Annotated in this window: 45 protein-coding genes and 1 rRNA gene (1 of these 46 running past the window's edge); 20 read left to right on the forward strand and 26 right to left on the reverse strand. The window is 30.0% G+C overall.

Annotated features, from left to right (window positions below; all coding sequences use genetic code 4):
- Both KQ878_RS02560 and tpx read right to left on the reverse strand, forming a co-directional pair.
- Window positions 1-767: ribosomal RNA gene (locus KQ878_RS02560) — 16S ribosomal RNA — on the reverse strand; the annotation flags it as partial.
- Window positions 768-1,184: 417 nt separating this feature from the next.
- A complete protein-coding gene (gene tpx, locus KQ878_RS02565; RefSeq protein WP_216567879.1) occupies window positions 1,185-1,670 on the reverse strand; it encodes a thiol peroxidase in 486 nt (161 codons plus the stop codon).
- Between the two features lie 771 nt (window positions 1,671-2,441).
- Between tpx and KQ878_RS04410 the strand changes: the two genes are divergently transcribed.
- The 4 genes from KQ878_RS04410 (at window position 2,442) to dnaK (ending at window position 7,735) form a co-directional block, all read left to right on the forward strand.
- Window positions 2,442-3,983 carry an endonuclease gene (locus tag KQ878_RS04410; RefSeq protein WP_216567880.1) on the forward strand — a complete coding sequence of 514 codons (1,542 nt, stop codon included), beginning with the start codon at window positions 2,442-2,444 and terminating at the stop codon, window positions 3,981-3,983.
- Between the two features lie 94 nt (window positions 3,984-4,077).
- Window positions 4,078-4,575, forward strand: coding sequence for an MAG0490 family ComEA-like DNA-binding protein (locus KQ878_RS02575; RefSeq protein WP_216505633.1), 498 nt, complete (start codon window positions 4,078-4,080; stop codon window positions 4,573-4,575).
- The gene (locus KQ878_RS04530) at window positions 4,500-5,882 is read left to right on the forward strand and encodes an MAG0480 family ComEC-like protein (RefSeq protein WP_373422575.1); all 1,383 of its coding nucleotides are present in this window, start codon (window positions 4,500-4,502) and stop codon (window positions 5,880-5,882) included. Before KQ878_RS02575 ends, KQ878_RS04530 begins: the two co-directional genes overlap by 76 nt.
- Before the next feature lie 83 nt (window positions 5,883-5,965).
- Entirely contained in the window at window positions 5,966-7,735 is a 1,770-nt protein-coding gene (dnaK, locus tag KQ878_RS02580; RefSeq protein WP_216567881.1) for a molecular chaperone DnaK, read from the forward strand.
- 345 nt (window positions 7,736-8,080) lie between these two features.
- Here the strand turns inward: dnaK and KQ878_RS02585 are convergent, their stop codons facing one another.
- Together KQ878_RS02585 and KQ878_RS02590 are read right to left on the reverse strand one after the other, a co-directional pair.
- The gene (locus KQ878_RS02585) at window positions 8,081-8,782 is read right to left on the reverse strand and encodes a hypothetical protein (RefSeq protein ID WP_216567882.1); all 702 of its coding nucleotides are present in this window, start codon (window positions 8,780-8,782) and stop codon (window positions 8,081-8,083) included.
- Between the two features lie 3 nt (window positions 8,783-8,785).
- On the reverse strand, window positions 8,786-10,168 hold the full coding sequence (locus tag KQ878_RS02590; RefSeq protein WP_216567883.1) for a glycosyltransferase family 2 protein: 1,383 nt from the start codon (window positions 10,166-10,168) through the stop codon (window positions 8,786-8,788).
- Window positions 10,169-11,143: 975 nt separating this feature from the next.
- Here KQ878_RS02590 and KQ878_RS02595 point away from each other — a divergent pair.
- From KQ878_RS02595 to glyA, 5 genes are read left to right on the forward strand one after another with little or no spacing between them, the layout of a single operon-like run.
- Window positions 11,144-12,367, forward strand: a complete 1,224-nt coding sequence (locus KQ878_RS02595; RefSeq protein WP_216567884.1) for a replication-associated recombination protein A — start codon at window positions 11,144-11,146, stop codon at window positions 12,365-12,367.
- Window positions 12,357-13,313 (forward strand): phenylalanine--tRNA ligase subunit alpha, encoded by a 957-nt coding sequence (gene pheS / locus KQ878_RS02600; RefSeq protein WP_216567885.1) that lies wholly within the window; start codon window positions 12,357-12,359, stop codon window positions 13,311-13,313. Before KQ878_RS02595 ends, pheS begins: the two co-directional genes overlap by 11 nt.
- A complete protein-coding gene (locus KQ878_RS02605) occupies window positions 13,300-14,004 on the forward strand; it encodes a uracil-DNA glycosylase (protein ID WP_216505626.1) in 705 nt (234 codons plus the stop codon). Before pheS ends, KQ878_RS02605 begins: the two co-directional genes overlap by 14 nt.
- On the forward strand, window positions 13,976-16,153 hold the full coding sequence (locus tag KQ878_RS02610; RefSeq protein WP_216567886.1) for a phenylalanine--tRNA ligase subunit beta: 2,178 nt from the start codon (window positions 13,976-13,978) through the stop codon (window positions 16,151-16,153). Before KQ878_RS02605 ends, KQ878_RS02610 begins: the two co-directional genes overlap by 29 nt.
- Window positions 16,154-16,162: 9 nt before the next feature.
- The gene (glyA, locus tag KQ878_RS02615) at window positions 16,163-17,416 is read left to right on the forward strand and encodes a serine hydroxymethyltransferase (RefSeq protein WP_216505624.1); all 1,254 of its coding nucleotides are present in this window, start codon (window positions 16,163-16,165) and stop codon (window positions 17,414-17,416) included.
- A gap of 100 nt (window positions 17,417-17,516) precedes the next feature.
- Here the strand turns inward: glyA and deoC are convergent, their stop codons facing one another.
- From deoC to deoD, 3 genes are read right to left on the reverse strand one after another with little or no spacing between them, the layout of a single operon-like run.
- Window positions 17,517-18,179, reverse strand: a complete 663-nt coding sequence (deoC, locus tag KQ878_RS02620) for a deoxyribose-phosphate aldolase (RefSeq protein ID WP_216567887.1) — start codon at window positions 18,177-18,179, stop codon at window positions 17,517-17,519.
- 14 nt (window positions 18,180-18,193) lie between these two features.
- The gene (locus KQ878_RS02625) at window positions 18,194-19,492 is read right to left on the reverse strand and encodes a pyrimidine-nucleoside phosphorylase (RefSeq protein WP_216505622.1); all 1,299 of its coding nucleotides are present in this window, start codon (window positions 19,490-19,492) and stop codon (window positions 18,194-18,196) included.
- A 1-nt stretch (window position 19,493) separates the two neighbouring features.
- Window positions 19,494-20,204, reverse strand: a complete 711-nt coding sequence (gene deoD / locus KQ878_RS02630) for a purine-nucleoside phosphorylase (RefSeq protein ID WP_216505621.1) — start codon at window positions 20,202-20,204, stop codon at window positions 19,494-19,496.
- Window positions 20,205-20,487: 283 nt separating this feature from the next.
- Here deoD and KQ878_RS02635 point away from each other — a divergent pair, with 283 nt between their 5' ends.
- Both KQ878_RS02635 and obgE read left to right on the forward strand, forming a co-directional pair.
- Window positions 20,488-21,297 carry a Cof-type HAD-IIB family hydrolase gene (locus KQ878_RS02635; protein WP_216505620.1) on the forward strand — a complete coding sequence of 270 codons (810 nt, stop codon included), beginning with the start codon at window positions 20,488-20,490 and terminating at the stop codon, window positions 21,295-21,297.
- Window positions 21,298-21,338: 41 nt separating this feature from the next.
- Entirely contained in the window at window positions 21,339-22,607 is a 1,269-nt protein-coding gene (gene obgE / locus KQ878_RS02640) for a GTPase ObgE (protein ID WP_216505619.1), read from the forward strand.
- 485 nt (window positions 22,608-23,092) lie between these two features.
- Here obgE and KQ878_RS04415 read toward each other — a convergent pair whose 3' ends face one another.
- Entirely contained in the window at window positions 23,093-27,784 is a 4,692-nt protein-coding gene (locus KQ878_RS04415; protein ID WP_216567888.1) for a PDDEXK-like endonuclease domain-containing protein, read from the reverse strand.
- Window positions 27,785-27,801: 17 nt separating this feature from the next.
- A complete protein-coding gene (gene hisS, locus KQ878_RS02650; protein WP_216567889.1) occupies window positions 27,802-29,112 on the reverse strand; it encodes a histidine--tRNA ligase in 1,311 nt (436 codons plus the stop codon).
- Window positions 29,113-29,307: 195 nt separating this feature from the next.
- On the opposite strand from hisS, the gene KQ878_RS02655 reads away from it, so the two are divergent.
- Complete coding sequence (locus KQ878_RS02655; protein ID WP_216505616.1) at window positions 29,308-31,005, forward strand: APC family permease; 1,698 nt, start codon at window positions 29,308-29,310, stop codon at window positions 31,003-31,005.
- A gap of 17 nt (window positions 31,006-31,022) precedes the next feature.
- Here the strand turns inward: KQ878_RS02655 and msrB are convergent, their stop codons facing one another.
- The 5 genes from msrB to recO form a co-directional block, all read right to left on the reverse strand.
- On the reverse strand, window positions 31,023-31,952 hold the full coding sequence (gene msrB / locus KQ878_RS02660) for a peptide-methionine (R)-S-oxide reductase MsrB (protein WP_216567890.1): 930 nt from the start codon (window positions 31,950-31,952) through the stop codon (window positions 31,023-31,025).
- An 89-nt stretch (window positions 31,953-32,041) separates the two neighbouring features.
- Window positions 32,042-33,232 (reverse strand): phosphopentomutase, encoded by a 1,191-nt coding sequence (locus KQ878_RS02665; RefSeq protein WP_216567891.1) that lies wholly within the window; start codon window positions 33,230-33,232, stop codon window positions 32,042-32,044.
- A gap of 8 nt (window positions 33,233-33,240) precedes the next feature.
- On the reverse strand, window positions 33,241-34,218 hold the full coding sequence (gene nrnA, locus KQ878_RS02670; protein ID WP_216505613.1) for a bifunctional oligoribonuclease/PAP phosphatase NrnA: 978 nt from the start codon (window positions 34,216-34,218) through the stop codon (window positions 33,241-33,243).
- A gap of 5 nt (window positions 34,219-34,223) precedes the next feature.
- Window positions 34,224-35,192 carry a bifunctional oligoribonuclease/PAP phosphatase NrnA gene (gene nrnA, locus KQ878_RS02675; RefSeq protein ID WP_216505612.1) on the reverse strand — a complete coding sequence of 323 codons (969 nt, stop codon included), beginning with the start codon at window positions 35,190-35,192 and terminating at the stop codon, window positions 34,224-34,226.
- A gap of 178 nt (window positions 35,193-35,370) precedes the next feature.
- On the reverse strand, window positions 35,371-36,054 hold the full coding sequence (gene recO / locus KQ878_RS02680) for a DNA repair protein RecO (RefSeq protein ID WP_216505611.1): 684 nt from the start codon (window positions 36,052-36,054) through the stop codon (window positions 35,371-35,373).
- A gap of 104 nt (window positions 36,055-36,158) precedes the next feature.
- Here recO and KQ878_RS02685 point away from each other — a divergent pair, with 104 nt between their 5' ends.
- Genes KQ878_RS02685 through KQ878_RS02705 form a run of 5 tightly spaced genes read left to right on the forward strand, consistent with a single transcriptional unit; the run spans window position 36,159 to window position 42,771 of the window.
- Window positions 36,159-36,446, forward strand: coding sequence for a hypothetical protein (locus KQ878_RS02685; RefSeq protein WP_216505610.1), 288 nt, complete (start codon window positions 36,159-36,161; stop codon window positions 36,444-36,446).
- Window positions 36,439-38,058: a DAK2 domain-containing protein gene (gene fakA, locus KQ878_RS02690; protein WP_216505609.1), complete on the forward strand. Its 1,620-nt coding sequence runs from the start codon at window positions 36,439-36,441 to the stop codon at window positions 38,056-38,058. Before KQ878_RS02685 ends, fakA begins: the two co-directional genes overlap by 8 nt.
- Before the next feature lie 2 nt (window positions 38,059-38,060).
- Window positions 38,061-39,083 (forward strand): phosphate acyltransferase PlsX, encoded by a 1,023-nt coding sequence (plsX, locus tag KQ878_RS02695; protein ID WP_216505608.1) that lies wholly within the window; start codon window positions 38,061-38,063, stop codon window positions 39,081-39,083.
- Window positions 39,076-39,768 carry a ribonuclease III gene (gene rnc, locus KQ878_RS02700; RefSeq protein ID WP_216505607.1) on the forward strand — a complete coding sequence of 231 codons (693 nt, stop codon included), beginning with the start codon at window positions 39,076-39,078 and terminating at the stop codon, window positions 39,766-39,768. Before plsX ends, rnc begins: the two co-directional genes overlap by 8 nt.
- Before the next feature lie 27 nt (window positions 39,769-39,795).
- Entirely contained in the window at window positions 39,796-42,771 is a 2,976-nt protein-coding gene (locus tag KQ878_RS02705) for an SMC hinge domain-related protein (RefSeq protein ID WP_216567892.1), read from the forward strand.
- 59 nt (window positions 42,772-42,830) lie between these two features.
- On the opposite strand, the gene KQ878_RS02710 is transcribed toward KQ878_RS02705, so the two are convergent.
- The 12 genes from KQ878_RS02710 to gyrA all read right to left on the reverse strand — a co-directional run bounded on the left by KQ878_RS02710 (window position 42,831) and on the right by gyrA (window position 54,054).
- Window positions 42,831-44,021, reverse strand: a complete 1,191-nt coding sequence (locus KQ878_RS02710; RefSeq protein ID WP_216567893.1) for a YitT family protein — start codon at window positions 44,019-44,021, stop codon at window positions 42,831-42,833.
- A 179-nt stretch (window positions 44,022-44,200) separates the two neighbouring features.
- On the reverse strand, window positions 44,201-44,932 hold the full coding sequence (locus KQ878_RS02715) for a DNA-processing protein DprA (protein WP_216567894.1): 732 nt from the start codon (window positions 44,930-44,932) through the stop codon (window positions 44,201-44,203).
- Between the two features lie 125 nt (window positions 44,933-45,057).
- Window positions 45,058-45,333: a 50S ribosomal protein L27 gene (gene rpmA, locus KQ878_RS02720; RefSeq protein WP_216505603.1), complete on the reverse strand. Its 276-nt coding sequence runs from the start codon at window positions 45,331-45,333 to the stop codon at window positions 45,058-45,060.
- Between the two features lie 6 nt (window positions 45,334-45,339).
- Window positions 45,340-45,639 carry a 50S ribosomal protein L21 gene (gene rplU / locus KQ878_RS02725; protein WP_171111059.1) on the reverse strand — a complete coding sequence of 100 codons (300 nt, stop codon included), beginning with the start codon at window positions 45,637-45,639 and terminating at the stop codon, window positions 45,340-45,342.
- Between the two features lie 142 nt (window positions 45,640-45,781).
- On the reverse strand, window positions 45,782-46,030 hold the full coding sequence (locus KQ878_RS02730) for a hypothetical protein (protein ID WP_216505602.1): 249 nt from the start codon (window positions 46,028-46,030) through the stop codon (window positions 45,782-45,784).
- A gap of 99 nt (window positions 46,031-46,129) precedes the next feature.
- Window positions 46,130-46,561 carry a large conductance mechanosensitive channel protein MscL gene (locus KQ878_RS02735; RefSeq protein WP_216505601.1) on the reverse strand — a complete coding sequence of 144 codons (432 nt, stop codon included), beginning with the start codon at window positions 46,559-46,561 and terminating at the stop codon, window positions 46,130-46,132.
- 57 nt (window positions 46,562-46,618) lie between these two features.
- Entirely contained in the window at window positions 46,619-47,458 is an 840-nt protein-coding gene (locus tag KQ878_RS02740) for a nucleotide exchange factor GrpE (protein WP_216567895.1), read from the reverse strand.
- Window positions 47,459-47,460: 2 nt separating this feature from the next.
- The gene (gene hrcA / locus KQ878_RS02745; protein WP_216505599.1) at window positions 47,461-48,468 is read right to left on the reverse strand and encodes a heat-inducible transcriptional repressor HrcA; all 1,008 of its coding nucleotides are present in this window, start codon (window positions 48,466-48,468) and stop codon (window positions 47,461-47,463) included.
- Window positions 48,469-48,686: 218 nt separating this feature from the next.
- Complete coding sequence (gene rpmE / locus KQ878_RS02750; protein ID WP_216505598.1) at window positions 48,687-48,899, reverse strand: 50S ribosomal protein L31; 213 nt, start codon at window positions 48,897-48,899, stop codon at window positions 48,687-48,689.
- 24 nt (window positions 48,900-48,923) lie between these two features.
- A complete protein-coding gene (gene rpsD, locus KQ878_RS02755) occupies window positions 48,924-49,520 on the reverse strand; it encodes a 30S ribosomal protein S4 (RefSeq protein ID WP_216505597.1) in 597 nt (198 codons plus the stop codon).
- A gap of 184 nt (window positions 49,521-49,704) precedes the next feature.
- Window positions 49,705-51,258, reverse strand: a complete 1,554-nt coding sequence (locus KQ878_RS02760) for an MAG5620 family putative phospho-sugar mutase (protein WP_216505596.1) — start codon at window positions 51,256-51,258, stop codon at window positions 49,705-49,707.
- 18 nt (window positions 51,259-51,276) lie between these two features.
- Window positions 51,277-54,054, reverse strand: coding sequence for a DNA gyrase subunit A (gene gyrA / locus KQ878_RS02765; RefSeq protein WP_216505595.1), 2,778 nt, complete (start codon window positions 54,052-54,054; stop codon window positions 51,277-51,279).
- A gap of 312 nt (window positions 54,055-54,366) precedes the next feature.
- Between gyrA and cypl the strand changes: the two genes are divergently transcribed.
- The 3 genes in view from cypl to KQ878_RS02780 are tightly spaced (each overlapping or abutting the next) and all read left to right on the forward strand, a layout consistent with a single transcriptional unit that may run on beyond the window.
- Window positions 54,367-55,692, forward strand: coding sequence for an ABC transporter thiamine pyrophosphate-binding lipoprotein p37/Cypl (cypl, locus tag KQ878_RS02770; RefSeq protein WP_216505594.1), 1,326 nt, complete (start codon window positions 54,367-54,369; stop codon window positions 55,690-55,692).
- Window positions 55,692-56,441 carry a phosphonate ABC transporter ATP-binding protein gene (locus KQ878_RS02775; RefSeq protein WP_216505593.1) on the forward strand — a complete coding sequence of 250 codons (750 nt, stop codon included), beginning with the start codon at window positions 55,692-55,694 and terminating at the stop codon, window positions 56,439-56,441. Before cypl ends, KQ878_RS02775 begins: the two co-directional genes overlap by 1 nt.
- A protein-coding gene (locus KQ878_RS02780) for a PhnE/PtxC family ABC transporter permease (RefSeq protein ID WP_216505592.1) crosses the window boundary here: on the forward strand, window positions 56,405-57,671 show its 5' portion. The gene runs 524 nt beyond the window's last position; the window shows 1,267 of its 1,791 coding nt (coding positions 1-1,267); it begins with the start codon at window positions 56,405-56,407; the stop codon falls past the right edge of the window. The genes KQ878_RS02775 and KQ878_RS02780 overlap by 37 nt, the downstream gene beginning before the upstream one ends.

Below are 57,671 nucleotides of genomic sequence, written 5' to 3' on the forward strand. Positions count from 1 at the left end.
CACGCTTTCGTCTCTCAGTGTCAGTGTATGTCCAGTTAGCTGCCTTCGCCATGTTGGTGTTCTTCCTTATATCTACGCATTTCACCGCTTCACAAGGAATTCCGCTAACCTCTACATAACTCTAGTTTACCAGTATCCAACGCGATTTGGGGTTGAGCCCCAAAATTTAACGCCAGACTTAATAAACAACCTACAGACGCTTTACGCCCAATAATTCCGGATAACGCTTGCAACCTATGTATTACCGCGGCTGCTGGCACATAGTTAGCCGTTGCTTTCTAATAAGGTACATTCAATATAGCATCATTTCCTATGCTATTTTTTATTCCCTTACCACAGCAGTTTACAACCCATGGGGCCTTCATCCTGCACGCTGTGTCGCTCCATCAGACTTTCGTCCATTGTGGAATATTCCCTACTGCTGCCTCCCGTAGGAGTCTGGGCCGTATCTCAGTCCCAGTGTGGCGGATCAGTCTCTCAACCCCGCTAAACATCATCGCCTTGGTGGGCCGTTACCTCACCAACAAGCTAATGTTACGCACCCCGCTCCTCCAGTGGCGCAAACGCGCCTTTTATGTAATCACCATGCGATAATTACAAGTATTTGGTATTATCGGTTGTTTCCAACCGCTATCCCAATCTGAAGGGTACGTTGAGTACGTGTTACTCACCCATTCGCCGCTAAGTACAAAAGTACTTCGCTCGACATGCATGTATTAGGCACACAGCCAGCGTTCATCCTGAGCCAGGATCAAACTCTCGAAAAAATTGACTTCGTCATGTTTATATATCTAGTTTTCAAAGAACAATGCGTTATTTATAAAACGCTTAATAATAATATCACGCTTTCAAATAAAAACCAAATATTTTTTTAATTTTTTTCGGTCATTTTCGTCAGGTAATTTAACTAACATATGCTAGTGATTATTATTTTAATATAGTTTAGATTTTTACAAAATTTTTTTATATTTTTTTTATAACAAGAACTTCTAGTTTTTATAATATATTAATATTAAATTTAATATTGTACCTTATTAATGTTTTAATTATTTCTTTATCAAATAAACTTTGCTAAATAAATTATTGTCAATTCCTAATTCGAATTATTATCGAATTAATAATTAATGGTTCGAATAAAAAATAAAAAACGGCGCGAAAGCGCTGATTAAAAAATTAGTGTTTAACTATTTAAAAAATTCGTAAACTTTTTCGTAATTAGGTTCATTACTAACTTCTTTAACATACTCAACATGTAATACTTCGTTATTTTCATCCAAGACGAATACGGCCCTAGTCAATAAACCAACTTCGTCTAATTTTGTTCCAGTTTTAAGACCAAAATCATTATATCTAAATTCGCTAAGCGGAATAACTTTTTTATTATCACGAGCAGTGCATCAACGAACAAAAGCGAATGGTAAGTCATAAGAAATTGCCAACACAGGGTAATCTAAATTTTTAAAATAATTCATAAACTTTGTAGTTTCCATTTCACAAACGCCCGTATCAATTGAAGGTATTGAAATAACTAATTTCTTTGATTTTGGTAAATCATCAAAATTAAAGTCACTTAAATCTAAATTAACAGCTTTAAAAGTTGGAAATTTATCTCCCATATTAATTTGTTTACCTAAGAGCTCGACAAGTTTTGATTTAAAATTTACTTTCATTTTATCTCCATTTCTATCCTTATTATACATGCATTGCGCACAGAGAAGACACCATTGCAAATAAATAATTAGTCATTTTAAGTATTATAAGACTATTCAACAACACTATTATTTATTAGATATTAATTTTGAAATGTCTAATTTACAAATATTGTGCTTACTATTTTAAATATAAAAACAGCAATAAACAAGAAAACAAAATAAAAGCAAAAGTGCATTGTGCGTAAGTTTGTTTAGCTTACCAAAACGATTACAAGTACTTTTCAAATCAAAAGTTTACGTATGACGTATCCTAAGGTATTTATTTGCATAAACAAAAAAATAAAATAAATCATTGCCACCAACCATACAGCGAGTTGTTAAAACAATTAATCAAAAGAGCTGTATTGCATTTTGGGTTATACGCAAAATTGCTCAGAAATACAAATTCACAAAATTAAATATTCAAGAATAGGTCGAACACATAAAAAATAACAATTTAAGTAATCACCAATTTTACAATTTTGGAAATTATTTGATATTGTTTAAAACGATATTATAAGTTTGTCTCTTTAAAAATATTGCCTTCGCCCAAAACACGTTATTTAACGGACTTATGTAAAAATATGGAAAAAATATGGAAATTTATTAAAATATTATGGCAATACTTAAAAAATGAAACTATATAAATCCATAAATGTATAATTTAGAAGCAAATATATCAAAATATTTATAAAATCTCATTTCGAGTCCCATTATTTTTTTGATGCTAATGCATAAAGGAATTATTATATGAAAAAATTAAATAAATTTATACTATTGCCGCTAGTAGGTTTTTCATCAGCTGCTTTAGCAGTTGTATCCGCAGCTTGTCAAAAACAGGATAATCAAAATGAAAAATCAATAATTAGCGGTAAAACCAATCAAACCGAAACAAATAAATATGAAGTTAAGTTAAGTAAAATTGATTCTGAATTTGCAAATTGAGCAATGAATGTTGATAACATCTTTAAATTAGAATCATCAGATACAGATGTGCTTAAGGAATTACAAGGTCAAAAATTATTTTATTCTTACTCATCTAAAGCGATAATCGTTTCGCCAGACAGACCTAAAGGCGGGACAGAATGAAATCAAGCAAAAAAACTTTTTGTTTTAAAACAAAATCCTTCAAATACAAGTTTTCAATTTTGTAGCATAGACAGCGACGAAAAAAACCCCAGCGATGAAATCGCATTTAATATTGACGGAAATGTATTAACTTTAAAATATAAAGCAAGATATTATAAAGGAAAAAACGCTCCAAGTCTTATTTCCGAAAATGTTTATGAAACAAAATTTAAAATAAAAAACGGAGTTTTGCTGGACAACGCAACACCCCAAACGAACGTTAACCTTTCAAAAAATAAAGAAAAAATTAATGGTTCTTTAAATGAAAAGTTAACTGATATTAAAATTATTGGTAAATTTAGCGATCAATATCCTGATTTAGTTGCTCCTTCAATCACTAAAGCAACGTCAATTAAATATGATTCACATGACAAATTTTATAGTTCTTTAGAGGGCAAAAGTGGTCAACAACTAATTGATGCCTTAATGCAACTACAACGTCAACACCGTAATTCCACTGGTGAATATGGAGATTTGCACAGAACATATCGCGATGCATTTGTCGATAAATATTATGAAAAAGATGGTTCGTTACTTGATATGTATGAAGAAATTCCAAATGGAAATGATAAGTATACTTATTCGTTTAATAACAATGGATCAACTGCTGCAGGCGAGGGAGGCGGATGAAACTGCGAACATATCATTGCTCAATCCTGATTTGGTAAAGAATCTCCAATGAGAAATGATGCTCACCACGTTTGGCCAACAGATATTCACGTTAATGGCAAACATAGCAATTACCCATACGGAAATGTAAAAAGCGGTTGAACATCAATTAATGGAACTAAGGTTGGAACTGGCGTTGATGGTGGATATGTAACCGAAGTGATTAATGAGTTCAAAGGTGATGTGGCTAGAGCTATTTTGTATTTTTATCTAACATATAATGATAGAAATATAACTCAAAAGGGTGTTGCAAGCAGATTATTTGATAGTTCAAATAATAATAAAATTAAAGCACACTTTTTAAATGAATTATTAGAATGAAACGATAGAGATTCAATCACTCAGTTTGATTTAGACAGAAATAATGGAATTTACAAACACCAAAGAAATCGCAATCCTTTTATTGATTATCCCGAATTAGTCGATGTGGTATTTAGAAATGATACACAATATGTATTCCACGATAAAGGTATTGCTAAAGAATTAGTATTCTAGAAATAAGCGTAGGCTTATTTTTTATTTTTTACTCAATAAATGATAATTATTTCCTTTTTTCCGGGACTGATTTGATTTTTACCTAATTAAAAGTATGAGAAAAAAGAGAATTACGAAATATTTACTTGGGGTGATTTTATTATTTTTCGGAGCTTTAACAATCTCTTTAGTAAACGACCAAAGGGTAATAAAGGTGAATGAATCTAAGAAAAAAACCATTATTGTAAATGTGAAAGGCGCAGTAAATAATCCCGGAGAATACGAAATAGATGTAGGAACCAAATTTATTGATATTTTAAAAATTGCTGGCATTACAAATGATAGTGATTTGTCAAAAGTTCCAATTGATAGTCATGTCGACAAATCCTCAACCATTGAAATACCATATAAAAAATCTACGTCAAATAAAATTCACTGGGATAGATTGAATACAGTAGAACAACTGATTGAAAGGGGAATAAAAGGAAAAATTGCATTAATTATCATAAACAATAAGAACAAGATCGGTAAACCAACTTGAGAAAAAATTGCATCATTAAAGGGTATTGGGCCCGCAAGCATCAAAAAATTAAAAACTATCATAATCCTATAGCATCATGAATAATCAGTTTTATGATTCCTATTTTTTTACATTTATCAATAACTTCGTTTTACTTAAGGTATTTATGATTAATAATTTTAAGCTTATCTTCTATTTATCTACTAATCATTAGCAAGAAGTTATTTTTATTAGCTGTTCTATTAGTAATAATTTATTTATTGCATTTTGCTCGCTGAAATAATAATGAAAATATTACTATAAATGAGCAAATTACATTCAATGCTCGTATCGTTAAAACTTCAGAAAAATACACAATAATAAGTTACAAAAATGTCAATTTGCTGTTTTATCAAAATAAATTTAACACGGCCGAAAACCTATATGCCGGCAACACCGTAGAAATAAAAGGCATTCCAAGAATAAACGAGGAAAAATATAATGACTTTTTTAATAAACAGAATATAGATTTTTTATTGGAGAAACCAATTGTCTTAGAAGTAAAAAAACCAAAATTATCTATTGAAAATTTAATAAATAATTACTGTAAAAATCAACCAATACTATTTCAAAAATATTGAAAATTAATAATTTTTGGTTCTAATGACAATGTGAATGACATAAAACAAAACGCAATTAAATTGAACATAATCCACTTGTTAGTTATATCCGGAATTCACTTCGATTTAATTTATAAAATATTTACAATATTTATCAATAAAATTAAAAATAAAAAAATGCAAGTTTGAGTAAAGGTATTATCATTAATAATTTCATTTTATTATTTGTGTTTAATACCTAATTTTATACCCCCTCTAAGAGCGTTCATAATGTATATATTTAAAATTTTTAAAAAGAATAAATGAATCGGTTTAGCCACATCTTCGTTAATAACTTTTTACATTAATTTTTATCTTATATATAATTATTCTTTCATTTTGACTTACTCAGTTACATCAATAATTATGTTAATTAATAATTTAAAAATAATTAGGAACCGAAAAAATGTTTTTTTCAAATATTTATTAGTTTCATTTTTGATTTCCGTTTTTACACTACTATTTAATATAAAATTTAATAAATCAATTAATCTTTTAGGAATGATATGAGTAATTTTATTTACTCCTTTAATAGAATTTGTCTACTTATGTTCCTTGCTCTTTTGGTTTAGCCCGCAATTTTTATCGTTTATACATGAATCTTTGGATTTGGTCATAAATTTAGCAGTAAAACTTTCTCCAATTTTAATTTTAAACATAGAAATTAGCGAAGTTACTTTATTAATATGATATACATCTTGAGTAATTTTTTTACTAATACTGTTTAAACATAGATATTTTTGTAAAAAGCAAAAAAATTAGCACTTAAAATATAAGACTGCTAATTTGTGGTAAAATAATTACGTAAATATATTCGACAAAATAAATTGAAAGGAATTTTAATTATGGCAAAAGAAGTAATTATTGGTATCGACTTAGGTACTACTAACTCTGTTGTTTCAATCGTAGATAATGGGACACCAGTAGTTTTAGAAAACCTTAATGGTAAAAGAACAACACCTTCAGTTGTTTCGTTTAAAGATGGAGAAACAATAGTTGGTGAAAACGCAAAGAATCAAATTGAAACTAACCCTGACACTATAGCATCAATTAAGAGATTAATGGGTACAAAACAAACCGTCAAAGCAAACGGAAAAGAGTACAAACCCGAGGAAATTTCAGCAATGATTCTATCTAATCTAAAAAAATACGCAGAAGAAAAAATTGGGCACAAAGTAGAAAAAGCAGTTATAACTGTTCCAGCATACTTCAATAACGCACAACGTGAATCAACAAAATTAGCAGGTAAAATTGCGGGTCTAGAAGTATTAAGAATAATTAATGAACCAACTGCTGCTGCATTAAGTTTTGGTCTAGATAAGACCGATGAAGAAAAGAAAGTTCTTGTTTTCGACCTTGGTGGTGGTACATTTGACGTTTCTATTTTGGAATTAGCAGACGGTACATTCGAAGTATTATCAACCGCCGGAGATAACGAATTAGGTGGAGATGATTGAGATCATGCTATCGTTAATTGATTAGTTAGCAAAATCAAAAAAGAACACAATTATGATGTTACGGAAAACAAAATGGCAATGGCTCGTTTAAAACAAGCTGCTGAAAAAGCAAAAATAGATTTATCTTCATCAATGGTTGCTCATATTTCACTACCTTTCTTAATTTTCATTGAAGGGCAAGCCCCAATTAACGTTGAAGCTGAATTAAAACGTAGTGAATTTGAACAAATGACCGCATCGTTATTAGAAAGATGTAAAGCACCTATTGACAGAGCACTTAGCGATGCTAAAATATCATTATCTGAAATTAGTGATGTTTTACTTGTTGGGGGTTCAACAAGAATGCCCGCCGTTCAAACACTAGTTGAAACAAAACTAGGTAAAAAACCAAATAAATCTGTAAACCCTGATGAAGTTGTTGCAATGGGAGCTGCAATTCAAGGTGCTGTTTTAGCCGGAGATATAAGTGATATCTTATTAGTTGATGTTACACCTTTGACTCTTGGAATCGAAACAGAACACGGTATCGTTGCTTCATTAATAGAACGTAATACGAGAATCCCTATTACTAAGACTAAAACCTTTACCACAGCAGCTGATAATCAAACAGCCGTTACAATTCATGTCGTACAAGGCGAAAGAAAATTAGCAAATGACTGTAAATCATTAGGTATGTTTAACTTAGATGGCATTGAACCCGCACCACGTGGAACAGCCCAAATTGAGGTATCATTTACTATTGATGCCAATGGTATTACCACAGTTTCTGCTAAAGACCTAAAATCTGGTAAACAAGAAAGTAAAGTAATCAAAAATTCATCAAAATTAAGTGATGAAGAAGTAGATAAAATGGTTAAAGATGCCGAAGCAAATAGAGAAGCCGACGAAAAACGCGCCCAAGAAATTGAAACAATTGTCCGTGCTGAATCATTAGTTTCTAAAATGAAGCAATCTTTAGAAGAAAATAAAGACAAAATCAACGAAGAACAAAGAAAAATGTCGGAAGAAAAAATTTCAGAACTAGAAAAATTATTAGAATCTAAGGATTATGAAACCCTAAAACAAAAACTAGATGAAATTGACAAAGCATTTGAAATGATAAATACTGAAATGCAAAAACAACAAGATCAAGGTTTTAAGGAAGAAGACGCAAAATAGTCAGTATAAATAAAAACACCAAGCATATGTGATTTGCTTAGTGTTTTTATTTATTTCTTTAAAAAATCTACCTTTATAAACTATGAATCATATTGAGCAAGGATAAATCTTCCTATTGCTACGTCATAAACCAAAATAAAATTGTTTATTTTAAAAATAGTTGAATTCTTCATAAATTTTATCGACTAGACGGCAGTAATAATACTTTAATATGTTTAATTAAAACTTTTATTAAGATTTGGATAAACATATCAAGTTTTTATATAATTAATCTTAAAGTTACAAAAGTTATAATATAAATAAAACTAATTTTAAAAATTGTAGTTTGAATTACTGTAAAAATGTTTAATTAATTTTAGATAAACTAAGGAAAATATCCTCAATTTCCTCAAATGAATTGATAACTTTACCCACAAAGATATTTTCAATTCCAATATCGGTGGTTTTTTTAATTAAAGAATTATCGATTTCATCCATCAGAATCCCGAATTCAAAAAAATTATTTTTAGATAAATAAAAATCGATCTTGTTTTTGATTAAATCTAATATATAAGGCGAATCTGGTGTTAATTTAATAAAAAATTTTGTCTTAAAAGGGACCACATTTTGCAAAAAATAATCAGTTAAATCATTAATAAAATATTCAGATTCTGTTAAAATAGAGGTTCTAATATTAAAATTATAATTTTCATCTATTTTATTAATTAATGTTCTAGAATGAAATTCGTCTAATCCTTTATAAAGGAAATCGCTTATGATAAGTTCTTCAAGACCTGTTTCACGGTATAAAAATGGAGAAGTGTAACTATAATGTTTGTTAGCATCAGGACTAATATCTTCATATGTGAAAACCTTTAAATTATGCGACTTATTTAACAAAAACAAAGGTAAATAAATTTTATTAAGCCCTAGATAAAAATACAATTCTTTTTCAGTTGATTTTAATCTTTTGCTGAAGTTTTTTTTGTAAAACTTATTGAAATATTTCAGTATTTCAATAAGTTTTTTGAATGAAAAACTGCTAGATAAATTTAAATAAACATTCATTTTTTATCTCCTTCTTTTAATATTTTTAAATAGTTTTCTAGATAAATTTTGGTTTTCATATAAATTATTAGAATATGACTCAAATTTAATTTCATTTTCGGTCTTATTTGTCTTATTTGAATTGCTCATTACCACAAATATGAAACAGCTCATAAATCCTAACGCCAATAGAAAAAATATTCAGAATATGCTTTTTCATACAATTAAGCAAATTATAATTATACTTAACAATAATTCAAATCAATTGGCTCTCAAAAACATTTTAAAAGTAATTTTTTCATTTTCTTTAGGTGTTACGATGAATTTAGGTTTTTTTCCAAATAATTTTAAAACAACTGCCTTTAGAGTGATTAGAAAAAGCGAATATATCATGAATGTGGACAATAAAATAAAAATAAATATTTTAATCCAAGAATTATACTTAAATTGGATAATATATTCTTTAATTCAAGGTATAAAAATAAAAAATAACGATATTGCCAATATGGTCAAATTTTTGTAAAATAAATTCTGCTCCATAAAATATATAAGTGTGTTTATTGCCATGAAAAAAAAGCCTAAAATCACAGTCAAATATATAAGCATAAAATGTGAAATCAAATCCCATTTAAAAAAGAAATTTAATTTAGATTTAAATATATTTTTTAATACACCATCGGAATTTAGTTGCATATTTCCTAGCGTGAATTTTGTTTGACGTTTTTTGAATGCTAAATAATTAGTCGGAAATTCTTCACCACAGATAATATCCGGCGCAAAATACACATAATACCCCTTCATCAAAATGTAAGCGCTGAACGCATTATCTTCACTAACTAATTGAGGAAATCCGTTTACTGAATCATAACACTCTTTTGATATCATGGCGCCGTGCCCAAATAAAGTAACAACACCTGATAAATTTTTAGCAGTAAGTGATGTTGTACATCCGGAAAGAATTGTTGTACCAAAGAATCTCTGAAAATCATTTTTTTCGTTTATTGATTTGTGATTAGCTTGGACTACTCCAATTTTTTTAAAATAAGAAAAATACTTAAGGGAATCAACTATAAAATTTGGTGGTATAACTTCATCAGAGTCCAATATAACAAAGTAATCCCAATTAGAATTATTCAAAAAATAATTATTTATATTTCCCGCTTTAAATCCAACATGATTTTCGCGTCTTATCACATCTATATTAGGATATTTTTTTGAAAAAACATCAATCTCATTTTTGATTTGAGGATTAGACGAATCATCTAAAATAACTGTTTTAAAATTATTATAATTTTGCTTCATAGATTGTATTAACGCTTTAGGATTGAAATCGTTATAGGTACAATAAGCCAAAACTACTCTAGGTTGATTGTATTTGGAAATATTGATACTTTTTACTTTCTTCATAGTGGTATTTACTTTATTTCTATTGAAGAGATAGTATACCCAAATAAAAAAATCTCGAATGCCAATTCATCAAAAATATAAAACAATAAAAGAATTTATAAATAGAAAAATAGCCGAAACAATAAAGGTTAACATTTTGTTATAGCTGCCATAATTAAACGTATCCCTAACGGTTCAAGAAGTGAAAAAGAATAATACAATACCCAAAAATATTGAAAATACTATTGATAAAATATAAGGAATAAAAGATTTACTAATTTCATTATTTTCATTATTTTCGATATTATTTTTTTTATTATTGTTTGACCTTGATTTATTAAAAGCTTTCATATGTCTCCATTACTATAAATATAAAGTTAATGAACTATATATTAATGTATATTAGTTAGTATAACAAACAATTGAAATTTTAAAAATAATATTTTTACAACAATGAAATAACAATCACTTACCGACGTTTTTTGTTAGTTTTTTAACTTTATTTGCAATAACTATAAGTTTTTTTTAAAAAATTAACAGAAATCAATATTAAAAGAATTTTTTGCATCAGCAATAAATAAGGTGTAAACAAATTCCAATTAGTTATTCGGTTTATACACCGAATAGATATACAGAAATAATGTTTTATCAAACTATTCTATTATGATAATAAGAATAAAAATTAAATGCTAACAAATAATAAGAAATAAACAATGAAATTAATAGTCTCAATAAATATATTTTTGTAGGTTAAATCATTATCTAAGAATCAAAAATCCTAAATAAATATGGTTTTTAAATGTTAATATTTATCTAAAACAATCGCTTTACGAAGCATAAAATTTATATACAGTCACAAAACATGACACCAAGCATTTGGGTTTTATAACTTAAAAAACGAAACATTAACACAACAATGACAACATGCTTAAAAAGTGATATTAGGAATTTTTAATTTTTATTATTTTTTATTTTTATATAACTTAAAATATTATTATGAATAATTTAGCTAATAAACTAAGACCTAAGACGCTAAACGACATAGTGGGTCAAAAAAATATTGTTAATTTACTAAAAAAAGTTGTTGAAAGTCACTTGCACACAAGTTACATTTTTTTTGGTGAGTCAGGAGTTGGAAAAACCTCGACAGCTATTGCTTTAGCTAATGATTTAGGTTTAAAATACGGTTTATTTAATGCTAGCGTAGATAATAAAAATGAATTAATTACAATGATAAATAATAATGACATAGTTATCATAGATGAAATCCACAGGCTAACCAAAAACTTGCAAGATATCTTGCTTTCTTATCTTGAATTTGATAAAGTAATAATTTACGCAACAACAACTGAAAATCCTTATTTTAGAGTCAACCCAGCATTAAGAAGTAGAATGCAGATTCTACAGTTCAAGAAATTAGATGAACACGACATTTTTGAAGCTTTAAAAGTGGTTATTAAACAAAACTACCCAAAATTAAACATAAGCGATGATAATATCTTATGTTTAATCAAACATTCAACCGGAGATTATCGGTTTTGTTTGAATAATTTACAAATGCTTGCTACATTAAGTAACGGTCAAGAAATTAGCGAAGATATTATTAAGACCTTAATACCAAACATAAATTTTTATGTTGATAAAGATTCAAGTGCGCACTACGATTATTTATCGGCATTTCATAAATCTCTGCGTGGTTCCGATGTTGACGCAGCATTATATTGAGGAGCAATAATTTTAAAGAGTGGCGATTATCAAGGTCTATTTAGACGTTTAACTGCTGTGGCGTATGAAGATATTGGTCTTGCAGACCCTAATGCCTCATTGCGTGTTGAAGCTGCTTTAAATGCAGTTGAGCGTTTAGGTTTCCCGGAAGCCAATATACCAATTTTCTATTTAATTACCCAATTAGCACTTTCCCCGAAAAGTTCCTCAACGTACAAAGCAATGAATAAAATGCTTGATTTTATAGAAGCAGGAAATATTTTTGAAGTTCCTAAACACTTGAAAGATTCCCATTTTTCTTCCGCATCTAAACTCGGCTACGGAATTAATTATAAATATCCTCATGATTACCCAAATTCATGAGTCAATCAAACTTATTTACCTAAAAAAATTGAAAATATGAAGTTTTTTACTCCAAGTAAAAACGATAATAAAAAAATTACCGATTACTGTAATCTAATAGCAAATTGAAAGGACAAAAAAGATGAAAATTAATATTGAAGAAATTAATACATTTGAGGAGCTAAAAATAGCCAAAAATAAAATCTATGGAAAAGAAGGAGAATTATCTCAGTTACAAATCGAATTAAAAACAGCCCCAAATGATAAAAAGAGAGAAATTGGACAACATATTAACAGAATCAAATCAGATTATGAACAATTATTTCAACAAGCTGAAAAAAAATTAGAAGACAAAAGAATTGATGACTTAGTTAATAATACGTTTATTGATGTAACTCAACCTACTATAACACCTGGCTCATTGCACCCTGTCACAATTATTGAAAATAGAATGCGTGATTGATTTATCCAAAATGGATATTTTGAATCTACAGCAGGTGAAATTTGTTCTGATTACTACAACTTTGAAAAATTAAATATGCCTTCTGACCACCCTGCAAGAGCAATGCATGACTCACTGTACTTAAACCCAACAACATTACTGAGAACACACAATACCGGAATTAGTGCTGCGGAACTAGAAAAAAATGCAAATAAACCACTGAATAACTTCGCAATCGGAAAAGTTTACCGTAATGATGAAGATGATGCAACTCACTCACATCAATTCACTCAACTAGATTTTGTGAGCGTTGGTAATGTAAGCTTCCCTAATCTTATTTGAACTCTAAAATCTCTATTGAGTTATGTTTTTGAAGAAGAATTAGAATTAAGATTAAGACCTAGCTTTTTTCCATTTACAGAACCAAGTGTTGAAGTTGATATTTTTTACAAAAATCGTTGAATTGAAGTTTTAGGTGCTGGAATGTTGCACCCAAATGTAATGAAATTAGCTGGTTATGATAACAAAAAATATAATGGGTTTGCAGCCGGTGTAGGAATCGAAAGAATAGCAATGGTTAAATATGGAATTAAAGATATTCGGGAGTTCTATACAAACGATTTAAGAACACTCAACCAATTTAATGCCGAAAAATAAATTTGATACTTTTCTAAATATTGAGAAAAAGAAAAACTACTTTATAGAACTTCAATCCAAACTTAGACAAGAAGAAATAAATTACGAAATCTATCCAGCTGAAAAAGATAGATTTAGAGCATTAAAATTCTTTGAACCAGAAGATACTAAATTGATTATTTTAGGTCAAGACCCATACTATCTGGCTGGACAAGCTGATGGTCTCGCATTTAGTACAAGACAAAACAAATGCCCTCGTAGTTTAAATAATATGCTTAAAGAACTAATTAAAGATTATCCAAATTCAATTATTGAAACCTATTCACTCGAATCGTGAGCTAAGCAAGGAATTTTACTAATAAACACAACTTTGAGTGTCAGAAGTAAAACTCCAAATTCACATTCAGCTCTAGGATGAGACATATTTGTTAAGAATTTAATTAAATATGTTATTGGATTTAATCCAAAGGTACTATTTGGTTTATGAGGGAAACAGGCACAAGATTTTGTTAAGGAATTTATTGATTTAAAATTAATTAGCCGAGACCAAATTATTGCTTGTTCTCATCCGTCGCCTTTATCATATTCACGCTCAACAAATAGTTTTAAAGATTTTAATTTCTATAAAAAAGTAAATCAAAAATTAACCAAACCAATTGATTTTAGTTTGCGAAAGGAAAATCATGATAGTAACATTAAAAGAATTAAATAAATTTTTGCCAAATAAAAAACTAGATTTGACAGTTGAAAAAGCCATTAATAATCTTGGATATGAAGTCGAATCAATTGCACCACTTAGTGATGTTGAAGGAGTTAAATTTGCCAAAGTTATAAACGTATATGCAAACCCAAATTCTAAAAATTTAACTGTTGTAGAATTGGAACTTGCGGATAATAAACAAATCACAATACAAACAAACGCGAAAAATGCGAAAGTCGGTTGTTATACTACCGCATTTGTTGAAGGAGCTTCTAAAGGGGGCGTCGTTTTTGGTACTAAAAAAATAGCCGGGATAGAATCACAAGGTATGCTTTCAAACTTTAATGAGTTAGGGTTTGATATATCTAAATTACCTTTTAAAGAAGAAGATTTAATGATGCTTGAACAACCATTGCCATTAGACATAGATCCTGTCGAATACTTTGGATTGGACGACTACATTATTGATATTACAACACCCGCTAATCGTTCTGATGCTAATTCATATTATGTGTTAGCCCGTGAATTGGCGGCATATTACAATACCGAATTTAAATGATTCGATTGAGATAACAAAAAAATAATTAATAAATATAAAACTAAGATTTCTTCATCTAAACATCGGGCAGATTATTTGGCTTTTATGGAATGTAAAACATATAAAACTAATACAAACCTATTAGATATGCTATTTTTGGCAAAACACGGAGTTGAGGCGAAGAATATTTGAGCTGTAGATATTTCTAATTTAACATTGCTTTACACTGGGGCACCGACACATGCATATGACAAAGACAAAATTGGTAATAAACTTACTTGTCAAAATTATACTGGTAAGGTTAAAATACTTGGTGATAAAGAAATAGAAGTCAATGACACACTGGCTATTTTCGACGAAAACAAGTTAATTTCTTTAGCATGCGTAATAGGTTGCTCCGAAACCTCTGTAAAAAATGACACAACTCACATCGCGTTCGAAATTGGTGTTTTCGATTCAAAAAAAGTTCGTCATGGAGCCAAAGAAGTAAAAATTGATTCTGCTTCATCGATTCAAGGTGGTCGTGGTGTTAATGCTCATATCTTACGTTTTGGAATGAAATATCTTCAATATAAAGCTTTTGTAGATAAACACCCATTTAGTAATGTTATTGGATTACCTAAATCAAGATTGGGCAATAGTGTTTTACAAAATCGTAAAAAATTGGCACTTTATGCCAACACAGATTTAGGTGGCCTAAAAGTATTTGAAGATGTGGAGAAAAAACTAAAACTAATAGGTTTTAGAATGGATAAAAATAGAATAGTCGCACCAAACTATCGTAAAGATATTCAAACATTCGAAGATATTATTGAAGAATATTTCAGATTTTATGGCTACACAAATTTCAAACCGCTTGCACCGTATTTGATTCCTTTCAAAGTTGATAAAAGAGATATTTCAAAATCATTACTTCAGGCAATGGGTTATAAAGAAGTTAGAACCTTTACATTGGATAGCATTTTAAATAACTACTTAAATCCATTTAGTTTTGAAAATACAATTAAATTACAAACATTTGTTTCAAAAGAAAGAGAAGTTATTAGAAACTCAATAATCACTTCAATGTTACAGGTTGCTAACTATAACATAAAACATAAAATTGATAAAATTAACATTTTTGAAAAAGGAATGATTAACAATAATAAATACGTAATAGGTTTAGTAACAAATATTAAAAGTTTTACAGAGTTAAAACAAGATATTGTTAATTATTTAAAAACGCCAAATCTTGTTTTTGTCCCATTTATAGATAATGAGTATATTCATCCAAATGTATCTGCAAAAATAATACTTAACAATGAAATGATTGGTTGAATTGGTAAGATTCACCCTAGATACGCAAAAGACGATTTATGAGTTGCAGAATTCAAAGATGTTAAATTAAATACTCAATTAATTTTCAATGAATATGATTCAAGTCCATTAAAAACATTAGATATCACATTTGAATTAGGTAAGAAAGAAAATATAGGGAATAAAATTGACGAAATCAATTCAAAATACAATGTTTTCGAGATTGAACAGATTGACAAATTCGTTACAGATGAATGCAATAAAATAACAATAAGAATAACTGCAGAAAGCAATATCATTGACCAAATTAATAATCAATATAATTAAGGGGTGCACATGTACAAAAAAATAGTATTAAACGACAAAATCATACAAAAAGCAATCAACAATGAAGTTAAACGACAAAATGAACATATTGAGTTAATAGCTTCTGAAAACTATGTTTCCAATGATGTTTTAAAAGCCGTGGGAAGTGTTTTAACAAATAAATATGGTGAAGGTTATCCCGGAAGAAGATATTATGGTGGGTGTGAAAATGTTGATGTAGTTGAATCGCTAGCAATTGAACGACTAAAAAAATTATTCGGTGTTAAATTTGCAAATGTCCAGCCTTATTCGGGCTCGGTTGCAAATGCTGCAGCATTAGCATCGGTTGCAAAACCAGGCGATAAGATAATGGGACTTTCATTAAATTCGGGTGGACACCTAACACACGGATATAAGATTAGTTTTAGTGGTATTTTTTATGAATCAATACCTTACGAAGTCGACAATAACGGCGTTTTAGATTACGATAAAATTAAAGAACTAGCAATCAAAGAAAAACCGGCGGTCATTATATGTGGTTATTCTGCATATCCTAGAATCGTTGATTTCAAAAAATTTAAAGAAATAGCCGACGCTTGCGGAGCAAAACTAATGGCGGATATAGCTCATATCTCGGGACTGATAATTGCTGGTGTCCACCCTTCTCCTGTTGGTTATGCAGATATAATTACATCAACCACCCACAAAACATTAAGAGGAGCGCGTGGTGCAATCATTATGACTAATAATGATGAAATAGCTAAAAAGATTGATAGATGAGTTTTTCCAGGTTATCAAGGCGGTCCTCTATTTCATGCTATTGCCGGAAAAGCCGTTGCTTTTGGTGAAGCACTGAAACCAGAGTTCAAAGAATATGGGCGTCAAATTATCAAAAATGCCAAAGATTTCAGTGAGTGATTTACAAATAAAAATATAGAAATAGTATCAGGAAAAACTGAGAATCATTTGTTTACCATCAATGTTTATAAAAGCTATAAAATTACTGGTAAAGATGCAGAAATCTTACTTGGTAAATTTAATATCACAGTCAATAAAAATACTATACCAAATGATGAATTAAGTCCAATGGTTTCATCAGGTATAAGAATTGGTGTTGCAGCAATGACTTCAAGAAAATTTACAAAATGATTTAAATTAGCTTCAATTATTGATACAATCTTGACTGAACACGACACAATTTTATCGGACAAAATTAAAACGAAAAATATTATTAATGAAATTAAAAAATTAACCCAGGAATTCCCAATAATTACAGAATACTAAATAAGGCACTGCCTTATTTTTATTGCCAGAAGCATTCAAATAACAGTAAATTAGATAAAAAGAGCATAAAAAAAGGGCATTGCGCCCTATTAAAAAGTAATTAGTAACCTTCGTTTGAATCCTTACCTTCAACAATAGCGATTGAACGACTTGTACCGAATCTATTTGCTCCAGCTTCAACCATTGCAATCATATCAGCTTTGTTACTGATTCCACCAGCTGCTTTGATTAATAAAGTATCTCCGCAGATAGATTTCATAATTTTTACATCTTCTAATGAAGCCCCACGTGTTGAAAATCCTGTTGAAGTTTTAATGAATTCAGCTCCTGATTTCATAACGATTCTTGTAACTTCTTTAATTTCTTCTTTAGTTAATAAAGCTGTTTCAACAATAACTTTTAATGTATTTTTGCCGCAAGCTTTTTTAACTTCTTTAATGTCGTTTAGAACATATTCGTATTGGCCTTCTTTCATTTTACCAATGTGAATAACCATGTCAATTTCATCTGCACCAGCTTTGATAGCCTCTTGTGCTTCAAAAGCTTTAACATTAGTTAAACAAGCCCCTAATGGGAAGCCAATTACTGATGTAATACCAACACCGGTGTTGGCTAATTTTGATTTAGCGTAAGGTACTCATGATGAGTTAACGCAAATAGTTTTAAAATTGTATTTAATTGCATCTGCAATTAGGTTGTCAATGTCTTTTTGTGTGGCATCAGCTTTTAAATATGTGTGATCTATCATTTGATTGTAGTTCATTTTTTTCTCCTAAATTAGCTTAATTTAGCCAATATAATTTTGTTTTCAACTTGTTTATCGTTAAATTTATATGCTGAAGATAATTCTTCGACAAGTTTCAAGTCAATTGGGTTTGAAGAGTATAGAGTGAATAAAACATCACCTTTTTTAACAACTTCATTTGTTTTTTTATTTAATGTTATTCCTGCTTCAAAGTCGATTGAATCTTCTTTTCTGGCACGTCCAGCCCCTAATTTCATTGCAACAACACCAAAAGTTAATGAATCAAAAATTTCTAGGTAACCTTCATTTTGAGCAATAACTTCGTGTTTGTATTTAGGTTTTCAGAAAGCTGATGCATTTTTTAGGATTTCAGCATTTCCTCCTTGAATAGTTACAAATTCATAGAATTTTTCCAATGCTTTACCATTGTCAATAACTTCTTGAACTCTCGCTTTAGCTTCTTCGTAATCTGTACAAATTTTAGATTGTAAAAGAATGGTTGCACAAGAAGATTTAACCAATTCATTGAAGTCGTGAGGTCCCTTACCTTGTAATGTTCAGATAGCTTCAAGAACTTCATTTTTGTTTCCGATTTCTCTACCAATTGGTCTGTTCATGTTAGTTATTTCAGCTCTAACATCAACATTAAGCTCTTTACCAATTGAAATCATTGTTTTAGCCAAATCAATTGCTTCTTCTTCATTTTTCATAAACGCACCATTACCACATTTAACATCTAGTAATATTGCATCTGAACCAGTAGCTAATTTTTTAGACATAATTGATGAAGCGATTAATGGAATTGACTGTACGCAGTTAACAACATCTCTTAATGCATAAAGTTTTTTGTCAGCCGGTACTAATTGACCAGTTTGTCCGATAACTGCAATACCGTATTTTTTAACTTGTTTAATAAATTCTGCTTCAGTTAATTCGAATCTGAAACCAGGGATTGATTCTAATTTATCTAAAGTACCACCTGTGTGTCCTAAACCTCTACCTGACATTTTAGCAACTGGTGCACCACAAGCAGCAACAATTGGGGCTACAGCTAAAGTTGTCTTGTCCCCAACTCCACCAGTTGAGTGTTTGTCAACTTTGATTCCTGGAATTGAACTTAAGTCAATAACATCTCCTGAAAGCATCATAACACGTGTGAATTCGGCAATTTCTTCTTTAGCCATTCCATTAAACATAACAGCCATAATAAATGCTGCCATTTGGTAATCTGGTGTTTCACCAGAAACATACGAAGAAATTAAATAGTTTATCTCTTCTTTTGTAAGACTTTTATTTAGTCTTTTTTTTTCGATTAAATCGACTATACGCATATTATTTTGCTACTCCTAAAGCTACTTTCATCATATTGGTAAATGCAGTTTGTCTTTCAGCAGGTGATGTTTCTTCATGTGTAACCAAGTTGTCAGAAATGGTTAATAAACAAGCAGCTTTTTTACCTAATTTTTCAGCATTAGTAAATAATGCTAATGATTCCATTTCAACACATGCCGACTTAGTTTGATTAATTCTGTCTTCAACAGTTAAAGTTGAGTAGAAAACGTCTGATGAGTGAACACGTCCTTCAGCTAAATCAATACCTTGAGCTTTAGCTGAAGCTCTCAATTCATCATTTAGTTGAGCAGATGGTAATGCTAAATTAGACGCAAATTCATCTCCTAAAACTAATCTTCTGAAGTGGTCACTATCAGCGTAAGCTTCAGTAGCTAAAAATGTTTGATATAGAGGTAAGTCAGCAACGTAAGCGCCTGCTGAACCAATTCTAATAATTTCTTCTACATCGTAAAATGCAAATAATTCATAGCTATAAATCCCGATTGATGGACAACCCATACCCGATCCAGCAATAGAAACTTCCTTACCGTTGTATTTTCCTGTGTAAATAAACATATTTCTAACAGTGTTAACTAATTTATAACCTGGTTCCAAAAATGTTTCAGCAATAAATTTTGCTCTCAATGGATCTCCGGGCATTAAAACTGTTTTAGCAATTTCGCCTTTTTTGGCGTTAATGTGTGGTGTCATATTTTCTCCTTCTAATTTTATGATTTGAAAGCGATGTTAAACCTGATAAAGTGTGATTTATATAGTACACGTCTTTCTTATTTTAATATAAGTAAAACTTATATACTAATTTTACCACTTTATATATAAATAGTATTTTTGATTAGTAAAAATAAGTTAAATAATTCGGTAAAAACCGGAAACGTTTCTATTTTAATCTTAAATATTACTTATTAGAATGAAAAATTATCCAAATTTTAAAAATAATGTATTATTTATTAGCATTTAGCAGAAAGGGGCTTTTATGAAAAAGAAACCAATAGTATTTAGTGATGTTGACGGAACAATCTACACAAGCAATGGTTACGTCTCAAACTACAATTTAAACATAATTAAAAACAACGAGTTAAGTTTCAATATCGCAACTGGAAACCCAATTTGTCCTAAGATGTTCAAACTTGCAAAACTTGTTAATGCTGATTACATAATCGGTTCAAGTGGTGTTCAAATTTACGATTTTAAGCGTTACAAATTCGTAAGAGAAGAATTCATTAACCCAAAAGTTGTTAAAAAAATCTTTGATATTTTTAGAGAACATAAAGTTTCAGCAGCCGGCTGAAGTTCAGATGCTTTTTATATTTTTAAAGAAGAAGATAAAGAGTTTTTAAACAGAATTTACTTTAGATATGAAACATTTGACCAATTTGAATTATATGAAGGACAAGACATTAAAAACGTTTCGAAAATTGAAGTTTATTTTGAAACAACCGAAAATGTTGATGAATTAATCAAATTATTAAAAGGTTTAGATGTTAAATTAATAAAAACACATATGAACCTTGAAATCTTACCTTACGGAGCATCAAAAGGTAGAGCGATTTTATGAATGTTAGAAAATATATTCAAAAACTACTCAAACAATGACGTTATGGTTATTGGGGACTCAGAAAACGATTTTTCAATGTTTAAACGTTTCAATTATTCATACGCAATGGATAATTCAAAAGACATAGTTAAAGAAAAAGCAAAATATGTAACCAGATCAGTTCAGGAACATGGTTTAGGTATTGCGATATTAGATTATTTATCTAAATTTAACTCATCAAAAGAATAAAACATAATTTATATATTTATTTTGAAGTAAGGGGGTAATAAATGGCTAGATTTATTGATGAAATTAAAATTCAATTAGTTGCTGGAAAAGGCGGCGACGGAATGATTTCATTTAGAAGAGAAGCACACGTTGACAAGGGAGGACCAGACGGCGGCGATGGTGGTCGTGGCGGAAATATTTATTTCGTTGGTGACCTTGGAAAAAATACACTTTTATCTCTTTATGGAAACAAAAAAATAACTGCTGATGACGGAGTCAACGGTGGACCAAAAAATTTATATGGAGCCGCGGGAAAAGATAAATACGTTCCCGTTCCAATCGGTACAGTCGTTTATAATAATGGCAAGGTAGTTGCTGATATTATCGAACCTAAAGAATACTTAGTAGCTAGAGGTGGTCAAGGTGGTCGTGGTAATATGAAATTTAAATCACCACGTAATACCGCTCCTAGAATTTGTGAAAATGGTACACGTGGCGAAAAATTCGATGCTCATATCATTTTAAAAATAATGTCAGATGTCGGAGTTGTTGGAAAACCATCCGCTGGAAAAAGTACCTTGCTTTCAGCAATTTCAAATGCAAAAGCAAAAATTGCCGACTATGAATTTACAACTTTAGTTCCTCAATTAGGTATGGTTAAATACTACGATAATTCATTTGTTGTAGCTGATTTGCCAGGATTAATTGAAGGAGCATCTCAAGGTCGTGGATTGGGGATTCAATTCTTAAAACACATTGAAAGATGTCGCGTTATTGCTCACATCATTGATTTTGGTAGCGAATATAAAGATCCGATTGAAGATTTCGAAACAATTAATGAAGAACTAAAAAGCTATAGCTTACATTTAGAAAACAAAGTTCAATTGGTAATTGCAAATAAAAATGATCTACCGCAATTTAAAGAACATTACGAAAAATTTGTTGCAAAATACCCAAATGTTAAAATAGTTCAAATTTCAGCTTTAGACATGAATAATTTAGACGAAGTTAAGAAAGAATTATGAAACTTAATTGAAGCTAACAAATTAAAACCAATCGAAGAAGTTCAAGAGGACGAAGTCGTCGAAATCTCACTTGAAGAGGAATATAAAATTATCAACCCTTACGCAGGATATTTCGAAATTTCTGGACCAAGAATCCAGAAACTATACGATAAAATCCCATTAGTAAGTTATGACAACCTACTTAGATTTAATAACATTTTAAAGAAAATAGGTGTTTGAGATGATCTTATTAAAAAGGGCATCCAACAAGGGGATACCGTTAGAATATTTGAATATGAGTTCGAATGAGATGGCGATTATAATTAAAATGCATTTAGGTGCATTTTTTTGTTTAACTCATAAAAATTTGCAAAATATCCACATTTTTGTAAGATTGGAAACATTACCATTATGAAATGAAATAAATTATAAAAAATAATTATCACAAATTTGTTGGAATTATAAAATAAAGTCGTGTTTATACCAGCAAGATTCAAAAAACACAATTTATTTATATTTCATTAATAGTATATTTGTTTATAAATCGTCGCAATTTTCTAATGCCTTTCTAAAGCAAAGCGCATAATATATCATCCTAATAATTTGACTTGGTCGGGTTCGTTCAAATTTTATTAGTGAAAATTAAATTTAAATAAATTTTAAACGCGATTGGAAACGTGAAGATATCCGATTGTGCACGAAATGGTACCAACAATCCTGAAAGTGAAACACGTAAACCTATGCGGTTTTCTTGCTTTATGCCGCATAAAAAAGCACTCCGAGACATGTGCGTCATTCGGGGTGTTTTTTTATTAATTAAGATGATAAACATCGTCTTGATTGGTAATAATATTGTTATCAACTAAATCTTCTAAGGTTTTATTAAAATATTCTTTGTTTTTTGAATTTAGAGATTTGTAACCTAATTGCTCACTAATAATTCTAATTAATGAATCTTTTTCAATAGAATTAACCATTTGCAATATAGTTTTTACCAAATGAACATATTCATAATAGTGAACGGTCTCGCGCGATCTTTGGGTCTCACCTTTTTTGAAGGTGATGTTTTCACAGTTTAGGTTGGGATGTATGAAGAATTCTCCATTCAAATGAGCTATATCGCTTGAGTATCTAAGGAATGAATCATAAAATCTTTTGACAAATGAAGTAAATGATTGACGATTGCATAAGAAAGTCAATATTCGCTTGACTATAGACGAGTGTATAACTTGATATTTAACCAATAAATCTTTAACGATTCTTATTAGTGTATGGGAAAGATCTATTGAAGATGCAAAGTTTGATATGTGATAATTTCTAACTATTTCGGCTATTTGCTCGTTATTGAACTCAGGAAGTACATCGAAATTTAATTCTAAGTTTTGTTTCTCGGTCACGTTCAAAAATGAATTCGAGGCAATTTCCGAGTTTTTAGACGGAATATTGTATGGATGATCCTTACCATTCTTAATGTCGCTCAATTTTTTTAATATAGCATTGAGTTCTGCTTTTTTATTTGTAAATCAACTGGTAGATCAAATTCTGTGAATTTGTCAACCACGACTATTAAGAACTTGTTGTCTTAATCTATCTCTATCACGAGACGTTTTAGAAGAGTGATATGTTGCTCCGTCGCATTCAATACCAAGGATAAATCTATTTGGGTTTGTTGGGTCAACAACAGCTAAGTCAATTCTAAATCCTGAACACCCGACCTGAGTTTTTAATTTATATCCGGCATTAGTTAATTCTCTATAAACCTCTTCTTCAAAAGGCGAATCAAAAGAATTAAAATCATTTACGTAATCAACAGTTTTGTCGATACCATATTCTGCGATTTCTAAATATTTTTTAAGAAATTTAACGCCTCTTGAGTCGGTTCTATTTAAATCGATATCACTAGCGTCCAATGAAGTAATAATAACTATGCCTCTTTTTGCGCGTGTAAAGGCAACATTTAAACGCTTATAGCCATTATCGTGATTAATAGGACCAAATCTCATAGAAATCTTGTCATTTTCATCAGGACCGTAAACTGAATTTATGATAACGAATTCTCTTTCATCGCCTTGAACAGTTTCAATATTTTTAACAAAAAATGGGTCTTCTTTATCCCGATCAAAAAAGCTACTATACATTGGATTAGATTGCTTAAATTTCTCGATTTTTCGTTCTAACAATAACTGTTGTTCGGTATTAAAGGTCACAACACCTAGTGTAACATTAGAACCGTATGTATCAATGATATCTTTGATAATTTCAACAGTTTTATCAGCTTCCACTTCATTTTTACGGTCGACTAACACGCCTTCAACTTTGATTTTATTAATTGATTCGTATTTACCTGGTTCGGTTAATGAAGGGAATGTTATTAAATCGTGATATATTTCCTTGTTTGAAGGATAAATTAAATTTTCATAAAGTGAGCGATAGTGTCATCTTAATTTAATGGTTTTTAAAACAATATTAGACATATCAAGGATTGAATCAAAACCTTTAACCGAGATATCATTTTCATCATCAACATCAATATAATCGTTTTGATCTATTGTGTTAAAGAAATTAGTTGGCGGCAATTGTTCTGAATCACCCACAATAATAACTTGTTTTGCGCGGCTAATTGCACCAATAGCGGTTTCCGGTCTGACTTGTGATGCCTCATCAAAAATTACTGTATCAAACAAAATATCACTATCTTTTAAATAAGCACTAACAGATAAGGGAGACATCATTAAACAAGGTTTTAATTGCAACATTAAATTTGGTATTTTTTCAAACAATTTTTTAAAGGACATTCTATTTCTTGATTTATTTACTTCAGACTTCAATATTTTAACCTCAAGATTTTTGGAACCCAAACCTGAAGCATTTGGAATATTGTTGTTTAAATTTGCAATAATTTTCGCTCTTGCTAATTGTTGAACATTCGCTTCAACATTTATAAAATTATCTCTTAAGGTTTCAAGTTTAGAACCATTAAAATCAACAAAGCACTCATTAATAAAATGATCTATTAATATTTTGTAAAATCTTTTCATAAATATTTCAAAAAGATTTTTTCTGTAATTGCCATTTAACACTTTTTCAACAAAATCATCTAACGAATATTTCTTGATATTATTGATTGAAGATACAAGGGATAACATTGAAGTAAAATCGTCTTTATAAACAGCAAATTGAGATAATTTTATTTTTAAATCATTTTTACTTAATGAATCGAAATTAGCAATATTTTCGTCAAAAACATCTGAAATTCTCTTGAAATCATCTTGAAACTTTTTCAATTTGTTTAAACTGTTCAATAATTCATTTCTATAGCGTATGTCTTCATTAAAAATATAAACCATTTTTTGTATATCTATTGAAAAATCAGAAATTGCAGAAAAAAGTTTAGTTTTTGAAGCAAAGACAATCATTTTATATATAGATTGTAAATATTGTAAATTTTTGTTTTTGGGTTTGAAATTAGAATTATTATAAGAACTCCAAAAATTATTTTCACATCTTTTTAATTCAATTAAATCGGGTAGAACATTTTCAATGACTGATTTATCTTTGGTCAAGAAATGTTTTTTGATAATTTTCTTAGCTTTATGCCACTTAGAAACTAAGAATCTGTATGACTTGTTATGATACTTGTTAAAAATTGTTTCAAATTCAAGTATATTTTCCGAAATAATTGATTCTCTAAAAATATTCTTGTTTTTCTCTAATAATTTAATTTTTTGTTCTAGATTTAAAGTCATATTTGAATATTGAGCTATTTCATTGTCATAATTGTTTATTTGAAATACAGATGTATCAATTTTTCCTTGTATACTCATTAAATGAGTGAATAATTCAAAAAGAAATTTGATATTCTTAATATAAGAGACATCATTAAACGTAATAAATTTATGATTATTTGTCAAGTCAGAATATACAACATCAATGTTTCGACCAATAATTTCAATTAGTGAAAAGAAGTTTTCTTTTTCGATTTCGCTTAACCTAGTTAATTTTAGCCCTCATCAGACATTCAAAATTGGGTTTTTATCAAAATGATTGATGTAATCTTGTAATTCTTTAATATTAATTTTTAATTCATCTAGCTTTTCAGAATCAATATTTAGAAAATTATTGATATTGAATTGTAGATTTGAAACCTTATCGAATTTATAAAAATTTCCAATCATTTTATATAAGCTTTTATTTAAAGGCGCTCTTAATTTTAAAAGTTCTCAGCCATATTTTTTAAGTCTCTCTACTATGGCTAGATAATCATTAGTAAATTTAGATATTGGATCACTTGCAACTTGATAATTCAGTTTACCTTTTTCAAGAGTGTCATCCAAATCCTTCAAAATTGCTTTTTTATCTAAATCTAAACTATGAATAGGAATAACATAATCGTTTAATTGTATTTTTTTCAAGTTATTATAAACAACATCCAAAGCCGCTTTTTTCTCTGACACAAATAGAACTTTTTTGTTTCTGGCTAATAATTCAGTAATGATATTTGTAATTGTGTGTGACTTCCCAGTTCCTGGAGGACCCTGCAAAATGAAACTTTCTCCTTGAATTGCAGATTGAATTGCAACTTCCTGTGATGAGTCAGAATCAAGAACATGATAGTATTCATTAATATCGATTTTAGTTTCAACATTGTCTTCATTGATAATATCAAAATCATTGATGCCATCATTTTCTTCATTTGAAAGTGCCTTAATAAATTCATTTTCAACTATTTTATCTTCATTTTCATCTAAATCGACATACATATTGATTTTTGAAAAACTGAAAGTATCTAAAAATATGCGGTTATCTATTTGCCAATCATTACTTCTAAAATTAGTTGTTAGTTGTTCAACAAAATTATTGTACTTAGCGTAATTATTTTCACAGTTATCAATAGCATTAATATCTATATTAATACCATAAATAACTGAAAGTTTTCTGATTAGTGCTAAATTTGGAGTTAAAGTAAATTCATCATCAAAAAGCACATGATACTGTGTTTGATTTTTTAAATTCTTTGATTTCAAATTTGCTTGAAGAAACATTAAGGGTGAATAAACAAACCCGGAAATAGAAGTATTATTTTCTGCTTCGCTTCACTTTAAAAGACCAAAACTTAAAAACAATGTATTAATTGAATATTGATCAATAAAATCTAGATATTTTTTGTTAATCTTTTTCAATATTATTGCTTGGTCTTCGTAGTCAACGTTTGAATAAAGAGTATTGGGTTTGCAAGCGCCAATTTTGTCTATCACATCATCTAATTTAACTATTTTTAAGTTTTTTTGCTGTTCATTAAACTCAGAATCAAAACTTAAATTAGCGATTTCTATCTTCTCAGAACCAACGTAATCTAATATTGTTTTTAAGTCTGGACAAATAACTTCTAATTTCGATTGCGTTTTTGATGTCTTTAGTGAATAATTCAACGCTTTATTTCTGTATGTTAAGTCAAGTAAATCGTTTTTTCATGTTTCTATATTTTGGCTTGCTTTATTACTCATTTGTTTCTCCTATGTATTTATTCAAGAAATAATTCTAAGTCTTGTACACTTTGCAATCCAGATTCGGCTAGGAAATCTAGTAAATCCACAAATCCTTCTTCTGTTAATGAAAAGTAAATCCTGTCATTTGTCTCAATGTGTTTTACAACAATTAGTTCATTATTATCGAACAAATCGTCTAAAATAACATATTTTGCGCCTAATTTTTTGGCTTTATCAAAAATCTTTTTACTTTTTGAAACATCTTTTAAGTATTCAATTTTGATGCCATAGGATCTTAATTCGTTTGATAAACAAAATAAAGGGGTTAAGTATTTTTCCTGTGTTGAAGCAATCAAAATATCTACAACTTCAACATCATCATTATTGATTTCTAAATTTTGCTCAGTTAAAATTTCAGCAGTTCTATCAACACCAAACCCTCAACCGCTAGCGCATAAATCTGGTCCATCTAATTCTTTAATTAAATTAGAATATCTACCTCCACCAATCAACGTCGATTGACTCCCGGTATTCTGAGCAGTAGAAACGAATTCGTAAACAGTTTCATCATAATAATCAAGACCTCTTACTAATGAGTAATCAATCTGGTAGTTAATTCCTGCTTCATCCAATATTTGAACCAACTTTTGGAATTGATTTTTACTTGATTCAGATAAAAATTTATTAATTTTTGGCGCTTTTTTAACAAAGTCTTTATTTCCATCAACCTTGTCATCTAGAATTCTTAAAACATTACCTTCTAAACGAGCTTTAGAGTCTTCCGTTAATTGGTCTTGATATTGCTCTAAATATTTTTTTAATTCCTTTTGATAATTATTTCTCGATTCAAAGTCACCGATTGAATTAATTTTCAGTATGAAACTCAATCCTAAAATTTGCAATATAGAATGCGCTAAAATAATTAATTCAGCATCTGTGTAAACGTTAGCTTCCCCAATCGATTCAACGCCAGCTTGGTAAAATTGTCTCTGGCGTCCTTTCTGTGGTTGCTCATATCTAAACATTTGACCAAAATATGCAAACTTAGTGGTTTTTAAAGTTGCATATCACTTGTTTTCAATTAAAGCTCTTACGAAACCAGCAGTCCCTTCGGGTCTTAATGCAATTTCTCTATCACCTTTGTCTTTAAATTCATACATTTCTTTCTTAACGATGTCGCTTCCCGCTACCGAACGTTTATATAATTGAGCTTGTTCAATAATTGGTGTATCGATTAAGTTGAAATTGTAATTTCTAACAACCTTAATAAATGTTGCTCTTATGAATTCTTGGATATTCATTTCAGCTGGAGATAAATCTCTTGTGCCTTTAATCTTTTTAATCATATTAACCTTCCTTATATATATTTAATTATTATACTCTAATATAAATACCAAATATAAATATAGGAAATAAATTATTCTTTTTTTTACCCAAAATATTGAATTTATAGTCATAAAAGTAAAAAATATCGTTTAAAAATAACCTAACTTCAAAAAAATCGTTTTTGGTATAATTCAAACTAATATGCGAGGTGCTCAATGAACAAAGTAAGTAATAAACAAACATACACTAAAACATCAACTAAGAAAAAAATTAGTTTTTTTAGTTCAATGATGATTGTAATGGGCAGTTCAATTGGGGCCGGAATTTTCTTTAAATCTGAAGAAGTCTTACAAAATTCGAGAGGTTCATTAATTTTAGCCATTGTATGTTGAATTATTGCTTCATTTGCAGTTATTTCAATGGCTTTAGCACTCACAGAAATAGCGGGAATTAAAAATGATAATTTATCAATAATAGGATGAAATAGAATTTTTAATTCAAGATGAGTTTATAAAGCAAGCAAAAATTTCATGGTTTATCTAACTTTACCATTAACATTTTTTTATATGCCTGTGTATGTAATAATGGCAATTCAAGACGGGGCTGGAGCATTAGCAAATAAACAAGCTTTAACCTTTGGTACGAATTATGACTGGCTTATATGACTTTCAATCACAACATTAATGGGGTTATATTTCTTATTACTCCCTGGGTTAAATTCAAAAATCGGTAGTGCACACAATATCGTTGTTCTATGTATTAAATTTTTACCGCTGGTTTTTATTACCCTAATTGGTTTTACTCTTGCTTTTACTGGCAAAGGCGGTGTAAGCGAAATAAGTTTAGGAATTAAACAGCATGAATTTAATATTAAAACGGGTAGCACATTTATTCAGTATGGTGGTTTAGGAGGATTTATCGGGGTATTTCTATCAGTTGGAGCAATTTTTTTTGCTTATGATGGTTTTTATATTGCAGCCGGAATGCAGAGTGAAATGAAACGACCTGAAAAAACTTCATTAGCTTTATCATTGGGATTAATTGTTGTAACAATTATTTATGTAGCAATTGCTATTTCAATGTCAATTAATGGTGGGTCGTTTACCAATATGAGAAGTTATATTGAGAACTTAATGGGCGTAACCACCGGTCGAATTATTTTTGGTTTAATCAATATTACAATTGCAATTGGTGTTATGGGGATAATAAATGGTTTCGCAATGTGGATGCCAAGATTTATTGAATCACTACTAGCCGAGGGTGAATTACCATTTTGAAAAAAATCTATTGGAAAACTAAATCCAAACAAACCAGTTTTTGGCGTAATATACTCATTAATAATCGGTTTGGGTTCAAATATTATATTCACTATTATCGGTGCTCAATTATATCTTCCGGTTAATGAGTCTTACTTAATTTATAGTAGTGACTCATTTAAGGCAATGTCCAGATTGTATGCTTTTACAGATTTAATAGCAAACTGAATAACTGTATTTACTTTTGTTTTTATCGCATTTGCGATACTTGGGGCAATAAAAAATAAAAAAACCAATAAAGTAGAAATAAAACACAAACAACGCTTTTTCAATTTCTTTGCCTATGTCACGGTGATTTTTGTCGGACTGGCAATGTTGGCTCAAACAATTGTGCCAATTGCTGACTTCTTAATGGTCTTTGGTTTTGATGAAAAATCTTATTCATTAGCAAAAAATATGACAATTGCTGAAGCGCATAATTACTATATTTCATTGGTAGTTGGTCGAACAATGTTGGTTATTATGTTATTGATTTTTAATGCCCTTATATTTTTAACTACAGTAATTGAGGACAGAATTCATATTAAAAAATATGGAACACTTGATAATTATAGAGATTATAGAAATAATCTGCTGAATTTAAAAAACCGGGAATAACACACCGGTTTTTGTTTTTATTCACAATATTTTTTATATTCTGAATATCCCGCTTCGTCCATTTCTTCATATGGAATAAATTTTAATGCTGCACCATTAATGCAATATCTTAATCCGCCTTTGTCTTTTGGGCCATCATTGAACACGTGGCCAAGATGATTGTTTCCTTCACCAGATCTTACCTCTGTACGCACCATATTATGCGAATTATCTTCTAAATATTCAACACTTCCTTTTGAAATGGGTTTAGAAAAACTAGGCCAGCCACAGCCTGCGTCAAATTTATCGCTTGACGAGAATAATGCTTCACCGCTAATTTGTTCAACATAAATGCCTCGTCTATATTCTTTATTCAATTCTGATGTATGAGGTCTTTCTGTTGCGTTATTTTTTAAAACTTCAAAGCTTAATTCGGATAAAGCAAGCTCATTGTTTATTTGTTTCAAGATTTTATTTTCATTGTCATCAAGATTATAATCTGTGTTTAAATTCACATGGCAATAACCGCCAGGATTTTTTTCCAAATAATCTTGGTGATAATCTTCTGCTAAAATAAAATGTTTTAGTGGTGCTAGTTCAACACAAAAATTCTTAAATATTCTTCTTTTTAGTGCAAATATTTTTTCGATAATTGTAATATCTTCCCCTTCGGTGTAATACACTCCGGTTCGATACTGTGTACCAATGTCATTTCCTTGTTTATTCAAAGATTCAGGATCTATCAATCTAAAAAAATGCAGTAATAATTCTCCCAAAGATACTAAATTTGAGTCGTAGACAACTTTCACAGTTTCAGCATGTAATGTATTTTTTAAATTTTTATATGTTGCATTTTTATCTAATCCGTTTGCATATCCAGAAACTGAATCTATTACTCCGGGTACTCTTGAAAAATAGGCCTCAATCCCCCAAAAACAACCCCCAGCTAAATAAATAGTTTTATTCATATTCCTCCTTGTTGGGAGTATTTTATCACGAAAACCACTCTGTATAATAAACAAAAAACACGTTTTGCACGTGTTTAAAGAAAATTTAATTAAACTAATTGATCAAAGATATCATCACCTGTTTCGGTAACAATTGGACAATTTCAGTTTCTTGCGACTATGTTACCGGTTGTTCCTAATCCTTCAACATCTTTTAACACTTTTGGAGATTTAAATGATTTAGAGAATATAGTTAAAGGTAGCATTTCTCTTGTGTGGTTGAATCCAGGATATAATGGATCATTCCCATGGTCAGATGTCATAATCAATAAATCGTCTTCTTTCATTGCATTAATTAAAGCACCGATTTTTGAGTCTAATAAAGCAATGTTTGAAGCATAACCATCTACATCTCTACGGTGTCCATAGTGTGAGTCAAATTGAACTAAGTTTGTGAAAACAAATTTGTCTACTGTGTCTTTCATTGCTTCTTCAATTGTTATATCCATTGCATGAGCATCCCCATCTGAGTGAATAGCTCTTGAAACGCCTTGGCCAACAAAAATATCATTAATTTTACCAACAGCAACAACTTCAACACCAGCTCTTTGTAAATCATTTAGAATCAATTCACGTGGTTGGTTTGCGTAGTCGTGGCGATTGAATGTTCTCTTGTATTTTCCGTTTTCATCTGTAATAAAAGGTCTAACAATAATTCTACCAACATTTCATTCTGGTCTAGATGAACAAATTTCTCTGGCAGCTTTACCATAACGGTATAAATTGTCTAATCCGATTCATTCTTCATGAGCAGCAATTTGTAAAACTGAGTCCATTGAAGTATAAATAATAATTGCTCCGGTTTCTTTTTGTTCTTGAGCAAATTCATCAATGATTTCTGTTCCAGAGCCACTTCTGTTACAAATAATTTTGCGTCCATCAAATGCTTTTGATAATTCAGCAACCAAGTCTTCTGGAAATCCATTTTCGGTGAATGTTGGGAATGGCACTAATGTTTTGATACCCATCATTTCTCAGTGTCCTGCTAAAGTATCTTTAGCATTTGAAACTTCTTGAATTCTTGACATGTATGCCAATGGTTTACGTACATGGTAATTTCCTTCCAATGTGGTTACGTTACCAATACCAAGTTTTTTTCAATTATCTATGAAAAACATTGCGCTTTTTGAAGCGGATAAAATGGTGTTAGCCCCTTTATCACCAAATGCTGTTTGATCGCGATCAGGACCAATTCCTAAACCGTCTGTAACAATCATAAAAATACGATTAAATTTTGCCATAATAACTCCTATTTATTTTCTTTTTGTCAACGTAATACTTCTTCATTACAGTCATCGATAACTTTTTCAACATCATCAAAGGTTGAAATCATCGAACCTGAAGCACGGTCATGTCCGCCGCCGCCTCATTTTAAAGCTACGTTTCTAACAATTGGTCCGTTTGAACGGTATTCACAACGAATCATGCCGCTTTCTTCTTCATTAAATGATACTCAAATTGGGTATCCCTTAATATTACCTATCATATTTGGACGAGCCATATCGTTAGGTTTTTTTCCTAAACCCAATGTTGTTTTGTAATCAACTTGAATATATGCAACTTGACCTTTGGTTTTTAATGATGACATTAAAGCTGATTGAACTTTTAAGTCTTCCAAAGTTGTTTGTGCAAGTCCTAAAAATATTTTTTCTGCATTTAAATTATTTTTATATAGGTGCGCAACTAATTCGTGAGTTCTTGCAGATGTATCAGAGAACTGAAATCTACCTGAATCAGTAACTATTCCAAGAAAGACAAAATTTGCGGCTTTTTCTGTAATTTTTCACTTCATTTGAAATGCTAATTCAGCAATCATTTCTGCAGCCGCGATTCTGTTTTCTTCTAATCAAACAGTAACTTTATCTAAATCGTCTTCATTTGGATGATGGTCAATTCTTAATGTTTCAGCAAATAAATTTTTGTCCAAAACTTCACGATTAAAAATTCTTTCCTTTTGGTTTGCATCTACAACAACACCAAGTGATTTTTTCAAAATTTCATCTGACGGAATTTCATCAAAATCTAAATTCAAAAAATTACTGAATAAACCGTTTGAATTTCCAATAGCATAAACTTTTTTATTAGGGTAATTTTCTCTCAATAATTCTCTAAGGCCAAACTGACTTCCTAAACAGTCCCCATCAGGACGAACGTGATGAAAAATTACGATTGAGTCATATTCCTCAATTTTTTTTGCGGCATCTTGTCATCTGCCAGTATTTTGCATTTTCACTATTTAGCCTCCCATCTTGTAATTGCATCATTTAATTCACGAACTACTTGGTCGACTTCATCAAATGATTTTATTGTACATCCGGCAGCATTGGCATGTCCACCACCTTCATATTTATTAGCGACTTCATTAACTAATGGTCCATTTGAACGCAATCTACAACGAACTGAACCGTCTGATTGTTCTACAAAAAATGCTCAACATGCGTTATCTTCTATATTTGCTAATTCATTTACTGAAACTGCAGCTTTAAGATCATTGAAACCAAATTCTTCTTGAACAGCTTTAGTTGCTAAGAAATAAAGTACTCTTCCTTGTTTTTTAAAATTAGAAAGAATGTATCCAGAATATTTAATATCCTTTACAGTTCTTCTTGCTAGTTCTCTGTGTAATTGAGAAGGGTCAATTCCTCCTTGTTCTTGTAGGAATGCGGCCAATCTATACGTTCTAGGTGATGTGTCTGCATACATGAATCTACCAGAATCAGTAACTATTCCTAAAAATGTATGTTTAGCAGCTTTTTCACTAACTTTTCAACCTGCATCGAAAGCAATTTGTGCTACTTGTTCCGCTGCCGCAACATAGTGTTCATCAACGAAAAGATAATCATATTCAACATCACTGCCGTTTGGGTGATGATCAATTCTTAATTTAGCAGTAAATTTATCAGTTAATAATAAATCACCGTTTTGAATACGATCTGAACTTGACGCATCAACAACAATTGCTAACGAATCGTTGAAATCAATAATTTCCACAGGGTCAAATTGATAATTCATAAAATTGTATGTATCATTATTATCGCCAGGTGTAAAAACATTTTTGTCAGGAAAATTATCTTTAATCATTTGTGCTAATCCGTGTTGAGAACCTAAACAATCCCCATCAGGACGAACATGATGAAAAATGATAATATTCTTGTGTTTTTTGATTGCTTCAATAGCAACCGAACTAGATCCTATTTTCATAAATATCTCCTTTTATTTCTATATTTAATTAAGTTTTTATATTATACCTTTTAATCAATTAATAGGTAATATATAAAACATTAAATAAGGAAACATTAACACAAAAATAATTCAGTAATCGAGTTTCATGATTTTATTTTTTTACTAGAAAATCTGTGTATTAGTAAAATTAATTTCTTTAAAAATTAATAGAAATCCCGTTATTATGCAAATGATCTAATAATTCACCATATAAATAATTTACTATTGCATCGTTTGATATAGCTAAGAATTTTTCTAGGTCACTAAACAAATAATAAATTGATTTTAGTTCTTTGTTTCATCTTGGTTTTACACTGTGTTTCGAACATAAAAAACCACCTTGATAATAGCTAAAATCACATAAATTAAATGAACTAGAGCACACACAACACTTTGTCGTTATTGGGGCAATACCATAATAATTCAGTGATTGTGCAAGAATAAATAACAATAATCTCCTGTTTAATCCTTCACCTAGTCGGTGAATAATTTGAAAATATGCATTATAAACTGCTAAAGATTTGGATTTTATTGATTTTACGATTTTTAAACATCTAGTTAAAAAGACTAAGTTCAAGTTATTTGAATAATCTAGTGAGTATAATGTTGTTGATTTTTTTAGCCTTCCGATTGAACCTTTTTGTCTCGCTTTAAAATATTCAATTTCCACACACGAACCCAATAATAAATTAGCTCTGTTTTTTGATTCCGGTTTATTAATCCCTTTTGCCAATAGCCTGATTGGGCCATCGGGACCAAAAAAATCAACAAGTCCGTCTAATGAACCTGTTGGAGAATCCGAAATATTAACTACAATAACTTTTTCGATTGTTTCGGCCATAATTTTCTCCAATTAATTAAATTAATTATATAATATAAAAACTTAGTTTTAAATTAAGATTCAACTCTAAAGCTAAGATATTAATTTAATAAAACGGAGGCGACGTGAATAAATCAGAAGTCAGCAAGATTTTTATAGATATTTTGGAATCTACGCCGGGTGTCTATAGTATTCAATGCAAGCAAGATGAGACGAATCAATGTCCTGAATGCGTCATAATAAATCAATATGATACGACATGGGATTTTACCGCAACTATAACATTAATTAAAAATAGTAATTGCAAAAATATTGTGTCATCAATACATTCTTTGCTAAGATTTGCTCTTAGAAAGAATAACCAAAAATTAGGAAAACTAAATATTTTTATAGGAGGTCTAAATAATGATTAATAAATTAGACGGTAAAATTTTCTATGATCTGTGTTTATCAGGTGCAAACAACTTAATAAATAATAAAAATAAAATCGATGCCTTGAATGTCTTCCCGGTCCCAGATGGAGATACAGGGACAAATATGTCATCGACAGTTAAATCAGCAATAGATGGTATTAACCGCGATTCAAATGATTTGGGATTAGTTTCTCAAAAATTTAGTAAAAGTATGTTATTTGGTGCTCGTGGAAACTCGGGAGTTATTTTAAGTCAAATTTTCAAAGGTTTCTCAATGGCGTTCGAAGGCAAAACAAACGTTGATGTCGAAGGACTGCTAAATGGATTTAAAAAAGCTACCGAAAAAGCATATGGTTCAGTGTTAAAACCAATTGAAGGTACAATTTTAACCGTAATTAGAGAAACGACCGAAGAGCTAGAAAAAATTGTAGACAAGAAAACAACATTCGAGGTATTTTTTGAATTAGCAGAAAAATTTGCAAGAAAATCATGTGATAACACACCTAATAAATTAAAAATTTTACGTGAGGTTGGCGTAACCGACTCTGGCGGAGAAGGTTTTTACTCAATAATCGCTGGAATGAATTCATTCTTAAAAGGACAACCAGTTCAAATCGTAGAAAATAATTCATCATCAGATTCGTTTATTCAAAATGGTGAAGTATACGAAGGTGAATTCGGTTATTGTACAGAGTTTATTATTGAATTAAATGAAGTAGACGAATTCAAAAAAACTCAATTCGAAAAATCTGTTGGCAAAATTGCTACAAGTTTAGTTGTTGTACAAGATAACGAAATTGTAAAAGTTCATGGCCACACATTAAAACCTGGTGAATTATTGAATTTTGGTCAAAAATATGGGGAATTCATCAAAATTAAATCAGAGAATATGAGCTTACAAGCTGAGCAAGCAAGAAATAAAAACGTAATTATCAGTTCAAGTGATGAGGACGAAAAAGAATGCGCAATTATTTCATGTAACCTAGGTAATGGAATTATTTCAAGAATGAAGGAATTAGGTTGTGATGCAATTGTTGAAAGCGGTCAAACGCAAAACCCATCTGCTCAAGATATTGTTGATGCGATTAATTCAGTTAATGCTAAAAATGTTTTTGTTCTACCTAACAACTCAAATATATTCCTAGCAGCTGAACAAGCCGGTAAAATAATTAATAATAAAAATGTTTATATTATTCAATCAAGAAGCCAACTTCAAGGCATAAGTGCGATGTTAAACTTCAATCACGAATCAAGCGCAGAAGAAAACCTAGATTTATTAACTGAAGCTATCAAAACTGTTCAAACTGGTGAAATAACACAAGCCACAAGAACAACAAAACTAAACAATGTAAAGATTAAAGAAGGACATTTTATTGGTTTAACAGATCATAAAATTGTGACTTGTCAACCCTCATACATTGAGGCAACTAAAGACTTACTAAAGAAAACAATTAAACCAGATCATGAATTAATAACTATTTATTATGGGAATGACATCTCTGAAATGGATGCGAACGAAATTCAAAACTTTATCGAAAGCCGTTATGATGTAGAGGTAGAAATCGTAAATGGAGCACAACCAAATTACCACTTCATTATAGGATTTGAATAATTATGGCTGATAAAACTAAAAAATATACGATAGCATTTGATATAAACGGCAATGATAATGGAATAAAAGCCGGCGTCGTCGCGTCGTATCAATTTGCTTTACAAAACCCAAATTTTGAAATTATTTTAGTTGGGCCCAAAAATGAAATTCGAAACATTGATGTACCTGGCATTAAAGAAAAACCCCAAAATATCTCAATAATAGACAATGATAAAATTGCTTTAAATCCTGAAAATATCAGAGCTTCGCTCCACGAAGAAACATCAATGAATATCGCTATTGAATTAGTTAAAGATAATAAAGCTGATGCTGTTTTAAGTTCAGGCAATAGCGGTTTGTATCTAGCTTTAAATACATTTAAACTAAAACGTTTAGAAAACGTGTCAAGAGCAGCATTTATGCCGATAATGCCTACTATAACGGGAAGAAAATTCTTAATGTTAGATGTCGGTGCAAATATAGATACTAAACCTGAATATTTAGTTGAGTGAGCCAACATTGCGAATGTTTTCGCAAAAATTATGTTGCAAATTAAAACACCTCGTGTCAGTTTGATAAATATTGGTACCGAGGATAATAAAGGTTTGGAAATCATTCGGCAAGCGCATTTAATGTTAAATGAATCCAAAACAATAAATTACATTGGTTTTAGAGAGCCACGCGAAATACTGAATGCGGTTTGTGACGTTGCGGTTATTGATGGCTATGGTGGTAATTTAGTCTTAAAAAGTCTTGAGGGAGCAATTTTAAGTTTTAAATCATTATTAAAAAGCAAGATATTGGCTTCACCAATAAGAAAATTAGGCTACATGCTAGCAAAAAACGCATTCAATGACGTTGCAGAAACATTAGACTACAGAAATGTTGGGGCTGCATGAGTTGTTGGAGTAAATGGTGTCGCAATAAAATCACATGGTAGTAGTGATGATAAAGCATACACCGGAGCATTGAATCAAATTAAAATTGCGTTAGAAAACGATGTTCTAACCAAGGTAAAAGAATCTGTAAAGGATTTAAATGAATAAAAAAGCTACAGAAGAATTTTTTGCATTTTTAAACAAATATTCAATTTTACCTAAAAAAATGTCATATTATGCTGTTGCTTTTACCCACCCAAGCTATGCCAAAACCAATAAAAATAAACAACTCGAAGATTATCAAAGTATGGAATTTTTAGGAGATTCAATTCTACAATTCTTATCCTCAATATATTTATATAGAGAATATGAAAATAGTAACCCTGGAAATTTATCACTAATGAGAACTAAATTAGTATCAACTAAAAGTCTCAATAATTTAAGCGAAAAATTAAACCTTAAACAATTTCTTCTAACCGGACCTGGATTAATGCACGAAGAAATTCTAAAATCAGTAAAAGTTGGAGCGGATATCTTTGAATCGTTTATAGGAGCATTATTTTTAGATCAAGGTCTGCAAAAAGTAAATAGTTTTTTACAGCAAACATTATTTAAAACAAAAATAGATGAGTCTAATCTCAAAGACTCTAAAACATTATTCCAAGAATACATCCAATCATTTTCGAGAAATTCAGTGACTTATAATACAACTCAAAATGATTCAAATTCTTTTCACTCAAAAGCTATACATGATAACAACATTTATGGTGAAGGTGAAGGTAAAAACAAGTTGGAAGCAGAAGAGCAAGCTGCTAAAAATGCATTATCAAAACTTGCTAATACTGATGAATAACCTTGAATTATTCAAAACGGAGGAAAAATGAAATTAATAAAAGTTGAAGCCCACGGGTTTAAATCGTTTGCCGATCCAATTTCTTTAAGATTTGATGGAGGAGTGGCTGGAATCGTTGGTCCTAATGGTTCTGGTAAATCTAATATTAATGACGCAATAAGATGGGTTCTTGGGGAAAGAAGTGCTAAAGAATTACGGGGAGATAAAATGGATGATGTTATCTTCCAAGGTTCTCAAACCGCAAAGCCACTGGATCGTGCAGAAGTTACATTAACATTTGATAATAAAGATGGTCAAAATTCAATACCTCATGAAATATTTACAATATCCCGTGTTCTTGAAAGAGGTAACGGCACAAATAAATATTATTTAAACGGTGAAGAATGTCGTCAAAAAGACATATTGGAAATAGCTATGGAATCAGGAATTGGAAAATCTTCTTTAGCTATTATTTCTCAAGGGACAGTTTCAGATATTGCTCAATCAACACCAGAACAACGTAAAGCAATTTTTGAAGAAGCTGCCGGAGTTTCAAAGTATAAATTCAAGAAAAAAGAAGCTTTAAGCAAGTTAGCAAAAACTCAAGAAGGTTTGGATCAAATAACATTAGTTATTGCTGAAATCGAAAGAAAACTAATACCTTTAAGAAAACAAGCCGAGAAGGCAAAAATTTATATTGCTAAAACAGAAGAATTAAAAGAAGTTGAAGTTGGTTTATTAGTTCATAATATTAAAACTTACGGTGCAACATATGAAAGCCTAACTCAAGAGCTTGAAGGAGTTTCTGAAACCAAAATTGACCTTGAAGAAAGAATCAAGGAAGCCGAAGCTAAAATTTCACAAAATACTGGATTTAGAATTGAAGAACAAAAAAATGCTGATCTATTAAGCAAAGAATTAAAAGAAGTTGAAGAAAGACTTCGTAACATTGACTTAGTCTTAGCAAAGGAAACCGCTCGTGAAAGATTGATTGCTCAAGGCGAAATCGAAGTAAGCGTCGAAGAGAGAATTAAAGCTTTTCAAAAATTAGCAACACAACACACTGGAAATATTAAAAATATTGAAAGACAAATGGAAGTGTTAAATTTAAGATATCAAGAAAATAACGTAGAAATCGCAAAACTTGATGAAGAAGTTGGATTATTGAACATTCAAAAAAATAAAAAGGATAGCGACCTAGTTAAGGTAAGAACTCATCTTCACGTTTTAGAACAACAACGCGAAGGAAACACGATGCTTTATAAAGGAACCAAGACTATTTTGGAAAATAAAGCATACTTTGGAAAACCTTTAAAGGGTACTGTTGCTGATTTAATTAAAGTTGATAATGAATACTTGCGTGCTATTGATGTTATTTTAAGCAGCGCAGCACAACATTTAGTTGTCGATAAATCCGAAACCGCTGTTAAAGCTGTTAACTTCTTAAAACAAAACGATGGTGGTCGTGCAACTTTTATCCCTCTTTCATCAATTCAACCAAAATCTGTTAGAGACGATCATTTGCTTGCAGTTCAAGGTCATCCCGGTTTCGTTGCCGTAGCATCTGAATTGGTATATTCTGCTCCTGAGTACGAAATACTTAAAAAATTCTTACTTGGCAATGTTATCGTAGCATCTGACATCGAGCAAGCCAATAAAATTTCAAACATACTTGAACGTCGTTATATGATTGTAACGTTAGAAGGCGATACAATAAGAGCCGGTGGTGTTATTGTTGGTGGAGCAAAAGTTCAAACACAAAGCTTATTAGGATTCGAAGAAAAAATTGAAGAACTAAAAAAACTTATTCCAGGATTAAATGCTCAAATACAACTGGCTATCACTAAATTAAATGAAGTTAAAAACAAAAGAAAACAAGCTTTTGATTTAGCAACATCATTGCAAAATGAAATTTCAACCTTAAAAAGTAAAAAAGTTAATGAACAATTCACTTTAGATGAGTTAAATCTAAAATTATCGAATTTAAACGCTCGAATTGTTGAATTAAGCGAAGAAAAAGAATCTTCATTAGCAAATTCTAAAGCTGATGTAGAACTTTTAAACACTCGTAAAGTAACTTTACTTTCAGAATTAAACGCAAAAGAAAAAAGAATTAGAAGTTTAACCATTGATTTAGACCAACTAAACATTGTTAAAAATGACTATAGTTCAACTCTTAATAAATTAATTCAATCATTCGCTCAAAAACTGACTCAAAAAGATAAATCTAAGATGCTATTAGATCAATCAAGAGAGCGTCTAGCAAGTCAATATAAAATGACATTTGAAGCCGCTGCGGAACAATACAATTTAGTTATGAATCAAGAAGATGCAGAAGACTTTGTCTGAACCCTAAGAGAAGAAATCGATAAATTAGGTTCAGTTAATATTGAATCTCTTGAAACATTAATTGAAGAAGAAGCAAGATACAATAAGTTAGCCGAAGGAGAAAGGGAACTTTCTGAAGCTAAACAAACTCTTGAAAATGCTATTGCTGACATTGATAAAGTTATTACCACTAGATTAGTGAACATTGTTAACGATGTTAATGGTCCATTCAACGAAGTTTTTGCCACAATGCTTGGTGGTGGACGCGCCGAATTATATTGAACTGACCCTAATGATATATTGGAATCAGGTATTGAAATTAAAGCTCAACCTCCAGGAAAAAACATTGCGAACCTTAAATTATTTTCTGGTGGAGAAAAATCTCTGATTGCAATATCATTGCTATTTGGTATTCTGAAAGCTCGCCCACTTCCATTGTGTATATTAGATGAGGTTGAAGCGGCGCTTGACGAAGCTAATGTCGTAAGATATGCTGAATATCTACAAGAGTTAAAAGAAAAAACTCAATTTATAGTTATTACACACCGTCACGGAACAATGTCAAGAGTTGACTCTCTATTTGGTGCAACTATGCAAAACCGTGGAATTACAACATTCTTCAGTCTAGAATTAGCGGAAGCTAAAAAACTTGTGGATGATGAACAAGTTGAACTAGATATTCCAGATGGCGAATAATAAATACCAAAATGCGCTTCAAGCGCATTTTTTAAATAAAAAAAGGCTTAATCTGCCTTTTAATTATCATCAACGAAACGTGTATTGAAGTTACCGTGAATTTTTAATATTGGTTTAATGCTTATTCATATTTTAGGATCAATAACTCTTAAATCTTGAATAATATTTTTAGTTTCTAATAACAACATCGTTGTATTAATTTTGTAAACTTTTTCACCAGAATATCCGCTTGTTGTCGCATAAATTGAATAAGAGTGTCAGTAGTTGATATCGTTAAAATATTGCATAACTTTGTCAAATGATTTGACACAAGAAATTTCAACATTCACTTTTTTATATTTAGGATAAAGCACAGATATTAAGCCGTTAACAGCTGCGATATAAACAAATGAAGTGATTTCTCTCATTCCGATTATTACACGTTTGCCTGAACTAATATAAGTAACATAATGATTATCCCCAATTTTTTTATAAACTATAACAATCGATTCATTGTGCGGTTGAGCGAATGCAAATATAATTAAAAATGTGATTGATGTGGCAAGCGATACAATTGTTAATATCCCTCCAACACTCTTTTGTTTTTTCATTGAAAAAAAGTAAGCAACAATGTCGGTTCCGCCTGTTGAACCGCCCGATTTTCATGCCAGAGAAATAGCAATACCAACAAACAGGGAACCAATTAACCCGTTAGCTAAAATTGGTCATGTTACCGGATTTTCATAATGTACACCATCGATTAACACAGTTCTTTCTCAACCCGGCGCAACATTAAATACATTATGAAATCAATCTGCAACAGTATTGCCCTCATTACCGCCCGTTAACACAAAGTTGATTAAAGTTTGAAAAATCATGAATTCTAATGTGTGTAAATTAAATGATAACTTTGTTTTTTTTCACAGAATAAAAAACAAAGGAATATTGCACGCTAAATACATAAGACCAAAAAATGGTTTCGTTTGATGAAAAATCAACGAAATCAACATTGGCACACCCGATAGTCCTGACGGAATGGTTTCTGAACGTTGAAGAAACACTACTGCTCCAAAGTTAAACATGAATGCTGCTAAAAACATGAAGCAAGTTCTAATGAAATATTGTTGCACTCTTTTTTGTTTAACATCTTTTTCGTGAGGATTTTCAAGGTTATAGGCGTGAGCCCCCATTTTATATTCTTTAATTTTTTGATTAACTTTTCTGACCGCTAATGGTTCAGATTTTTTAGTAATTTTCCCTTGATCGTTCATATGAATATTATAATTACAAATAAAACTTTTATATTTATTTTTGTAAATTAAATTTTATATACTAAAAAACGCTTTTTAAGTCTAATTATTAAGCTAAAATAAGGTTTTTATTTACTTTCTGCACTATTAATAAACACATTTTTTACCAGATTTGAATTTTTAGGATTTTTAAATTTAAATTAATAATCAATCACATCAGCTACATGCGTAATTAAATTTGCGCCGTTTTTTATTAAAAAATTTGTTGCTTCATCGATGTTTAAGCCTGGATAACAATAAACTTCTTTATTGAAATCTACAAAATTATTTGCAAGATTAATTATCCCGGACCCTTGTTTTGCACCATAGATTACCAAAAACTTGCTAATTGAGGCAATCAATATATTTCTTTCTTTAAATCTTATATATTTTGGATTAACATAAGGCGGATATTGAGAAATATATAAAGAATTATTTAGTTCTGCGTTAATATCTATAAAATCATGACCGCTAACTAAAACGTGTATTACTCCTTTATTAGTTGACTGATATAGTTGTGCTATTTCACGATCAATTTTAGTAAAATCACTAGTAACTAACACAAACTCCGACATGAATTTATTCAAGGAATTATTAATAAAAGATTTCACTCTTTCATTATCCAAATCTCCTGTTAAAGTGATTTTTTTTCGGTTCAATAAACTTAATTTACCTTTGTAGTAAAGCACATAAGGAGAATATTTTAAAAGTTTTAATTCTTCAGGGTATTGGTCGTCAAAAACAGTTATATATTTAATATTATTTTTTTCTAAAATGTTGAGAACTTGCTTTATATGACTTTCGCCCACTTTTCTTTTTTTGACTAAGTCTTTAAAAATTTCATAATTGTTTCCTTTATTTACATAGGAAAGATATACTAATAATTCATTCATTTTAACCTCCATAGTTTATAAGCCATAAAGTTCTAAAATCTATAAAAAAGGAAAAAATCTTCATAATTTGTATAAAAATTCAATTAAATGAATATAAAAAAACCGGAAAACCAGTTTTTTTATATTTAGTTGTTTTTAGGTGTAACAACTCTTGTTTCATATACTGAGGCATATGTACGATTTCTACGTTTTTCAAATTTTACGTATCCTGTAATTAAAGCATAAATTGTGTCATCTTTACCAATACCTGCATTAGTACCAGGGAAAATTTTTGTTCCTCTTTGACGGAAAATAATTGACCCTGCTGTACAGAATTGACCATCACCTAGCTTGATGCCTAATCTTTGGCCGCGACTGTCACGACCGTTTTTAGTTGATCCACCAGCTTTTGTCTTTGCCATTTTCTATTACCCTACAATCTTTTTAACTTCAACACGTGTATATGGTTGACGATGTCCTAGTTTTCTTTTGTGTGTAGATTTAGCATTGTGACGGTATACGATGATTTTTTTGCTTTTGCCTTGTTTTTGGATTACTCCTTCAACATATGCTTTTTCAAGATATGGTTTACCAATTTTTTCACCAACTAGTAAAACCTTGTCAAATTTTACAACTGAACCTTCTTCACCTTCAATTTTTTCGATGAAAATTGTTTGTCCTTCTTTGACTAAAATTTGCTTGCCTCCAGTTTCAATAATAGCTAACATGTCTATTAATCTCCTGTTTTTTGTGGCTCATCTTAAGGGTGATAATAAATATACTTGAAGACCCGTTCAGAATGGTTACAAAAAGTAACAATGTCATTATAGTACAAAAATACTAAAATAAAAGCATTTTTTACCCCTGGGCTTAATAACTTAAATAAATTGTTTTGTATTGAGTTGCAGATTCTGATTTTTGATTATTATCGTTTCATTTAATCGAGTTATTTCCAACTTTTGTTTCACCTGATGATGACATAAACATTTTGACTACATTCGCTATTGTACTTATACCTGCAAATACAATCGGAGCTACAGCAGTAACGACTGCTAATATACTACCACCGTAAATATTAACTTGTTCAGCAATAGAAATTTTCTTAAATTGATACTTCATTCCACCTCCTGTTTTATATAACACATAATTATGGCAATAATTAAATGAAGGAAAAAAATGACATTTTTGCTTAAAATAAACAACAAAGAATAGCCCGAGCTATTCTTTATCCTCTTTCTTGGTTTTTGCTGACTCAAAATTTTCATTCATTTTTTTTAGTTCAGCTAAAATTAATTGCTCTGTGGTTGGTTCTGGAATTGGTTGAGGTTGGTCTTTTATTTTTAGTATTTTTTTGAAATCAACTACTGCCTTAATTAAGAACACAATCATCAATAATAAATAAATGACTAATGTTACAATAATGAAAGCAAATAAAGCAGCTAAAAATTTCCCAATTAAAATTTCTCCAATTTTTCATTTTTCCAGAGTTTCAGCTCCAGTGAGTTTTGCTATAGGGGGAAGTATAACATCATTAGCGAGTGATTTAACAACTCCGTTAAATGACGTTCCAATCAATAATCCAATAGCTAGCATGAACATGTTACTTTTTTTAACAACAGCTCACGCATCTTTGCTTGCTTTTTTAAACATAATATTATTATACACAGTCATTTCAAAATTATAAAAAAACAAGACTATCTTGTTTAATTATTCTTTTTTGCTCACAACCACTAAAGCATACTTGATAACACGGTCATTCAATAAATATGCTTCGCAGTCGACTCTTTTGATTGTATTTGGTTCTACATCCGGATCAATTACAAAATCAATCGGTTTCTGAGTATTCGGATCAAATATATCACCGACTTTTGGTAAAAATGTTTTAAGTCCGTGAGAGTTGAAAACGGATTCAAGCATTCCAAGAACCATCTTAAACCCAGTAACGTACGTTTTTACACTGTGCTCAGTACTATTTAAACCAGATTCGACCGCAAGTTTAAGAGTGGCAAAAGGATTGGTAAAATCTTCGAAGAATTTTTGAAGCGCATATTCTTTGATTCTTTTAATTTCTTCTTCAGGTACTGTAATTCGTTTGTTTTCGTTAACTTTATTATTTAATTCTCTGATTTTTTCCTTCAATGTATTATTGATTTCTTCTAATGCGAAAAACTTGTCAGCAAGTAGTTTGAATTCAAGTTTAGAATCAACCAATTCTTTTTTAAGATTTTCTAGTTCCATTGATTTTTGTTCTTTTTCTTTGTCGTTTTTGAATTTTTTGCTAGATTCAAATGATAGGTTTTCTATATCAAAAGTAAGCGTTTTTTTTGCATAATCACTCTTGGCATTTTCATCAAAAGTGACTATTATCTTGTAACGAGGTGCTCATCCCGTATTCATTATTGATTCATCTATTTGAGAATTTATTGAACTTTCACCTAATTTAATTAAATAATTACGTTTTGATAATTTTTTAATAAATTTCTTCCCTTCAAATACTTTAACATTAGTTTTTATTATAGTTCCTGTTTTTAAATCTTTGTCTCTCATAATTACTCCTTATTTTTATCGCTATCTATAATTAAATCTTCTAACAGCTTAATAGCAGTTAAACTTCTATGATAGTCCATTCTGTTTGAACCAACCAAACTTATTTCCTTAATTTTTCCATCAGTTTCAAGTTTTTTTGTAATTATTGAACAATGGTCATCTCTAACAGCAATTTTTAATTTAGCATCGTCATCAATTTCTCTCTCTAGAGTTTTCCAAATTGACTGATTTTCAATTAAATACAGAATTTTAGTTAAATCTTGTCTAGATATTTCATCCGCCAAAATAATTTTATCTTTACCGTAGACAACATTTTTATTTTGCAATTCAAAGTCAAACACATTATTAACTAAACTTTCCAATATTGATTCATAGTTTTTAATTTGACCGGCTAGAATTGGAGCTAAACTGTCCGCAGTTTCACGAAGTTTCAAAATTGGGACATCTATCAAACGTTCTTTGAAAATTCTAATAGCTATTCTCAAATCATTCATGTCAGTGCTGTTTAAATCAAGAGTAATAGTTCTATGTGTGACTTCACCAAATGAAGTAACCAAAACTATAGTGGCTTGATTTTCAGTTAGAGGTACCAATTGAATACTTTTTAAAGTAGATGATTCATTAGTTTCACTTGTAACTAATGTTATACCAACCGTATCCGAAATAACTTTACATGCTTCTTTAACTGTTTCATCTACACTAGTTCTTCTTTTTGCGAATATATCCTTTATCTTTTCTCTTAATGATTTTGAGTCTTGCGTAATTAAATGTTTTGCGTAAAATTTATAACCTTCTATCGAGGGAATACGTCCAGATGAAGTATGAGTCTTTTCGAGATACCCCATTTTTTCTAAATTGTTCATTAAATATCTAACTTTTGCACTTGAAAATGACAGGTTAAACCGCGTAACTAATGTTGAAGATCCAACTGGTTGACCAGTTTCAATATATAAATCTACAACACATTTCAAAATCTTTTGTTTATCGTTTGTTAGTTCTAAATTATTCATATGAAAATTATAACATTTTTTAGCAAATTTAGCATTCGACTGCTAAATTATTTATCGTTACTTGTTCTTGTTTTTGAGTCTTAGTAAAAAAACATAAAATAAAGCAGTCATCTAACTAAATTTCTTTTTAACAAAATTGAAAATTTTTTAAAAAAATTCCCAGTGCCTATCTAATTAAAATAAAAAAACATCGATTACTCGATGTTATTAATGAGTGATTATTTTTTAACTGATTTTGCAAGACGTTGATTAAATTTGTCAATCATACCGGTTGCTTTTGTTTTTGCTCTGTCACCTGTGTAAACTACGTGGCATCCTGAACAAACGTCTACTGAAATTGAAGTTTTTGTTGTACCGAATTCGAATTCTGTATTACATGTTGAACATGTTGTTTTAACAACATTGTATTGTGGGTGAATATCTTTTTTCATAATACTTCCTTATACCTTAGTTAATTATTTTGAGTAGAACTCAACAACTAGGTTTTCTTTAATTTCAGGTAATACTTCTGTTCTTTCAGGTAAACGATCTAAAGTAGCTTCAAAACCTTTTAGGGTAATTCAAGCAGCCGTTGTTTTTTCAGCTAAGTTTGCAATAATTTGTGAATTCTTTTGTGATTTTTCTTTTAAAGCAATAACTTGTCCTACTTTAATAGTCATTGATGGAATGTTTGCTTTTTTACCATCAACTGTAAAGTGGTTATGCGCAACTAATTGTCTTGCTTGTCTTCTTGTATTTGCAAAACCTGCACGGTAAACTAGGTTATCTAAACGAACTTCTAAAAGTTGGATTAGGTTTGTACCTAAAACACCTTTAATCTTTGCAGCTCTCTCAAAGAATTTTCTTAATTGTTTTTCACTCATGCCATATACGAATTTAACTTTTTGTTTTTCGTATAAGTGTAGACCATAGTCTGATAATTTTACACGTTTGTTGCCGTGTTGACCTGGTGCGTAAGTTCTCTTTTTACCTTTTGAGAACTCTTTTCCTGTTTCAAGAATTGAAAAGCCGTAACGACGAGCCTTTTTGAAAACTGGACCTGTATATCTCATGTTTTTTCCTCTTTCTGCATAAAACATCAAAAGGGGTAATCTCTAACTAATTAATAAAACTTTAATGATTTCGGTTTTCAGCATCCCTACTTTCAACTCCACTGAAGTGTTATAACATTTAGTTATGATTGCCGGCTGTAATATGCTTTTTTATTATATATAAAAGATTAAATAATCAAAATTATTACTCATCATTTTCAGTATTATTTTTTGTAGTTTTCCGTAATTTTCTAAGTAATTTTTTAAACTTATGCAATATTCAATTAATTTTTATCGCGATTGAACATTGTTCTAAGAAAGAATAATTGTCTTTATATCTGTAAACCATGCACATAATAATATCAACACACAATTTTTTCGAATCAAAATCATAATAAAAAATTACTTCGTGTTTTTTTGATGTTGTTAATTTTATAAAAAAATATTTATTATGGTCTCATTTGTCTATGGCCTCAAAATTGAATCATAGATTTGATTTATTTTTTTTGTCCTTCATTATTGCAGTTGAAATGAAATTAGTTATCTTTTTTGTTTCTTCGAAATCTAATTTATAACGTTTTTTAATAGTCTTAATACTACCGAAACTCTCTACTAATTTATTATATTTAAAGCTTAAAAGATTGTTTCGGTTTGCATAGGAATTAAGCATTCAAATTAAACAAATAAAGAAATAATAATTATTAAATTCAGGAGAATATTTTGGGTTCGCAATAAAGTTATTTTCAGTGTACGCAAATACATAATTTTTGTCATTAAGTACAGATTTATAATTGGAATGGTCAAAATAAGTCCAACCTACTCCATATTGTTTTAATAGATCTTTTACCGCATAGGTCGAACTATGTGGAATCATAACTTTGAAGTCTGAAATATCTTTTTTTACTCGTTTATATTCCTCTAAATAAAAGTCTAAATAGATTAATGCAAGTGTATTAGAGTCAGCAAAATTGAATCTATTATTCAATAACAATCCAACATTGATTTTGGAAGAATCGCCGAAATGAAAAATATTAGAAATCTTTCTTTTTATCATTGATTTTCTAAATAGTTTAGAAACGACTTTAACCCATTTTAGACCATGACTTCTTTTTCTTGTTTTAAAATTGTTAGCATAATTTTGCAATAAATTTCTCATTAAAACCAATGAAGTTAAATTTTTATGCGTCAATAAACTTAGCGATTTATATCGCTGCTTGACGTTAGCAAAAGGTTTTAAAATTTCATTCTTTGAACATAATTCGCTTACGTATTTGTCAAAATTTAATTTTATAAATGGTTTAACATCCCAGTCAAAATTAAACTCGTGATTGTTAACATACATTTCATAAATTTCCGATTGTTTTTCAGGAGTTAAATCGTCAAATTTTGAATCTTTAATATTTACCTGTAAGTACTTAAATTCTGTATTAATTGTCAATTTTAGTAAATAATCAAGCGGATTGACCTTCATTGCATATTCATCAAGTATCATGGGGGCGGAACTATGCTTATCGTATTCATAAATAATGTGTCCGTGACTTTGCAAAAATTTTGCTACCTTGGTAAGATATTTATTTCTGGTTTCACCTTCCAAAGATATTAAAATCTTAGATTTAGGTTTGATATTTTCATGAATAGCTTGAGCAAGTAGCAAAAAAGAACAAAGACGTACTGGATCTTTTTCTGTTTTATTTAAAAAAACATAATTGTTATTAATATGTAATAATTTGTCTTTCTTTAAAACATTTTTGTCAGTCATCTTTGTCCTTCTTTAAAATTATTCGATTTCTTCAGCGGTGACTCTTTCTTCATCAATTTCAGAATCATCAGTATCATCTATTCCATCTTCCGGTGTTTGTTCAAGAACTTTTTTAATGAATTCAGCTTTTTTAAGAGATACTTGCTCGTCAATTTTATCGTCAACCTTAATCACTTCTACTGCTTGTATATTTTCTTTATTTTTAAGATTAATAAGTTTGACACCTTTGCTTGCACGACCGCTAATGTTTATTTGTTCAATAGGCACCCTAATTGTTAAGCCACTTGTCGTAATAATTAGTAACTCATCCTGAGGGTTAACAAAACGTGAAAAGACAATATTACCGGCTAATTTAGAATTAATACCTTTAACACCTTTTCCGCCACGTTTCACAAGTCTAAATTGATCATGATGAGTTAATTTACCAAACCCTTCAGCCCCAATAGTTAATACTAATTCGCCTTCTAAATCACTCGAAGCAGAAACAACTTCTTGATTTTCTTCTAAATTAATACCTTTAACGCCATATGCTGTTCTAGACAATGGTCTAAAATCTTTGGATTGGAATTTAACTATTCTATCGTCATTATTAGCCAACATAATTAACGAATCCTCTTTAACTATCATTGCTCTTACTAATTCATCACCCTCGCGCAAACTAAATGCGTATTTACCACTAGCATAAATAGTTTGATATTGTGTTAAAGGTGTTTTTTTAATAATTCCATATTTTGTTGCTGTGAATAAAAATTCGTTTTCGTTATAGTCATTTATAGGTAACATTGAAACTATTTTTTCATTGTCTTTAACATTTAAAGTTGGAACTAAATTCACAAAAGGAGTTCCTTTAGATTGTCTTGATAATTCAGGTATTTCATGAGCTCTTATTCTATATACCCTCGCATGGTTTGAAAATAACAATAAATCAGTGTGAGTTGAACAAGTTATTAATGAAGCTACATCATCGTCGTCATAGGTTTTCATTGTTGTTATACCAACTCCACCTCTTCTTTGAGTTTTGTATTCTTCAAGATCGATTCTTTTTACATATCCTTTAGCAGATGTTGTAATAACAATATCTCTTTCGGGAATTAAGTCTTCATCTGTTATTCTTCCACCGGCTTCTAGGTTGATTGTCGATCTACGTTCGTCAGCATATTTCATTTTAACTTCAGTTAATTCATCAATAATTAATTGAACCAATTTTTCATGTGAAGCCAAAATTTCTTCAATACGTGTAATTTCGGCAATTAATTGATTCATTTCTTCAATCATATTTTCAATAGCCAAACCAGTCAAACGGCCTAAACGCATATCTACAATAGCTTTTGTTTGTCTTTCGCTTAAATTAAATCTTTCGCCTAATCTTTGTTGGGCTTCAGCGTCATTCTTAGATTTTTTAATGATTGCAATTACTTCATCGATATTTTCAACAGCGATTTTTAAACCTTCTAAAACATGAAGTCTGTCTTTAGCTTTTTCAAGATCAAATTTTAATCTACGTGTAACGACATCTTCTTGATGCTTTAAATAAACTTCAATAGCTTGCTTAATATTCAATAGTTTTGGTTCACCGCTCACTAAAGCAACAAAGTTAACATTGTAATTAACTTGTAGATTTGTTTGGCGATAAAGTTTATTTAACAAAATGTGTGGATTTATATTACGCTTCAAGTCTATAACAATTCTAATACCTTCACGGTTAGATTCGTCTCTTAAATCTGCAATGCCTTCAATTGATTTATCTTTAACTAAATCCGCGATTTTTTCAATGATTGCTGTTTTTTTGATCTCATAAGGGATTTCAGTAACAATAATTCTGCTTTTTCCGTTTTTAAACTCTTCAATTTTAGCAATTGAACGAATAGGTATTGAACCTTTACCAGTAGTATATGCTTCCTTGATTCCTTCGTTGCCTAAGATCATAGCACCCGTTGGAAAATCAGGTCCAGGTAAAAATTCCATCATCTCTTCTATTGATAAATCCGGATTCTTAGCTAGCGCTATAGTTGCATCAATTGCTTCTCCTAAGTTATGAGGTGGGATGTTAGTTGCCATACCGACAGCAATACCCGATCCACCAGTAACTAACAAGTTTGGAAAGCGAGCTGGTAACACAACTGGTTCTTTTTCGCTTGCATCATAGTTGTCCACAAAATCAACTGTGTCTTTTTTAATTCCATCCAACATTTCAGAAGCAACTTTACTCATTCTTGCTTCAGTATAACGCATCGCAGCCGCACCATCACCGTCAATTGAACCAAAGTTTCCATGTCCATCAACCAATGGATATCTCATAGAAAACTCTTGCGCCATACGAACCATAGCATCATAAACTGATGAATCACCGTGTGGGTGATATTTACCAAGAACGTCACCAACAATACGTGCGCTTTTTCTATGTTGTGAAGCGTGAGTAATGCCCAACTCACTCATATCATATAAAATACGACGGTGAACAGGTTTTAAACCATCTCTAGCATCAGGCAAAGCACGCGAAACAATAACACTCATTGCATACTCAAGGAATGAATTTTTCATTTCTTTGTCAATATCAATTGGATGAAGACCATCTAGTGGTTTTTCAATAATCTGGCTCTGAACAACATAATCTTCTTTATTTTGCGGTATTTGTTCTTCCTCTTCATCCTCAATTTCTGTATTTTCTTCTTGTTTGAAGGCAACAAATAATTCTTCATCGGGAATATAATTTTCATCAAATTCTTCAATAATTGGTTTGTTTAATTCTTCTTTTTCGTCTAATACTTTTTCTTTATCTTTTTCGTTAAATGACATTCTTGCTCCTATAAATATATATTTTAATATTAATATTATATCAACTTTGATTTTTTTATGTAGATAATACTTATTAATTTAACATCATAGATGTTCATATCATTTGTAATAAAATCACACGTTTTTCACTAATTTACATTTTACGTTAACACCCGTGTGTAAATATTTCTTTATTTGTACTATACTGGTTTATAATTAAATTGACAAGGGTGCTACGAAAGTGGCTGAGAACATACCTATTAGCAGATCATGGTAATTCATGCGTGGCTAAGTTCTTATTTAATTTGATTCCTTGTCAAAGGAGTATTTTTTATGAAATTTATTAAAAAAATAATGAGTGCGTCGGCACCACTTACTTTGACAACAGCGACATTGTTGTCTGCTAGTTGCAATAACAAAACGACCGAAAAAACAAAAGAAAACTTAGATTTATTGTGAGATACAGAGATTACTATAACTAATTCATGAATAAATCCAGGTTTTCAAAAAACTAAGAAAGAAACCGATTTCTTGAATTTATTAAGTAAAAGATTCAATGAATTAAAGAATAAAGATAAAAGCACAAAACATCTGCCAGATGTTAAATTTAACATTGAAACCAAAGATAAAAGCACATACATTCAAGACATTGAAAACGATAATAAAAAAAATGATTTATTAATTGCAAATTACACAGTTTTTTCAGAAAACTTTTGACAAGACGGAAAATTTGTGAATGATAATAATCCAAAATTGGTAGCTCAAACCAGTACATTAAAATTTAATTGACAATCTTCAGACAACGATTTATATAAAGACGGAACTTCAACAGATCCGCTAAGAATTGCGGCAATAAAAAATAATGAAGTTTGAGTAAAAAACACTGGTTTTGAATATCCGGACTGACCAGAAGCAATTAAACAAAACAAAATCAATTTTGATGGTTCGAAATACGATACATTCTATTCAAAAGATAAATTAACATATGTTTATCACGGTGCAATATTAATATCAGGAAATTTTGCTAAACGAACCGAAATTACTAAAGATTGAGAAGATAGAAATTGAGAAAAATTTGTTTCTCACGGTATTGTTTACAGCAAAAACACTAGCGCAGGCGGTTTTAAATATCAAGCGGCACTATTAGCTCGTCATTTCAATAAACCTCTTACTGAAATACTGGAATATTTAAACTCAAACTCTGAATATGTTTTTAAAGGGTCTAAGCCTAAATCACAATTGGGTAAAGAATCACAAAATTCAAAAGGAGAAAAAATTGTTCCTCATATTGCCTTCGATGATGAAGGTTCGTATAACTGAACTGAAAATAATGGTAAAAACAATTATTACAAACCTCAAGGCTTTAAATCAAATAAAAGCTATGAAGATCAGGAAAATGATGTTATCAGAACATTAACCTTAACCAATCCAGCTGCATATGATGTAGTTCTTGGAAGAAAAGGCCTACACGATAAACAAGTTGAATTAATTGCGAAGGCACTTACATCTCTTACCGTACAAGAAAATACATACGGAATCTATACTGGATACAATAAATTCCAACTGCTATCTAACGAATTATTTCAAAAATTTGTCAAATTGCAGGTTCAAGCTGAGAGTGTTCAAGATTTAGTTAATGATATACCGGAAATTAACTAATGAACAAAATTATTGAATGTAAAGATATCAATCTTACTTATAAAAAAAATTCCGAAGATGTTCTGCAAAACATAAATTTAAATGTTTATGAGGGAGAAATGATTGCTGTTATTGGTCCAAGTGGAGCAGGTAAATCAACTCTATTTAAAATGTTTGTCAAAGCAATTAAACCCCGGAGTGGTGAAATCAAACTATTTGGAAAAGAGATTTCAAAAATACCAATTAAACATTGAAAAAAAATAATTGATAGAATTGGTTTTTTAACCCAAAAACCAAACCTTATAAATACTGATAATGTTTATGAGAATATAAGACGTTCTCACACTAAATATTCAAATTTCTTTTATCAAATCTTCGGTATTCTAAACAAAAAACAAAAAACTAAAATATTTCAAACACTAGATGAATTAAATATTCTTGATAAATCTTTTTCTCGTGTATCAGATTTGAGTGGCGGTCAACAACAAAGAGTTGAAATTGCCAAATTATTGATTAGAGATGTTGATTTAATTCTTGCTGACGAGCCTACAGCAAACCTTGATAACCACACAAGCAAAGAAGTGTTAGATTTACTGTTGAATCTAAAACACAAAAATAAAACTTTGATTGTCAATATACACGATTTAAGTCTTATTAAACAATATTTCGATCGAGTAATAGCAATTAATAATAAACATATTATTTTAAACAAAAAAGTTGATGATGTTGAACTATGAGAACTAATAGAATCGGTACAAAAAACTCAGTAGCTAAAATATCAAAATTTTACAAATATCAGTACATAAGCGCATATAGCGATAAAACAACTGGTTGAAAAATTAACCCAATTTTCAAACGTATAGCTATATTCTTAATTGTCGCAGGAATATGCACTTTAATCGCGTTTCAAGTTAAAAATATTAACTTTACAAATTCTGATTTAATTCTAAAAAAATTATGAAAACTATTCATTTTCAGTAATAAAAGTACTGTCAACGGGAGCGCTACAGGTATTTATACAGATCTATGAAAAGATTCATTTTACTCTTTATGAATAACAATAAAATTGGCGCTTGCTGGTACATTCACTGGATTTGCACTTGCTATAATCACAGCCGTATTATCATTCAAAGCTGTAACAAACAAATTCGTTGCTTATGTCTTTAAACTAACTATTTTATTTTTACGTGCGATACCTGAAATTGTATTTATTTTATTAATTACCAACACTTTTCGAAATGAAATCAGTTTAATGATTGTGTACCTATGATTTACTTGATTATGATTACACAAATACTATATAGAAATATTACAAAACGTAGATTTAAATCCATACTATTTATCAATAAATCAAGGAAATACGAAATTTAAAGCATTTATTAAGGAAATTTGACCGAGAATAAATAACAGAATTTTTGCGCTATTCATTTTTTCGTTTGAATCAAATATAAGATGAGCAGCAATACTGGGAGCTTTAAGTTTACCAGGAATTGGTGTCTTAATCAACTATGCTTCAGAGAAAACTATTCGTTTTACTCAACTCGGTATACCTTTGTTAGTATTAATGGGTTTTATAATTTTTCTAGAAATAATAAATATTTTATTTAAGAATTATTTATTCGAGACTAAATCAAAATCGTATATTCAAAAATATAAATTTAAGACACTCGAATACCAAAGACTTGCAAAAACTATTAATTTCAGAAAACTTATTATGACTTCTATTTTTCTGATTTGTACTGTAATTACAATATGAACAGTTACATCTACACCTATATGATTTTTTAATCTTTCAGAAACAAAATTATTTTTCAATGCCTTCTTTCACCCAGATTTTAGCGGATTTAAGTTAAATAGTTGAGATCATAATTTTAATCCGTTCTTAATGATTTGAGAGTCTATTAGTTTCACAATCATGGCTCTTACAATTTGTACATTTTTCACTTTTATTTCTGTAAGGTTGCAATCAATTAGGCTAAATAAAGCTTGGTTTTCAGTTT

This window comes from Mycoplasma zalophidermidis (assembly GCF_018913985.1).
Taxonomy (GTDB): Bacteria; Bacillota_I; Bacilli_A; order Mycoplasmatales; family Metamycoplasmataceae; genus Mycoplasmopsis; species Mycoplasmopsis zalophidermidis.